Here is a 56,867-nt window from a genome sequence, read left to right as displayed (position 1 = left end):
GATCGCCGGAATATGCCCGAAGCGCTTGCTGAGGTCCGCCGCCCCGCCCATCCTGAGGCGTATTCGTGTCGCGGCCGGTGCCCGGCCGACGGGACGACGCGGACGAGTCGGGCACCGGCGGACGGACCGGGCGGACGCCCGGGCAGTACGGCCCGGGTGGCGCCGGGCGACGCGCGGGGGTCCGCCGGCCGGCCGAGCCGGCCCGATCGGGACTCAGGCCGAACTGCGAGTGCGGGTGGTGGAGCGGTGCAGGTTCTTCAGGTACAGCTGGCGGTCCAGGCTGACCCCGCCGAGGTCGGCCGGGCCCGCCGGTGGGTGCGCTCGCGGCTGCTGAACCACGGGGTGGACCCGGATGCGCCGATGGCCGAGACGGTGGTGCTGGTGGTCTCGGAGCTGGTGACCAACGCCGTGGTGCACACCGGCTGTCCGGCCGTGCTGCGGCTCTGCCTGCCGGTGGTCGACGGGCCGGGAGGAGGCGACGGACCGGCAGGGGCCGGCGGTCCGGGGGCCGGCGGCCCGCCCGCCCCGCTGCTGAGGGTCGAGGTCGCCGACGCGAGCCGGGCCGCCCCGGCCCCGCGGCGCGCGGGAGCGGACGAGGACGCGACCAACGGGCGGGGCCTGGAACTGGTCGAGCTGCTCTGCGAACGCTGGGGCTGGTACCCGGAAGGCGAGGGCAAGCGGGTCTGGTGCGAGATCGGCGGCGATGCCCACCCGGCCGATCCGCTGGCCGACGTGGACTGGGTGGCTTTGGCGCAATAGCGGCTTTCGCGGCGGCTGTCGGGCGGTGCCGATCACGGCTCTGATCACCGGCCGAAAGGTGACGCAACCATTCCGAATTTCGGACTACCCATTGACGTGACGTATCCGACTGATCACGCTTGGGTGCGGCGCTCCGTCGCGAGGGGACGCCGAGGGGACGTCCGTCCACCGCCGCGGTGTTGCTGTCCAGGGAATTCGTGCCAGCGAGGGGGACCGTCGGCGGCCGGTCGAGGCCCGCTCCTTGGCGAGTGCGGAGTGTGCGGCGCGGGTTCAGGGCTCGCGCGCCGCGGTTGGATGGCGGCTTGCCGTGGTGCGCTCGGGGTGCGCACGGCCTGCCGCCATCCAATGCGACGCCGGGGGGCGACGGGTTTCGGCCACCGGCGGGTCAGGGTTTCGCGGGTTCCGGGAGCTTCGTGGGTTCCGGGGTTCCGGGGTTCCGGGTTCTGTAGGGTTCGTGGGTTCACCGGCTCTCGGTGACGGTGCGGAAGGTTCGCCGGTAGGCGCTCGGCGCGACGTCCAGCCGGCCGCGCAGCTGCAGTCGCAGTGAGGCCGCGGTGCCGAAACCGGACTCCCGGGCGACCTGGTCGATGGTCAGATCGGTCCGCTCCAGCAACTGCCGGGCCCGCTCGGTGCGCTGGGTGGTGATCCACTGCCCGGGGCTGGCGCCGGTCTCCTCGCGGAAGCGCCGGGTGAAGGTCCGCACGCTCATCCCCGCCCGGTCGGCGAGCTGCCGCAACGCCAGCGGCCCGTCCAGGTGTTCCAGTGCCCAGGCGCGCACCGCCGCGGTGCCGCCGGCGCCGGAGTCCGCCGGGCTCGGGGCCTCCACGTACTGCTTCTGGCCGCCCTCGCGCCACGGCGGCACCAGGCAGTTGCGGGCCACCGCGTTGGCCACCGCGCTGCCGTGGTCGCGGCGCACCACGTGCAGGCACAGGTCCACCCCGGCGGCGACCCCGCCGGAGGTGAGGATGTCGCCGTCGTCGGTGTAGAGCACGTCCGGGTCCAGCCGCACCCGGGGGAACAGCCGGGCGAAGCGCTCGGTGTAGCGCCAGTGGGTGGTGGCCGGGCGGCCGTCCAGCAGGCCGGCGGCGGCCAGGATGAAGGAGCCGGTGCAGATCGACATCAGCCGGGTGCCGGGCCGGATCCGGGCCAGCGCGGCGGCCAGTGCCGGGGTGAAGCAGGCGTCGGCGACGGCCGGGCTGGAGTCGGCGGAGGCCGGGATCAGCACCGTGTCGGCCCGCTCCAGCAGTTCGGGCCCGTGGTCGACCAGCACCCGGAAGTCCGCGCTGGTGGTGACCGGACCGCCGTCCAGGGTGCAGGTGGCCACCTCGTACAGCGGCTGCCCGGCCGGGTCCCTGGCGCCGCCGAAGATGCGGGCGGGGATGCCGAGTTCGAAGGCGATCACGCCCTCCAGGGCGAGTACCGCGACCAGGTGTGCCATGCCGTCCCCCTCGGGCGCCGGTGTTCGAGAGGCCGCCCTCGTGGCGGCCGCGCTGCCCGGGCCAGGGTATCGCCGACGGTGGCCCGATTCTTGCGAAAGCTGTCATTCGGGCCACTCGTCAGCTTCCGGGCACCCCGGAACACTCGTCAGGGTGACCGAACGCAGCGCCCTCGTCCCCGTCTCCCGCTCCGAACCACCCGCCCCGGCCCGGCGCCCCCGGGTGCACTACGCCTGGGTGGTGGCCGCCGTCTCCCTGCTCGTCCTGCTCGGCTCGGCCGGCTTCCGCTCCACGCCGAGCCTGATGATGGACGCCCTCCACAACGAGTTCGGCTGGTCGCTCGGGACGATCTCCGGTGCCACCTCCGTCAACCTGACCCTCTACGGCCTCACCGCGCCTTTCGCCGCCGCCCTGATGGACCGTTTCGGGGTCCGGCTGGTGGTGGTCTGCGCACTGCTGACCATCTCGGTCGGCGCCGGGCTGACCATGCTGATGCGCGAACCCTGGCAACTGGTGCTCTGCTGGGGCGTGCTGGTCGGCCTCGGCAGCGGATCGATGGCCGGCGCCTTCGCCACCACCATCACCGGCCGCTGGTTCCAGGCCCGCCAGGGCCTGGTCACCGGGGTGCTGACCGCCGCCGGCGCGGCAGGCAACCTGGTCTTCCTGCCGGTCGGCGCCTGGCTGGTCGAGCAACACGGCTGGCGCTCGGCCGTGGTCGTGGTCTCGCTCGCCGCCAGCGCCGTCGCCGTCCCGGTCCTGCTGCTGATGCGCGAGCGGCCCGCCGACCTCGGCCTGCTCCCGTACGGCGCGACCGAGGCCCCTCCCGCGCCGGTCGCCGACGGCCGCGCCCTGACCCGCTCGCTGCGGGTGCTGCGGGACGCCGCCCGCAGCCGGGCGTTCTGGCTGCTGGCCGGCTCCTTCGCGATCTGCGGCGCCACCACGGCCGGACTGGTCGGCACCCACTTCATCCCGGCCGCGCACGACCACGGCATGCCGGTCACCACCGCCGCGAGCCTGCTCGCCCTGATCGGCGTGTTCGACGTGCTCGGCACGGTCTTCAGCGGCTGGCTCACCGACCGGGTCGACTCCCGGCTGCTGCTGACCGTCTACTACGGGCTGCGCGGACTGTCCCTGCTCCTGCTGCCGCAGCTGCTGGCCGGCTCGCTCCAGCCGCCGATCCTGGCCTTCGTGATCTTCTACGGCCTGGACTGGGTGGCCACCGTGCCGCCGACCGTCGCACTGTGCCGCCGGAACTTCGGCGAGGACGCCCCGATCGTCTTCGGCTGGGTGCTCGCCGCCCACCAGATCGGCGCGGCCGTCGTCGCCGGGCTGGCCGGACTGGCCCGTGACGCGCTCGGCAACTACGACCTCACCTGGTACGGCGCCGGGGCGCTGTGCGTGGTCGCGGTCGGGCTCTGCCTGGCGCTGCGCACCGGCCGCGACGACCGCGACGGCGAGGCGGTGCCGGCGCTTCCGTGACGGTCCGGGCGGCCGGTCAGGCGGGTGGTGCGGTCAGGGCGGGCGGTCGGGCGGGTGGTGCGAACGGGCGGGTGGTGGGACGGGTCGTGCGGGCCCGCCCGGGAGGACTGTCATACCGGAGGTCTAGGCTCCGGCCCATGGCCCTCACCTTCACCCTGGACCCGAAGCTCGACCCGGACCTGCGGGCGGACATCGTCCGGCTCTGGACCGATGTCACCAACGCCGGCGGGGCAGTCGGCTTCGTGGCTCCGGTCAGCGAGGAGGAGGTCTGGAACACCGCCGACCACCAGTTCGCCGGGGTCGAGCCGGACGGCCCGGACCGACTGCTGGCCGCACACGAGAGCGGGACCGGCCGACTGGTCGGCGTGCTGTTCTTCGAGTCGATGCGGTTCGACCTCATGGAACACTGGCGGATGCTCAAGCGGGTCATGGTGCACCCGGACTTCCAGGGCCACGGCTACGGCGCGCAGCTCCTCGCCGAGGCCGAGCGGGTGGCCCGGGAGTGGGGCCTGGAGTCGCTGCGGCTCACCGCGCGCGGCGGGCTGGGGCTGGAGCGGTTCTACGCCCGCAGCGGCTACCGCGAGGTCGGCCGGGTGCCGGCGGCGATCAGGGTCGCCCCCGGGGACGACCGCGACGACATCACCATGTGGCTCGACCTTCGCTGACTTCCGCCCCCACCCCGCGCCTTCCGGCTCCGGCCCCGCGCGTTCCGCCTCCGGGCGCGAGGTGAGGCAAGGCGAGGCAAGGCGAGGCGCGAGGCCGGACGGGGCGGCGCCGACCGGACGGGTGCCCCGTGCCCCGCGCCGCCCGTCAGGCATGCTTGACTGGAGGACCCGCCCTCGCCCGCGCCCCGAAGAAGGAAGTGTCCAGTGACCAGCAACGGCCCGGAGAAGTCGCACGCCACGCTCCGCTACACCTCCATGCGGGTCAGCATCTTCCTCGGCTGCCTGCTGGTGGCCCTGCTGCTCGGACACTTCCAGGTCATCCCGGTGAGCGGCGAAGCCGGCATGATCTTCCTGTTCCTGCTGGCCGCGATCGCCTCCGCGCCGCTCAGCTACGCGCTGCTGAGCAAGCAGCGCGACGCGATGTCCGCCCAGGTCGGCGGCAAGGTCGCCGGGCTGCGCAGCCGCACCGCCGAGCGGATCGCCGCGCAGAACGCGGAGGAGGACGCCGCCGACGACGCCGCCCGCGCGGCCACCGCCCGCCAGAGCTGACCCCCGGCCCCGCCCCGAGCACAGCCGCCGTGCCCGCCATCCGAGACTCCGCGCCGTCCGAGCCGCCTGCCGAGCCGTCGCTGGAGCTGTCGCTTGAGCCGACGTCCGAGCCGTCGCGTGAGCCGACGTCCGAACCGCCGTCCGGGTCGGCTTCGGGATCGTCGTCCGGGCCGCCGCCCGCCGAGGAGGCGCGCGGCACCTGGCCGGCCCCCGTCCGCCGGCCCACCGGGCGGGACGTGGCCCGGCTCGCCGGGGTCTCCCAGGCCACCGTCTCCCTGGTCTTCTCCGGCGGCGAGGCGGGCCGACGGGTCTCCGAGGCCACCCGGCAGCGGGTCCGGGAGGCCGCCGACAGCCTCGGCTACCGCCCGCAGGCGGCCGGTCGGCAGCTGCGGCTGGGCCGCAGCGGGATGATCCTGCTGGCCGTGCCGAACCTCCAGGGCCCGTTCTTCGGCCGGGTGCTGGAGGGCGTCCACGAAGAGGCCGGCCGCAACGGCCTTTCCGTCGTGGTCAGTTCAGGCTGGGGCCGCGACACCCTCGCCGGGGCCGCCATCGCCGGCCGCTTCGACGGCCTGCTGATCTGCTCCCCGGACGACAGTCAGCTCGGCGAGCTGCCCGCCGACACCCCCGCCGTCTTCCTGGACGCCGACCCCGGCACCGACCGGGCGCGGCCGACCGTCGAGCTCGACGTGGCCGGCGGGATGCGTGCCGCGGTCGAGCACCTGGCGGCGCTCGGCCACCGCCGGATCGGCCGGCTGCGCTCCAGCCACGCCGCGTACACCTTCCGGGTCCGGCAGGCCGCCTTCGAGCGTGCCGTCCGCGAACTCGACCTGGACGTCGTGGAGTTGGGCGTGAGTCTGAACGACGGCCACCGGGCCGCGCGGGCTGTGGCGGGCCGGCTGCTGGAGCGGCCGGACCGGCCGCGCGCGGTGATCTGCGACGACGACGTGGTCGCCTCCGGGGTCTACCAGGCCGCCGCCGAGCGGGGGTTGCGGGTGCCGGAGGACCTGTCCGTGGTCGGCATGGACAACGTCGCGGTGGCCGCGCTGCTCGCCCCGCCGCTGACCACCGTCGACCTGCCGGGCGAGGAGCTGGGCCGGGCGGGTGCGGCGGCGCTGGCGGCGCTGCTGCGCGGGGAGCGGGTGGCGCCGGTCGCGCCGCTGGCGACCTCACTGGTGCTGCGCTCCTCCACGGCCCCGGTGAGCTGATCGCCCTTCGTCACGCAGGGTGGTGCCGACTCCGACTCCGACGGGTTCTCCGACGGCTACGGCCTCGCCGGCGAACTCGGCTTCGCCGACGGGTACCCCGAGCGGTACTCCGACGGGTACGCCGTCGAACACCCCGACGGGCACCCCGAGCGACGCTCCGTCGAACGGTCCGTCGAACGGCCCGTCTTCGGTCGAGCCCCCGAGCCTGGGTGAACCCGGCGCACCCTCGCAGGACCCGCAGCGGCCCGGCCCGGCCCGGGCCAGGGCGGCAGCGAGCTGCCCCACACCGGTGGGCCCGGCCTGCTGCCGGCCGTACTCGCCGCCGTCGCCCTGGGCGTCGGCGCGCTGTTCACCGTGATCGCTCGGCGCCGTCGGGGCCGGCACAGCTGATCACCCGTAGGGAGGAAAAAAAGACCGCGCCCACCGGCCAGACCACCGGTGGGCGCGGTCGTTCGTGGGGGTGGGTCAGCCCACCGGGACGGGCCGTGCGGCCGGGGCGGCCGGGGCCGGGTGGAACCAGCGCCGGGCGCCGAACAGCAGCAGTCCGCCGAGCGCGATCCCGCCCACCGCGCAGAGCGCCACCGAGCGCAGCGAGCCCTCGGCGAGCTTGCCGGAGACGGCGTAGCCGAGCGAGTTGCCGGTGGCGAACAGGGTCACCAGCCAGGCGAAGGCCTCGGTGACGGTGCCGGTCGGCGCCAGTTCGGCGACCAGGACGAACGCCGCCGCCAGCAGCGGGGCGAGCATGATCCCGGAGAGGAAGGCCAGCGCGGCCATCGGGTACGGCCCGGGCAGGGTGACCAGCGGCAGGTAGGTGGCGGCCATCACGAGGGCCATCACCCAGGTGCGGGTGGCGGTGCTCTGTCGCCATCTGACCGCGCCGTAGGCGAGCGCGCCGATCAGGCCGCTGAGCGCCGCGAGTGCCAGCAGGGCGCCGCCGCCGCCAGGCAGCGCGCCGGGGTGCTGCTCGGCGTAGGCGATGAACAGCACGTTCTGGGCGCCGACCGCCCAGCCGGCGCCGCCCAGTCCGACGAGCAGCAGCACCAGGCCGGGGGAGCGCAGCGGTCCGAGCAGTCCGGCGGACTTCTCCCGGACCGGGGCGCGCCAGGTCCGGGCCGGGCCGGTGGTGGCCACGATCAGTGCGCCGGCCAGGCCGAGTCCGGCGGCCACCCAGAGCGCGGCGACCGGGCTGAACAGTCCGGAGATGGCGGCGACGGCCAGCGGTCCGGCGACGTAGAGGGTCTGCTGGGAGGCGGAGTCGAAGGCGTACGCGGTGTCCAGCTGCTCCTCCTCGACCACGTCCGGCCAGAGCGAGCGCAGGCAGGGTTCCAGCGGGGGCATGGCGAGCCCGGCGATCGCGGCGCCGACGGGCGCGCCGATCGCCGAGCCGGGGTCGAGGGCGAGCAGTGCGTACCCGCCGCCGGCGACCACGGCGGAGGCGAGCAGGACGCGTGGCTGTCCGGTGCGGTCCACGATCCGTCCGAGCACCGGCCCGCCGATGGCGGCGGCGATCGCGTAGGCGGAGGTGGCCAGTCCGACCCGGCCGTACGGCACTCCGGCGTCGCGCAGGGCGAGGGCGATCACCAGGGCGGTCATGCCGGCGGGCAGGCGGCCGAGCAGGGTGCCGAGCAGGAGGCGGGTGACGTGCGGGGCTCGGAGCAGGGCGAGGTAGCCCATCGGCGTCTTCTCCGGGGTGGGCAGGCGTGGGCGAGGACGCCGCCGAGGTTATACGTATAACCGTCGAGCGGTCAATCGGACCCATATGGTGATCTGATGGTGCGTCAGCTTCGTTCGTGTCCGGAGTCATGCCCCGTGATGAGTCCGGGGAGGATGGAAACTCTGCGTAACCTCAAACAAGTCCTTTGAACATCTCAAACCTTTACTGCTAACGTATCGGCCATGACAGCCTCAGACGCACTGCGGATGCACGGCCCGGGCCCGCTGCCCGGCGCCGCTCGCCCGTGTGCTCTGGCCGGTGCTGTGGACAGCCCGCGCCGTTGTCGCGCCATGAGCTGTATCGCGGCGGCACGCCCCTAGCCGGGGGCCCGACCTCTCCCGTCCGGCCCCGCGCCGTGCCGCCTCCTCCGCTCCACACCTCACCGTCAGCAACGCCCTCCCCCGGAGAAGCTCCCCCATGTCCACAGCGCCCGAGGCGACCTCGTCGCCGTCCGTGCTCACCCGCATCCGCAAGACGCCCTTCTGGGTGCAGATCGTCGCCGGCCTCGTGCTCGGCGTCGGCCTCGGCTACCTGGCCCGTGCCGCCGACATCTCCTGGCTGGCCACCACCCTGGAGACGATCGGCAAGATCTTCGTCCAGCTGCTCAAGGTCGCCGTGCCGCCGCTGGTGTTCACCGCGATCGTGGTGAGCGTCGCCAACCTGCGGAACGTGACCAACGCGGCCCGCCTGGCCACCCGCACGCTGCTCTGGTTCATGATCACCTCGCTGATCTCGGTCGGCATCGGCATCGGCCTGGGCCTGCTGACCAACCCGGGCGAGGGCACCAACCTGAAGACCGAGGGCCTCAAGGCGCTCGACTCCAAGGGCACCTGGATCGACTTCCTGACCGGGATCTTCCCGACCAACATCGTCGACTCGTTCGCCAAGGTGAACGTGCTCCAGATCGTCTTCCTGGCGGTCGTGGTCGGCGCGGCGGTCATCAAGCTCGGCGCCAAGGCCGAGCCGGTCCTCAAGCTCAGCGAGTCCGTGCTGGAGCTGACCCAGACCGCCCTGTGGTGGGTCATCCGGCTCTCCCCGCTCGGCACCCTCGGCCTGATCGGCAAGTCCGTCGCCAAGTACGGCTGGGACCTGCTCAAGCCCTTCGCCACGCTGGCCCTGGACATCTACCTCGGCTGCGCGCTGGTGCTGTTCGTCGTCTACTCGCTGGTGCTGCGCTTCGCCGCCGGGCTCAACCCGGTGCACTTCTTCAAGGGCGCCTGGCCCGCGATCCAGCTGGCCTTCGTCTCCCGCTCCTCGGTCGGCACCCTGCCGGTGACCCGCCGCGTCACCGAGCGCCTCGGCGTCCCGAGCGAGTACGCGTCCTTCTCCGTGCCGTTCGGCGCCACCACCAAGATGGACGGCTGCGCCTCGATCTACCCGGCCGTCGCCGCGATCTTCGTCGCCCAGGTCTTCAACATCGAGCTGGGCATCAAGGACTACATCCTGATCGCCTTCGTCTCGGTGGTCGGCTCGGCCGCCACCGCGGGCCTCACCGGCGCGATCATCATGCTGACGCTGACCCTGTCCACCCTGGGCCTGCCGCTGGAGGGCGTCGGCCTGCTGCTCGCCATCGACCCGATCCTGGACATGATGCGCACCGCGACCAACGTCGCCGGCCAGGTCGTCGTGCCGATCGTGGTCGCGGCCCGGGAGCGGATCCTGGACGTCGCCGCGTACAACAACCCGTCCGGGGACCTGTACGAGGAGGACGCCAAGCCGGCCGCCGCCGTCGCGGCGCAGGGCGGGGCGACTCCGGCCACGGTCTGAGCGCCGTCCGAGGCCTGAGGCCCTCCGGGGCCTGAGGCCGTTCGGATGTCCGGTCGGACGTTTGAGGGGACGTTCGACCGACAAGAGGGAAAGGGCCCTCTCCCGGTGACGGGAGAGGGCCCTTTCCGCATTCCTTCGATCCGTGTCCGAACTTCGCGTTCGAACCGCGACTCGAAAAGGCAGGGGGCCCGCCGGACGGGCGGGCCCCCTTGGGTACTGCTCTTGTGCTCACGGTGACGGCTGTCGGGAGCCGCCGACGGACCCGTGCGGGTCCCGAGCGATCAGATCATCAGAGGATGGTCAGACAGCGCTGACGTTCTCCGCCTGCGGGCCCTTGGGGCCCTGGGTGACGTCGAAGGTGACCTGCTGGTTCTCCTCCAGCGAGCGGAAGCCGTTCGCGTTGATGGCGGAGTAGTGAACGAAGACGTCGGGGCCGCCGCCCTCCTGGGCGATGAAGCCGAAGCCCTTCTCAGCGTTGAACCACTTGACGGTTCCCTGAGCCATGCCGTTCTCCTTGCGATGCGTGTCGGGGGCCACACCGTGTGACACCCGGTCCGCTGCGCTGATCGCCCTGCCTCCGGACGAGTCCGAAATTTTTCGATATTGCTGAAAAACTACAAAAAGCCTGCGGTTACATGCTCCGCAGGCTTCAAGTACTGCAAGGGGAATCAAACTGCAACTGAGGGCAACGCTAGCATGCGGCCGCTGTGACGACCAGAGGTCATTTGCGGTGTGGAAGGCGCGTGTCGTAAGGGCGGGAGCGGGCGTGGAAAGACCCGTCCGGGGCGCGTGAACGAGCGTGTCCGGACGGCCGGTGCGAGCCGCCGTGAACAGCAGGCATACGCTGCGGGGGAAGCACGAACAGCAAGGGAGCGGCGCAGTGGCAGCACCGGAAGCACCAACACCGGACGCGCGGACGCGGGAGCCCCAGGACCACGGTCCGGACAGGCCGACGGACACCCCGGTCAGGCCGCGGGTCGGCCACATCCAGTTCCTGAACTGCGTTCCCCTCTACTGGGGGCTCGCCAGGACCGGCAACCTGCTCGACCTGGACCTCACCAAGGACACCCCGGAGAAGCTGAGCGACCAGCTCGTCGACGGGGCGCTGGACATCGGTCCGATCACCTGCGTGGAGTACCTGCGCAACGCGGACGACCTGCTGGTCCTGCCGGACATCGCGGTCGGCAGCGACGGCCCGGTGATGTCCTGCCTGATCGTGAGCAAGGTGCCGCTCGCCGACCTCGACGGCCGCCGGGTCGCCCTCGGCTCCACCAGCCGCACCTCCGTCCGGCTCGCCCGGCTGCTCCTGGAGGAGCGCGAGGGCGTGCGCCCGGACTACTTCAGCTGCCCGCCGGACCTCAGCGCGATGCTCGCCGAGGCGGACGCCGCCGTCCTGATCGGCGACCCGGCGCTGCGCGCCTACCTCGGTCAGGCCGCCGACCTCGGGCTGACCGTCCACGACCTCGGCGAGATGTGGAAGGAGTGGACCGGCCTGCCGTTCGTCTTCGCGGTCTGGGCGGTGCGCCGCGAGTTCGCCGAGCGCGCCCCGGAGCTGACCGCCGCGGTGCACCGGGCCTTCCTGGAGTCCCGTGACCTGTCGCTGGTGGAGGCCGCCAAGGTCGCCGAGCAGGCCGCCCGCTGGGAGGCCTTCGGGGCGGACGTGCTGGAGCGGTACTTCAGCGAGGCACTCGACTTCTCGCTCGGCGAGCGGCAGCTGGACGGCGTCGCGGAGTTCGCCCGGCGGGTCGCGCACGACAGCGGGTTCGCTCCGGACGTGGCGGTGCGGCTGCTGGAGCCGGTGGCGCTGCCGGTGGGGCAGTAGGACCCGGGGCCCTGGCCCGGCCGGATCCACCGCTCGACGGGGTGGGCCGGCCGGGCTCGGCGCGGCAGGGCCGGCGAGGCGGGTCCGGCGCGGTGGGGGCCGGCGAGGCGGGTCCGGCGCGGTGGGGTCCAGCGCGGTCCGGCCGCAGTTCAGCGGGCTGGAGCGGGCGCCGGAATGTGCTGGCGTAGGCTGGTTCGGCCGTACCCCAGTAGCACTTGAGAGAGAGAAGGCCGCCAGGTGACCGAGCTCGCAGCGACCACCCTCGATGCGTCCAGCACCGACCTGAAGGCCGTGCTCGACCGGGCCGCCGCCGGTGGCCGGATCACCCCGGAGGAGGCGCTGGAGCTCTACCGCTCGGCGCCGCTGCACGCGCTCGGCTCCGCCGCCGACGCGGTGCGCCGCCGCCGCTACGCGGGTACCGAGCACATCGCGACGTACATCATCGAGCGCAACATCAACTACACCAACGTCTGCGTGACGGCGTGCAAGTTCTGCGCCTTCTACGTGCCGCCGAAGAGCGACAAGGGCTGGTCCCGCGAGCTCGACGAGATCCTGCGCCGCTGCGCGGAGACGGTCGAGCTGGGCGGCACCCAGATCATGTTCCAGGGCGGCCACCACCCGGACTACGGCGTGGAGTACTACGAGCGCGCGTTCTCGGCGATCAAGGCCGACTTCCCGCAGCTGGTGATCCACTCGCTGGGCGCCTCCGAGGTCGAGCACATGTCCCGGATCTCGGGCGTCTCCGTCGAGGAGGCCATCACCCGGATCCACAAGGCGGGCCTGGACTCCTTCGCGGGCGCCGGCGCCGAGCTGCTGCCGGAGCGGCCGCGCAAGGCGATCGCCCCGCTGAAGGAATCGGGCGAGCGCTGGCTGGAGATCATGGAGATCGCCCACGGCCTCGGCGTCGAGTCCACCTCCACCATGCTGATGGGCACCGGCGAGACCAACGCCGAGCGGATCGAGCACCTGCGGATGATCCGTGACGTCCAGGACCGCACCGGCGGCTTCCGGGCCTTCATCCCGTACACCTACCAGCCGCAGAACAACCACCTGAAGGGCTCGACCCAGGCCACCGTCTTCGAGTACCTGCGGATGATCGCGATCGCCCGCCTGTTCCTCGACAACGTCGCCCACATCCAGGGCTCCTGGCTCACCACCGGCAAGGAGGCGGGCCAGCTGTCGCTGCACTACGGCGCGGACGACCTCGGCTCCGTGATGCTGGAGGAGAACGTCGTCTCGGCGGCGGGCGCCAAGCACCGCTCCAACCTCACCGAGCTGATCCACCTGATCCGGGCCGCCGACCGCGTCCCGGCACAGCGCTCGACCACGTACGAGCACCTGCGGGTGCTGGACGACCCGGCCAACGACCCGGTCGACGCGCGGGTGGCCTCGCACATCTCCTCCACGGCGATCGAGGGCGGCACCGCGCACCCGGAGCTGAAGATCCTGGACAACTGAGTCCTGTGCTGACACTGCACCGGGCGGCGTTCGTGCTGCCCGACCCGGCCGGTCCCACCGCCCCGTCCATCGCGGACGGGGCGGTGCTGGTGCGCGGCGAGTCGGTCGAGGCCGTCGGGCCGTACGGGGAGCTGGCGGCCGCGCACCCGGGTGCGCGGGTGCGGGACTGGGGCGCGGCCGTGCTCGCCCCGGGACTGCGCAATCCGTACGGGCACTGGCTGCTGGAACGGGCGTACCACCCGGACCCCCGGGAGGAGGTCGGTGTCGAGCCGGTGGCGGACGGGCTGGCCGGGTCCACGGACGAGACGCGGTGCGGGGCCAGTGCGCGGCGGGGGCTGCAACGGATGCTCGGGTACGGGGTGACGGCGGTGGCCGGGCCCTTCGAGCGGGCCTCGGTGCGGACGGCGGTGGCGCGCTCGGGGGTCGTGGGGCTGCCGGGGGTCGTGGGTGCCGCAGGTGCCGCGGGTGTGTCGGGGGCTTCCGGCGAGCTCGGCTGCGCGGGCCCTGCGGGGCCCGTGGGGCCGCTGGACCCGTTGGCCGTCCTGCCGTTCAGGGAGGCCGTGTACGGGCGGGTGGCGGCCGGTGGTCGGGCGGACTTCGCGGTGTTCGCGGTGTTCGCGGTTCTCGCGACCGAGGGCGTGGGCGACGGGAGCGTCGGGGGAGGGGGCGCGGTACCGGCGCCGGGCGGGTGCCTGGCCACTGTGCTGGGTGGGCGGTTGGTGTACCGGCGGCGTTGAGACCGCTGTCACGGCGCGTGCGGCGTACTCGCCAGTAGCCGGACTCCCGTGTGGCGTACGGGACTTCCTTCGTGTGCGGTCGAACTCCTGGGCCGGTTCCGGAGGGTGATTGCGCCTTCGTCGTGACCTGAGGGCCCGCCAGCGGATACGATCCCGGACAGCTCACTCCGTACCCTCACCACACCACCGCCCGTGCCCCGCGGGCGGCGGGGCCGCGTCCCCGGCCCCGACGGCAAGCCAGGACAGGAACCATGCGAACCGCGACCGTTCCCCCGCCGCGCACCCCGCGGATGGGCCGTGGTTGGTACCTCGCCGCCGTGCTCAGCGCCGTGCTGGCCGTCGGCATGTGCCTGCTGGGTTGGCGCCAGGCCGACCAGGCCGACCGGATCGCGGCGCACCCGGTGAGAACCGAGGGCGTCGTCACCCAGCTCCCGACCGGCGGCGGCACCTACAGTGCCGTCAGCTACCGGGCCGGGGGCCAGCCGCGCACCGCGGCCGCGCTGCCGCTCTCGGACCGCGTCAAGGTCGGCGACACGGTCTGCCTGGAGCACGCCGCCGACGACCCGAGCGCGGTGCGGATCTGCGGCGACACCTACCCGCAGCCGGTCGGCGTGGGCCTGGCCAGGTTCAGCGTGCCGGTGGCCGTCGTGCTCTTCGTGATCTGCGTGCTGCGCATCCGGCGGCACCACAAGGCCCTCGCGGTCCGCGGCGGGCAGGGGAAGCTGGCCGCGAACCTCGCCCTGGCGACGGGGGCACTGGCGGACGGGATGCCCGCGATAACGCACGGCAAGCGGTCCCGCCGGAAGCGCCGGGCGGGCGGACGGCGCGCGCAGCACTGACGGGCTCGCCCGACGGCGGCCGACGGGTGCCACCGGGGCCGCGCCACGGGGGTGCGGCTGGTGGGCGTGGCCCGGGTGCGGTCAGGTCGGCGTGCCCCGTTGGCCGGGGCGTCCGGGCGAGGGTGAACAATGGGGGCGTGACCCGAGCCTCTCTGGACAAGCAGCCGCACGAAGTCGCCGCCATGTTCGACGACGTCGCGGCCAAGTACGACCGCACCAACGACGTGCTCTCCCTCGGCCAGGCCCGCGCCTGGCGCCGGGCGGTGGCCGAGGCGGTGGCCGCCGGGCCGGGGGACCTCGTGCTCGACCTCGGGGCCGGCACCGGCACCTCCTCGCTGCCCTTCGCCGAGGCCGGGGCGACGGTCGTCCCGTGCGACTTCTCCGTCGGCATGCTCACCGAGGGCAAGCGCCGGCACCCCGAGCTGGCGCTCACCGCCGGCGACGCCACCAGGCTGCCGTTCGCGGACGACTCCTTCGACTCGGTGACGATCTCCTTCGCGCTGCGCAACGTCCAGGACACCGACGCGGCGCTGAGCGAGCTGCTGCGGGTCACCAAGCCCGGCGGCAAGCTGGTGATCTGCGAGTTCTCCACCCCGACCTGGACGCCGTTCCGGACGGTCTACACCGAGTACCTGATGCGCGCGCTGCCGCCGGTGGCCACCGCCGTCAGCAGCAACCCGGAGGCGTACGTCTACCTCGCCGAGTCCATCCGGGCCTGGCCGGACCAGCCGGGGCTGGCCGCCAAGCTCCAGGAGAACGGCTGGTCGAAGGTCGCCTGGCGGAACCTGACCGGCGGGATCGTCTCGCTGCACCGGGCGTACAAGGTCGCGTAGCCGTTCTGCGCCGGCGCGGGCTCCGAGGGGCCGGCGCCGGTGCCGGTGCCGGGGGTGCGAGGTCGGGGGTCCTGGCCGGGGTGCATGGCGGGGTGCGTGGTCGGGGGCGGGTGCCCATCCGGTGAAGTGGGCGGAACTAGACTGCCGGAGACGAATCCGCCCCCCGCCGCAGTTCCAGGAGTGTGTCCAGGTGTCCGAGACCGCAGCCGATCTGACGAAGCCGGACAGCCCCGTGGAGAGCACGGCCGACGTCATCGTGGTCGGCGCGGGCCCGGCCGGCTCCACCACCGCGTACTACCTGGCCCAGGCCGGGCTGGACGTGCTGCTGCTGGAGAAGACCGCCTTCCCGCGCGAGAAGGTGTGCGGCGACGGCCTGACCCCGCGCGCCACCAAGCAGCTGGTGGACATGGGTATCGACGTCTCCACCGAGAGCGGCTGGCTGCACAACAAGGGCCTGCGCATCATCGGCGGCGGCGTCCGGCTGGAGCTGGACTGGCCGGAGCTGTCCTCCTTCCCCGACTACGGCCTGGTGCGCAAGCGCGCCGACTTCGACGAGCTGCTGGCCCGTCAGGCCGAGAAGGCGGGCGCCCGGCTCTACGAGCGCTGCAACGTCAGCGGGCCGGTCCTGGACGAGCGCACCGGCCGGATCGTCGGCGTCACCGCGAAGCTCGGCGAGGAGAAGCGGCCGGTCACCTTCCGGGCCCCGCTGGTGGTCGCCGCCGACGGCAACTCCACCCGGCTCTCGCTCGCCATGGGCCTGCACCGGCGCGAGGACCGTCCGATGGGCGTCGCCTACCGCACGTACTTCACCTCGCCGCGCCACGACGACGACTACCTGGAGTCCTGGCTGGAGCTGTGGGACACCCGCGAGGGCCAGCGCAAGCTGCTGCCCGGGTACGGCTGGGTCTTCGGCATGGGCGACGGCACCTCCAACGTCGGCCTCGGCATCCTCAACTCCTCGCCGGCGTTCGGCGAGCTGGACTGGCGCGAGGTGCTCAAGGCCTGGTGCGCCAGCATGCCGGAGGAGTGGGGCTACACCCCCGAGAACATGACCGAGCCGATCCGGGGCGCCGCGCTGCCGATGGCCTTCAACCGGCAGCCGCACTACACCCGCGGCCTGCTGCTCGTCGGCGACGCGGGTGGCATGGTCAACCCGTTCAACGGCGAGGGCATCGCCTACGCGATGGAATCCGGCCAGATCGCGGCCGGTGTCATCGTGCAGGCCCTCGCCCGGGTCACCGACGCCGGCCGTGAGCGCGCCCTCCAGGCCTACCCGCGCACCCTCAAGGACGTGTACGGCGGCTACTACACCCTGGGCCGCGCCTTCGTGAAGCTCATCGGCAACCCCAAGGTGATGCAGCTCGCCACCCAGCGCGGCCTCACCCACCCGATGCTGATGCGCTTCACCCTGAAGCTGCTCGCCAACCTCACCGACCCGCAGGGCGGCGACGCGATGGACCGCGTGATCAACGGCCTCGCGAAGGTCGCGCCGAACGCCTAGTAGTCCGACTTCGGCCCCGCTGTCTCCGGCCCCGCTGGCCCCGCCCCTGCGTTCTCCGGCCCCGCGTTCTCCGGCCCCGCCGTCTCCTGCTGCCGCCCCTCGGGGGCGTGGCGGGAGGCGGCGGAGCGCTGTTCGACGTAGGCGAGGCGCTCGGCGAAGACCCGGGCCGCGTCCGGGGTGAGGGTCCGCAAGGCGACGAGGGCGGAGAAGACGACGTCGCAGAGTTCGTGCTGGACGTCCTCCCAGGTGTGGGTGACGCCCTTGCGCGGGTTCTGGCCGGTGGCGCCGATCACCGCCGCGCCGACCTCGCCGATCTCCTCGGAGAGCTTGAGGATGCGCAGCAGACGCTCCTCCTGGGGCGATTGGGTGCCCTGCTCGTCCAGCCATGCGACCAGGTGGTCGACGCTCTCCCAGATCCGGCTGTCCATGCGGTGCTGCTCCTGCTCCCGTGTGGTGTCGTTGGTGTTGCCACCGTACGGGAGCGCTGGTGGTGGGGTCGGCGGGTGGTCGGCGGGGGTCGGCGTGGTCGGCGGGCGGTCGGTGCCGGCGGGCGGTGGCGGGCCGGGGCTGTCCGGCCCGCCGGGTCAGCGGGCGCTGATCTTCACGTTGCGGATGTTCACCGGGAGGGTGGGGAAGCCGTCACCCGGGTTGTTCTGGTCGTCCTCGCCTCCGGCGGCGATCTTCTGGAGGACGTCCAGACCGGCGGTGATCCGGCCGAACGGGGTGTAGGCGGGGGAGAGCTTGGTGTCCTTCCAGACGAAGAAGAACTGGCTGCCGTTGGTGTTCGGGCCGGCGTTGGCCATGGCCACCGTGCCGGCCGGATAGGTGGCGCCGGTCAGGTTCTCGTCCGGGAACGAGTAACCGGGCCCGCCGCTGCCGGTACCGGTCGGGTCGCCGCACTGGAGGACGTAGATCCGCTGGGTGGTGAGGCGGTGGCAGTGGCTGCGGTCGAAGTAGTCGTGCTCGGCGAGGAAGCGGAATGAGAAGGTGGTGCACGGCGCCTTGTCGGTCAGTGCCTCGAAGGTGATCTGGCCCTGGCTGGTCCGCAGGGTCGCACTGTAGGGCTTCGCCGCCTTCTTGGCGTTGAAGACCGGGATGCCCTTGAAGTTGTCCGCCGGAACGGCCGGTGTGTAGGTGCAGCCGGCGGCGGGAGCGGCGGTCGCGGGGGTGTCCGCGACGGCGGTGCCGGTGCTCGCCACGAGCGGGAGGACGGTGGCGGCAGCGACCAGCGCCCAGTGCGTGCGCTTCACGTGACGGGCCTTCCGGGGGGTGGTGGACGGCGGGGTTGTCATGGAGGAATCATCCACGGCCGGTTGGGGATGCGGTAGGGGGTGGGGCGGCCGTGGTTCCTTGGGGCGGTGGTGTCGTGATGATTTGTCAGTTCTGCTCCGGGGAGGTCGAGGTGGGTGTGAAGAGTCCGGCTCGGGCGGCCAGGGTGGCGGCGTCGGCGGCCCGTTCGGCGGTGTGGGCGTCCAGCGGCTCGCCGGAGACGAACAGTCGGTAGTAGAGGGGCGCGGTGGCGGCCCGGACCACCTCGGCACCGTCCGTCCCGGCGGGCAGCTCACCCCGGGATACGGCCCGTTCGGCCACCTGGGCGGCCTGGTGGTGGCGGGCCGCGAAGAAGGAGCGTAGGGCGGCCGCTCCGGTGTCCGAGCGCTGGGCGGCGGAGATCAGCGCGGTCGGCGTCGGGCCGAGCGCCGGGTCGGTGAAGGCGGTGAGCACCTCCCGGGTGATCCGGCGGAGGTCCTGCTGGAGGTCTCCGGTGTCGGGCACCGGCCAGGGCCGGTCGGCGGAGGCCGTCAGGGCGTCGGCGACCAGGCCGTCCACCCCGCCCCACCGTCGGTAGAGCGTCGCCTTGTGGACGCCGGAGCGGGCGGCGACCGCTTCGACGGTGAGGCCGTCGTATCCGCGCTCGGTGACCTCGGCGAGCGTGGCGGCGACCACCTCCGCCCGGACTCGGGCGCTGCGGCCTCCGGGGCGAGAGGCGGGGGTGTGAGGCTCCGGCGAGGGGCGGGGGTCTCCGGTCAAAGTCGGCTCCGGTCGCATGAAGGCTTGCTGCGGGATGGCGGTCATGCCGCGCTCATCGTAATGCGACATTAGTTGCATTATGAGGGGACTCCGTGTGACCGAGTCCGTGTGACCGCCACCGTCATCCCCGACCCCACCGCCCTCCACCCGCTCGCCGGCCACGACCGGGGCGTGACCCTGTGGCCTGCTCACCGGCGCCATCGCAGGGTGCGGCGGGCGTAGTCGAGGGTGACGGCGCCGAGCAGCGGACCCCAGGCGACCAGGGGGAGGTAGGCGAGCGTCATCACCACGGCGGCGAAGCCTCGTGGAGAATCCGGCTGGGCCAGGTTGTGGGCCCAGCGACCGAACAGCCCCTCCATGCCCAGCACCGTGAGCATCACCGAGCCCAGCAGGGCCGGGACGACCGCGGCCAGTGGCCGGACCCGACGGCCGCCTATCAGCGGGATCCACCGCGGTGCCACCAGCCCCCATGGCCGGACCAGGCCCAGGGTGAGAAAGGCCAGCAGCTCCGTCAGGACGCTCAGCACCACGCAGTAGACGGTGCCCCAGCCCGGCTGGTGAGCGCCGAACGCCGCGGCCGTCGAGCCGGTGAAGCCGACCGGGACGCCGAACCCGAAGGCGATCCGCCACAACCCGGAGGGAAGCGTCGTCCAGAGTGTGGCCTTGGCGGCGAGCCGGGCCCAGCGCGGGGCGGGCGGGACGTCCGGCACGGGGCCCCCGGCCGCATCGGACCGGTGGGCGGTGCCGTGGGCGTTGATCACGAACTCCGACATGGTGGTGGACTCCCTTCGGCTCCGGCCTCCGCGGCCGGTGCGATGACTCAAGAGTGAGCGCCCGCCACGGGGTTGCGGCAGATGCCGATCGGGCTGTTCCTCCTGCTCAACCAGCCTTTGAAATGTGCCGATCGGCACAGGTGTGCCGCCTGGGCCGCGTCGTAATGTGACGGCAGTCGGAGAGCCGAGGAGAGGTGGTGACGATGACTCAGATCCTGTCGGGGGTCGTCCTGGTCCTGGCGCTGCCGGCCTGGGCGGCGCGGGGGCGGTACGGGGCGGCGGCCGTGACGATGGCGCTCGGGGCGGCGTCGGCCGTGGTCACGATCACCGTCTGGCTCCTCGGCCGCTGGGCGGAGGGGGAGCGCTGGGCCGGGCTGCTGGGCTTCGCCGAACTGGCCGTGCTGCTGCTGTCGACGGTCCTCGGCCTGCGTGCCGAGGACGGCCCGTGGTGTGCGGCGGCCGTCTGGACGGCATCCGGAGCGGTGGCCCTCTGGCCGTCCCGGTTCGAGGTCATCGGCGGGCCCGCGGACACGCTCACGCTCTTCGGGTTCGGATCGATGCTCTCCCTGCCGGCCGTCCTGATCGGGCGCTACCTGCGGAGCCTGGACGAGGCACGGAACAAGGCGGTGGCCGAGGCCAGGCGGGCACAGCGGCTCGAACTCGCCCACGACCTGCACGACTTCGTGGCGCACGATGTCAGCGGCATGGTCGCCCAGGCCCAGGCGGGGGCCTACTTGGCGGGGATCGACCCGGCCCGGGCGGCCGAGATGTTCCAGCGAATAGAGCAGGCCGGGCAGCGGGCGCTGGCCTCGCTGGACCGGACGGTGCAGCTGCTGCGCGGCGAGGAAGGCGGTGGGCGCGCCGCGCATCCCGGACTCGCCGAACTCGCCGAGGTGGCGGAGCGGTTCACCGCGACGGGCGGTGCCGAGGTCCGGCTGGAGCTGCCGGAGGGGCCGGTGCCGCGCGAGGTGGAGGGCACCGTCCACCGGATCGTGGTCGAGTCCCTGACCAACATCCGGCGCCACGCTCCGGCCGCGCGGGTGGTCGAGGTCCGGGCCGGCAGATGCGGCGGCCGACTGGAGCTGACCGTGACCAACGACGGTCGGGCCCCCGGCCAGACAGGGCGGCCACGCCGGGGCGGCGGCAGCGGACTGCCGGGGCTGGCGGCCAGGGTGGAGGCGCTGGGCGGTTCGCTGGAAGCCGGCCCGTACGAGCGGGAGGCATGGCGGGTGGCGGCGGTGCTGCCGCTGGAGGAAGCCGGCACGGGGCCGGCGCACGCGTAGGAACCGATGCGGCCCCAGGAACCGACGCGAGTCGGGAACGGGGCACGGGGAACGGGGAGGCACGGACATGGGCAGCGGCACAGGGCCGATTCGGATCCTGATCGCGGACGACCAGGCGGACGTCCGCAGTGCGTTCCGGATGATCCTGGACGTCCAGCCGGACATGGTGGTGGTGGCGGAGGCCACGAACGGTGCCGCAGCGGTGGAGGAGGCGCGGCGGCTGCGACCGGACGTGGTGCTCGCGGACATCCGGATGCCGAAGCTCGACGGTCTGGAAGTCACCCGGCAGTTGGCCGACCAGTGCAAGGTGATCGTGGTGACCACCTTCGACCTGGACGAGTACGTCCACACGGCGCTGCGGCACGGAGCGGCCGGGTTCCTGCTGAAGCGCTCGGGGCCGGTGCTGCTGATCGAGGCGGTCCGGGCGGCCATGGCGGGGGACGCGTTGATCAGCCCGCAGATCACCGTCCGGCTCCTGCGGCACATGGCACTTCCGGGTGCGGAGCCGAGGCCCGAGCCGGAGGCCAGGGCAGCCGCGGCGGCGCCACTGATAGCCGGGGTGCCGGAGGAACTGACCGCGAGAGAAAGGGAGATCGCCGAGCTGGTCGCCGACGGCGCGACCAACGCCGAGATCGGCGCCGGGCTGTTCATCTCACCGGGGACGGTGAAGAACCACCTCGCCAACGTCCAGCGCAAGATCGGCGCCCGCAACCGGGTGGGCGTCGCGGCCTGGGTCTGGGAGCAGGCGGCCGGCCGGTAGTAACCGGCGGCGTCCGGGCGGAGGATCGGGCGGGCGGACGGGTGGAGGGAGGGCATCAGAACCCCCACCACACCCCGAGTTCGCGCGCTTGTGAACGAAGGGTCAAGCGAGCGTTCGGACTCCCACCACCCCTGCGGGTGAGCCGCTATAACACGTCAACATGACGCCCGGAAATTTGCTTAGTCCGGAGCATGGTTGATATAGAAACACGCCCCTGACCAGCTGCTTCGCAGATAAATGCGACTGCTTGTGATCATTTGACTGCTTTGTGCTGGCAAGTCTGGGCATGTTCACATTCAGCACCATTCACATGGTGTCGTAGATCACAAAGATGGCGGTGAACTGCGTGTCGCAGATCACAAGCGGACGGGCATAAGATGCGCTCGTTCCAGGCTTTGTGAACTGCCTCACATGAGGTGGATCTCGGGAACTGGAACGCGGGTTCACCTCAGGGTGACCTGCCGGTTCCGATCTGCAGTCAAGGACGACTGGACGGAGGGAGCGGGGGCTATGAATGCCTACGCGCCGATCCTCGTACTCGGTGCCATCGCGGCGGCGTTCGCGGTCGGCTCCGTCGTGATGGCCTCACTCACCGGCCCCAAGCGCTACAACCGGGCCAAGTTGGAGGCGTACGAGTGCGGCATCGAGCCGACCCCGCAGCCTGTGGGCGGCGGTCGGTTCCCGATCAAGTACTACCTGACGGCGATGCTCTTCATCGTCTTCGACATCGAGATCGTCTTCCTCTACCCCTGGGCGGTGACCTTCGACGCCCTGGGGATCTTCGGGCTGGTCGAGATGCTCCTGTTCATCGCCACCGTCTTCGTCGCGTACGCCTACGTGTGGCGCCGCGGCGGCCTGGAGTGGGACTGAGCGCGGGGTGGTCCGAGCGCGGGGTGGTTCTGCCACCCGTCCGCCGGCTGCGCGTCCGCTTGTGAACGAGCGGACAAGCCAGAACCGGCCCACGTATCAGCGGACTCGAGGGCATTGAGAGGGATCTGATGGGAATCGAGGAGAAGCTGCCGAGCGGCTTTCTGCTCACGACCGTGGAGACGGCCGCCGGCTGGGTGCGCAAGGCGTCACTCTTCCCGGCGACCTTCGGTCTGGCCTGCTGCGCGATCGAGATGATGACCACCGGCGCCGGTCGCTACGACCTGGCCCGGTTCGGGATGGAGGTCTTCCGGGGATCCCCGCGGCAGGCCGATCTGATGATCGTGGCGGGCCGGGTGAGCCAGAAGATGGCCCCGGTGCTGCGCCAGGTGTACGACCAGATGCCCAATCCCAAGTGGGTCATCTCGATGGGCGTCTGCGCCTCGTCCGGCGGGATGTTCAACAACTACGCGATCGTCCAGGGCGTCGACCACATCGTCCCGGTGGACATCTACCTGCCCGGCTGTCCGCCCCGTCCGGAGATGCTGATGGACGCCATCCTGAAGCTGCACGACAAGATCCAGCACGAGCCGCTGGGCGTGAACAAGCGCCGGGCCGAGGAGCTGGGCGAGGCGCTCGCCCTCAAGGCGACCCCGGTCAGCGAGATGCGGGGGCAGCTGCGATGAACGAGCAGGTGCCCGAGACCCGCCGCGAGCAGCCGTCCCGCGAGATCCCGGTCGAGGTGGTCGGCCGCCGGCAGGGCATGTTCGGTGCCAAGGGCAGCGGCGACACCTCCGGCTTCGGCGGTCTGGCCGTCCCGGTCGTCCTGCCCGGTCCGAGCGAACGCCCTTACGGGGGCTGGTTCGACGAGGTGGCCGACGAGCTGGAGGGCGCCCTGGAGGAACAGGGCCTGGACCCGGTCGAGGTGATCGAGAAGACCGTGGTCGACCGTGGTGAGCTCACCTTCCACATCGACCGCGCACACCTGCTGAGGACCGTCCGGGTCCTGCGCGACGACCCGGCGCTGCGCTTCGAACTCTGCCTGGGCGTGAGCGGCGTGCACTACCCCGGGGACAAGGGCCGCGAGCTGCACGCGGTCTACCACCTGCGCTCGATCACCCACGGCCGGCTGATCCGGCTGGAGGTCACCGCGCCGGACGCCGACCCGCGGATCCCCTCCGTGGTGAGCGTCTACCCGACCAACGACTGGCACGAGCGCGAGGCCTACGACTTCTTCGGCCTGGTCTTCGAGGGCCACCCGGCGCTCACCCGGATCATGATGCCGGACGACTGGCTGGGCCACCCGCAGCGCAAGGACTACCCGCTCGGCGGCATCCCCGTCGAGTACAAGGGCGCCCAGATCCCGGCTCCCGACCAGCGGAGGTCGTACAGCTGATGAACACCCAGCACTATGACGAGACCGAGGCCGCGGACGTCCGCGACACCACCGAGGGCCGGGTCTTCACCGTCACCGGCGGCGACTGGGGCGAGGTGGTCGAGGCGGTCGGCCGGGCCGACGACGAGCGCATCATCGTCAACATGGGCCCGCAGCACCCGTCCACCCACGGGGTGCTGCGGCTGATCCTGGAGATCGACGGCGAGACGGTGACGGAGGCCCGCTGCGGCATCGGCTACCTCCACACCGGCATCGAGAAGAACATGGAGTTCCGCAGCTGGGTCCAGGGCACCACCTTCGTGACCCGGATGGACTACCTGACCCCGCTGTTCAACGAGACGGCCTACTGCCTGGCGGTCGAGAAGCTGCTCGGCATCACCGGCGACGTCCCGGAGCGGGCCAGCGTCATCCGCGTGATGATGATGGAGCTCAACCGGATCGCCTCGCACCTGGTCTGCCTGGCCACCGGCGGCATGGAGATCGGCTCCACCACCCTGATGATCTACGGCTTCCGGGACCGCGAACTGATCCTGGACGTCTTCGAGCTGGTCACCGGCCTGCGCATGAACCACGCGTACGTGCGCCCCGGCGGCCTCGCCCAGGACCTGCCGCCCGGGGCCGTCGACCAGATCCGCGAGGCGGTCAAGGTCTTCCGCTCCCGGATGCACGAGTACGACAAGCTTGCCACCGGCAACCCGGTGTTCAAGGCCCGGCTGGTCGACGTCGGCTTCCTGGACCTGCCCGGCTGCCTGGCCCTCGGCGCCACCGGCCCGATCCTGCGCGCCACCGGGCTGCCGCACGACCTGCGCAAGAGCGACCCGTACTGCGGGTACGAGGACTACGACTTCGAGGTCGCGATCGCCGACAGCGCCGACTCCTACGGCCGCTTCGTGATCCGGCTGGAGGAGATGAAGCAGTCCCTGCGGATCGTCGAGCAGTGCCTGGACCGGCTGCGGCCGGGCCCGGTCATGGTGGCCGACAAGAAGATCGCCTGGCCCGCGCAACTGGCCGTCGGGCCTGACGGGTTGGGCAACTCCCTCGACCACATCCGCAAGATCATGGGCACCTCCATGGAGGCCCTGATCCACCACTTCAAGCTGGTCACCGAGGGCTTCCGGGTCCCGGTCGGCCAGGCGTACTCGGCGATCGAGTCGCCCAAGGGCGAGCTGGGCGTGCACGTGGTCAGTGACGGCGGGACGCGTCCGTACCGGGTCCACTTCAGGGACCCGTCGTTCACCAATCTGCAGACGATGGCGGCGATGTGCGAGGGCGGCCAGGTGGCCGACGTGATCGTCGCGGTGGCCGGGATCGACCCGGTGATGGGAGGCGTGGACCGGTGACCAACGTCGAACTCGGACTGCCGGCACTGCCGGCCGCACCGTACCCCGAGGAGGTGCACGCCCGGCTGGCCGCCGACGCCGCCGAGCTGATCGCCCGCTACCCCCAGCCGCGCTCCGCGCTGCTGCCGCTGCTGCACCTGGTGCAGGCCGAGGAGGGCTTCGTCAGCCCGACCGGGATCCGCTTCTGCGCCGAGCGGTTGGACCTCACCACCGCCGAGGTCACCGCGGTCGCGACCTTCTACACCATGTACCGGCGCCGCCCCGCGGGGAAGTACCACGTCGGGGTCTGCACCAACACCCTGTGCGCGGTGCTCGGCGGCGACCAGATCTTCGCCGACCTCCAGGAGCACCTGGGCATCCGCAACAACGAGACCACCGAGGACGGCGAGGTCTCGATCGAGCACATCGAGTGCAACGCGGCCTGCGACTACGCACCCGTGGTGATGGTCAACTGGGAGTTCTTCGACAACCAGACCCCGGAGAGCGCCCGGCAGCTGGTCGACGACCTGCGCGCCGGCCGCGAGGTCCGGCCCACCCGCGGCGCCCGGCTGTGCGGCTTCAAGGAGACCGCCCGGATCCTGGCCGGCTTCCCCGATGAGCGCCCCGGCGCCAACGACGAGTCCGGCGCCGGCGGCGCCCCCTCGCTGGCCGGCCTGCGGCTGGCCCGCGGCGAGGCCCTGCCGGGCACCCCCGGCGCCAAGGTGGTCTCCCCCCGCCACGAGGGCAACGGCCACGAGGGCAACGGTCAGGCCGGCAACGGCGCCACGGGCAACGGCGCCACGGGCAACGGCCAGGAAGGGAGCGAGGCGTGATGACCTCTGCCGAGCCGGCCGAGAAGCTGCTCACCCCGGTGCTGTCCGACTCCTGGGACGACACCCGCCCCTGGACGCTCGACACCTACCGGCGCCACCACGGCTACGAGGGACTCAAGGCGGCCCTCGCCATGCCACCGGACGACGTGATCGCCCTGGTCAAGGACTCGGGACTGCGCGGCCGGGGCGGCGCCGGCTTCCCGACCGGGATGAAGTGGCAGTTCATCCCGCAGAACGACGGCAAGCCGCACTACCTGGTGGTCAACGCGGACGAGTCCGAACCGGGCACCTGCAAGGACATCCCGCTGCTGTTCGCCAACCCCCACGTGCTGATCGAGGGCATGGTGATCGCCTCCTACGCGATCCGCTGCGACCACGCCTTCATCTACCTGCGCGGCGAGGTCGTCCCGGTGCTGCGCCGGCTGCACGCGGCCGTCGCCGAGGCGTACGCCGCCGGACTGCTGGGCCGGAACATCCTCGGCTCGGGCGTCGACCTCGACATCACCGTGCACGCCGGCGCCGGCGCCTACATCTGCGGCGAGGAGACGGCGCTGCTGGACTCGCTGGAGGGCCGCCGGGGCCAGCCGAGGCTGCGGCCGCCGTTCCCGGCGATCGCCGGCCTGTACGCCTGTCCGACGGTGGTCAACAACGTCGAGTCGATCGCCTCCGTGCCGCCGATCCTGGCCCGCGGCAAGGAGTGGTTCAAGGCCCTGGGCACCGAGAAGTCCCCCGGCTTCACGCTCTACTCGCTCTCCGGCCACGTCACCAACCCCGGCCAGTACGAGGCCCCGCTCGGCGTCACGCTGCGCCAGCTGCTCGACCTCAGCGGCGGCGTCCGCGCCGGGCACCGGCTGAAGTTCTGGACCCCGGGCGGCTCCTCCACCCCGATGTTCACCGACGAGCACCTCGACGTCCCGCTGGACTACGAGGGCGTCGGCGCGGCCGGCTCGATGCTCGGCACCAAGGCGCTCCAGGTCTTCGACGAGACCACCTGCGTGGTGCGCGCCGTCACCCGCTGGACGGAGTTCTACGCCCACGAGTCCTGCGGAAAGTGCACCCCCTGCCGCGAGGGCACCTACTGGCTGGTCCAGTTGCTCAAGCGGATCGAGGCGGGCGAGGGCGTCGACGGGGACCTGGAGAAGCTCCTCGACATCGCCGACAACATCAACGGCAAGTCCTTCTGCGCCCTGGGCGACGGCGCGGCCAGCCCGATCGTCTCCTCGCTCCGGCACTTCCGGGCCGAGTACGAGCAGCACCTGGCCGAGCGCCGCTGCCCGTTCGACCCGGCCGCCTCCACCGTCTGGGCCGACGGCCCCCGCCCCGGCCACCAGTCCGCCACCGAAAGGGAGGTGCACGCGTGACGATCACAGAGCCAACCGCCTCCGAGACCGCGGTCGAACTGGTCACGCTCACCATCGACGGCGTCGAAGTGCGGGTTCCCAAGGGAACGTTGGTGATCCGGGCCGCCGAGACCATCGGCACCCAGATCCCGCGCTTCTGCGACCATCCGCTGCTCGACCCGGCCGGTGCCTGTCGCCAGTGCATCGTCGAGATCGAGGGCCAGCGCAAGCCGGTGGCCTCCTGTACCATCCCGGTGGCCGAGGGCATGGTGGTGCGCACCCAGCTCAGCTCACCGGTGGCCGAGAAGGCGCAGCGCGGCGTGATGGAGCTGCTGCTGATCAACCACCCGCTGGACTGCCCGGTCTGCGACAAGGGCGGCGAGTGCCCGCTCCAGAACCAGGCGATGACCAACGGCGCCGCCGACTCCCGCTTCGAGGGCATGAAGCGCACCTACGAGAAGCCGGTGCCGATCAGCAGCCAGGTGCTGCTGGACCGCGAGCGCTGCGTGCTGTGCGCGCGCTGCACCCGCTTCTCGCAGCAGATCGCCGGGGACCCGTTCATCGACCTGGTGGAGCGCGGGGCGCTGCAGCAGGTCGGCACCGGAGAGGGGGACGACTTCGAGTCGTACTTCTCCGGGAACACCATCCAGATCTGCCCGGTGGGGGCGCTGACCTCGGCGGCGTACCGGTTCCGCTCCCGCCCGTTCGACCTGACCTCCTCGCCCAGTGTGTGCGAGCACTGCGCCTCCGGCTGCGCGCAGCGCACCGACCACCGGCGCGGCAAGGTGCTGCGGCGGCTGGCGGGTGAGGATCCGGCGGTGAACGAGGAGTGGAACTGCGACAAGGGCCGCTTCGCGTTCCGCTACGCCCAGCTCCGGGACCGGCTGACCACCCCGCTGGTGCGGGTGGACGGCGAGCTGGTGCCGGCCTCCTGGCCGGAGGCGCTGGCCCGGGCGGCCGAGGGGCTGCGCGAGGCCCGGACCGGGGTGCTGGCCGGCGGCCGGGTGACGGTCGAGGACGCCTACGCGTACGGGAAGTTCGCGCGGGTGGTGCTGGGCACCAACGACGTGGACTTCCGGGCCCGCCCGCACAGCGGTGAGGAGGCCGACTTCCTGGCCGCGGCGGTGGCCGGGCGGGGTGTCGACCTGGACGGCTCCGGGGTGGCCTACGAGGACCTCGACCGGGCGCCGACGGTGCTGCTGGCGGGCTTCGAGCCGGAGGAGGAGTCGCCGATCGTCTTCCTGCGGCTGCGCAAGGCGACTCGGGCGACGGGCCTGAAGGTGTTCTCGGTGGCCGCGTACGGCTCCCGGGGCCTGGCGAAGCTGCGCGGTGCGCTGCTGCCAGCCGCCCCCGGCACCGAGCCCGAGTGGTTCGCGGCGCTGGCGGCGGACGAGCCGCTGAACGACGACGCGGGCCGGGCGGCCGAGCTGCTGCGGACGCCGGGGGCGGTGATCCTGGCGGGCGAGCGGCTGGCCGCCGTCCCGGGCGCGCTGACGGCGGTGCTGCGGCTGGCGCACGCGACCGGCGCGAAGCTCGCCTGGGTGCCGCGCCGGGCGGGTGAGCGCGGGGCCGTGGAGGCCGGCGCGCTGCCGGGCCTGCTGCCGGGCGGCCGCCCGGTGGCCGTTGCGGTGGCCCGGGCGGAGGCGGCCGAGGTGTGGGGCGGGGCCGAGCCGCCGTCCCGGCCGGGCCGGGACACCGGCGGCATCCTGGCGGCGGCCGCGCGGGGCGAGCTGGACGCGCTGCTGGTCGGTGGTGTGGACCCGGACGACCTGCCGGATCCGGCGCTGGCCGACGAGGCGCTGGCGGCGGTGCCGTTCCTGGTGTCGCTGGAGCTGCGGCCCTCGGCGGTGACGGCGCACGCGGACGTGGTGCTGCCGGTGGCGGCGGTGGCGGAGAAGGCGGGCACCTTCCTGGACTGGGAGGGCCGGGTGCGGATGTTCGAGGCCGCGCTCAAGCCGGACCAGCAGATGGGCCGTCACCTCCAGTCGGACCTGCGGGTGCTGAGCATGCTGGCGGACGCCCTGGGCCACCGGCTGGGTCTGCCGGACGTCCGGGCGGCCCGGCTGGAGCTGGACCGGTTCGTCCCGTGGGAGGGCGACCGCACGGCCGACCCGGCCGCGCACCCGGACGTGCTGCCCCGGCCGGCCGAGGGCCAGGCGGTGCTGGCGGGCTGGCGCCTGCTGCTGGACAACGGCCTGCTGCAGCAGGGGGATCCGCACCTGGCGGGCACCCGGCACCGGGCGGTGGTCCGGATCTCGGCGGAGACGGCCAAGGAGATCGGCGCCGAGGCGGCCGCAGCGCTGCGGCTGACCGGCCCGGCGGGCTCGCTGACCCTGCCGCTGGAGGTCACCGACTCGATCCCGGACCGCACGGTCTGGGTCCCGCTCGACTCCACACCGGGCGGCGCCCACCGCGCGCTGGGCGCCACCGTCGGCCACCTGGTCTCGATCGCCGCGGCCGAGCCGGAACCCGAGCCGGAGTCCGAACCCGCGGCCGAGCCAGGGGCCGAGCCCACGCCCGAGCCAGGGGCGGTGGCCGAGGCCACCGCCGACACCGCCGACACCGCGGACGAAGCCGCGGGCGAAGGGGAGGACCGATGACGTCGCAGCCGTACGAGACGCTCCACTTCTTCGGGCAGGACCCGTGGTGGCTGGTGCTGCTGAAGGCGGTGTTCTGCTTCGCCTTCCTGGTCCTGACGGTGCTGATCGCGATCGTCTGGGAGCGCAAGGTGGTGGCCTGGATGCAGCTGCGCATCGGGCCCAACCGGCACGGCCCGTGGGGCATGCTGCAGTCGCTGGCGGACGGCGTGAAGCTGGCGCTGAAGGAAGACCTGGTGGTCAAGGGCGCGGACAAGGTGGTCTACATCCTCGCCCCGATCGTCTGCGCCATCCCCGCGTTCATGGCCTTCGCGGTGATCCCGTTCGGCCCGGCCGGCAACGAGGTGTCGGTCTTCGGCACCCGGACGCCGCTGCAGCTGACGGACTTCCCGGTGGCCCTGCTGTACATCCTGGCGACGGCCTCGATCGGGATCTACGGGATCGTGCTGGCGGGCTGGTCGTCCGGCTCGACGTACCCGCTGCTGGGCGGGCTGCGCTCGGCCGCGCAGATGGTCAGCTACGAGATCGCGATGGGCCTGGCCTTCGCGGCGGTGTTCATCTACTCCGGCTCGATGTCGACCTCGGAGATCGTGGCGCACCAGCAGCCGACCTGGTTCGCGGCACTGCTGCCGGTGTCGTTCATCGTCTACGTGATCGCGATGGTCGGCGAGACCAACCGGGCGCCGTTCGACCTGCCGGAGGCCGAGGGCGAGCTGGTCGGCGGCTTCAACACCGAGTACTCCTCGCTGAAGTTCGCGATGTTCATGCTGGCCGAGTACGTGAACATGGTGACGGTCTCGGCGGTGGCCTCGACCCTCTTCCTGGGCGGCTGGCGGGCCCCGTGGCCGGTGTCGACGTTCTGGGAGGGCGCCAACCACGGCTGGTGGCCGATGCTGTGGATCACGCTGAAGATCCAGCTGCTGCTGTTCTTCTTCATCTGGCTGCGCGGCACGCTGCCCCGGTTCCGCTACGACCAGTTCATGAAGCTGGGCTGGAAGGTGCTGATCCCGGTCTCGCTGGTGTGGCTGGTGCTGATCGCGAGCGTGCGGGCGCTGCGCAACGAGGGCTACGGCTTCGGCGAGGTGGTGCTGTACGTGGGTGCCCCGGTCGGCGTGATCCTGCTGCTGGCGCTGCTGCGGGACTTCGTGAGGAAGCAGCCGGAGCCCGAAGAGGCCCCGCCCGGGAAGGAGTTCGACCCGATGGCGGGTGGCTACCCGGTCCCGCCGATGCCCGGCCAGGTGCTCCCGCCGGTGCCGCGCCGGCCCAGCCGCGCCCCGAAGCAACTCCAGGACGCCCTCAACGGGGCCGACCATTCCGAAGGGAGCTGAACCGAGATGTCCGACCAGTCCGATCGTACGGACCGCCCCGAGCGGGGCGACCGCCCGTCGATCCTCGGCCCGGCCGCCGGCTTCGGCGTGACCTTCAAGGCCATGTTCAAGAAGCGGCTCACCGAGCAGTACCCGGAGCAGAAGAAGCCCACCGCTCCGCGCTTCCACGGCCGCCACCAGCTGAACCGGCACCCGGACGGCCTGGAGAAGTGCGTCGGCTGCGAGCTGTGCGCGTGGGCCTGCCCGGCCGACGCGATCTACGTGGAGGGCGCCGACAACCAGGACGAGGAGCGCTACTCCCCGGGTGAGCGCTACGGGGCGGTGTACCAGATCAACTACGCCCGCTGCATCCTGTGCGGGCTGTGCATCGAGGCCTGCCCGACCAGGGCGCTGACGATGACCAACGAGTACGAGCTGGCCGACTCCTCCCGCCGGGACCTGATCTTCACCAAGGAGCAACTGCTGGTGGGCCTGTCCGAGGGCATGGTCGACACCCCGCACGCGATCTTCCCGGGCACCGACGAGGGCGCGTACTACCGGGGCGAGGTCACCGCGGCGGCGCCGGGGACGGTCCAGCAGGAGCGCACCGACCGGGAGAAGGAGGTGCGGCAGTGATCGCGCGGCTGGCGGAAGCGACCGGGACGACCTCCACGGGTGAGGCCGTCCAGTTCTGGGTGCTCGCGGTGATCGCGGTCGGCGGCGCGCTCGGCATGGTGTCGATGCGCAAGGCGGTGCACAGCGCGCTCTGCCTGGCGGCCACCATGCTGGCGCTGGCGGTCTGTTACATGGCGCAGGGCGCGGTGTTCCTGGGCGTGGTGCAGATCGTGGTCTACACCGGCGCGATCATGATGCTGTTCCTGTTCGTGGTGATGCTGGTCGGTGTCACCAGCGAGGACTCCACGAAGGAGCACCTGAAGGGCCAGCGGTTCGCCGCGGTGCTGTGCGGGCTGGGCTTCGGGGTGCTGCTGATCGCCGGGATCGCCAACGCGAAGCTGAACCACTTCACCGGGCTGTCCGAGGCGAACGCCGAGGGCAACGTGCCGGGCCTGGCCCGGCTGATCTTCACCCGGTACGTGTGGGCCTTCGAGGTCACCGGCGCGCTGCTGATCACCGCGGCGATCGGCGCGATGGTGCTGACCCACCGGGAGCACGTGACGGCACCCAAGACCCAGCGCGAGCTGGCGGCGCAGCGGGTCGAGGACAACATCCAGGTGCCGCCGCTGCCGGCGCCGGGCGTGTACGCGCGGCACAACGCGGTGGACGTCCCGGCGCTGCTGCCGGACGGCACGATCGCCGAGGACTCGGTGATGGCGACGCTGCGCGAGCGCGGTCAGGTCCGGGACGTCAGCCAGGCGATGCTGCGGCGGATGGCGGAGCTGGAGAACAGCACGGCGGACTGGCTGGGCCGTCCGTCCTCGGAGCGGCCGGCGGTGGCCGCTCCGCGCAAGTCGCTGGAGCCGGTGCCGGCGAACGGCGGGCGGGCCCCGGCGAACGGCGGGCGCGGGCGCGTCCCGGTGAACGGTGAACCGGTGCCGGCGAACCACGTGAAGCACCCGGCCGACGAGGAGGGCGCGGAGTGAACCCGGTCAACTACCTCTACCTGTCGGCTCTGTTGTTCACCATCGGCGCGGCCGGGGTGCTGGTGCGACGCAACGCGATCGTGCTGTTCATGTGCGTGGAGCTGATGCTGAACGCCTCGAACCTCGCTCTGGTGACCTTCTCCCGGCTGCACGGGACCCTGGACGGCCAGATCATCGCGTTCTTCACGATGGTGGTCGCGGCGGCCGAGGTCGTGGTGGGCCTCGCCATCATCGTCTCCATCTTCCGGACCAGGCACTCCGCTTCGGTCGACGACAGCAACCTGATGAAGCTGTAGGCGGAGGCCCTCGGTGAACTCTCTCATTCCGCTGCTGGTGGCGGCTCCACTGGCCGGTGCCGCCCTGCTGCTGCTCGGCGGCCGGGCGCTGGACCGGTACGGCCACTGGCTGGCCACGGCGCTCGCGGCGCTCTCGTTCGGCTTCGGCCTGGTCCTGTTCTCGGACATGCTCGGCCGTGACGCCGAGCACCGGGCGGTCACCCGGCACCTGTTCAGCTGGATCCCGGTGAACGGCTTCCAGGCCGACATCTCCTTCCGGCTCGACCAGCTGTCGATGACCTTCGTCCTGCTGATCACCGGCGTCGGCACGCTGATCCACCTCTACTCGGTCGGCTACATGGCGCACGACGAGCGCCGGCGCCGCTTCTTCGCGTACCTGAACCTGTTCCTGGCCGCCATGCTGCTGCTGGTGGTCGCCGACAACTACCTGCTGCTGTACTTCGGCTGGGAGGGCGTGGGCCTGGCCTCGTACCTCCTGATCGGCTTCTGGCAGCACAAGCCGAGCGCGGCGACGGCGGCGAAGAAGGCCTTCATCGTCAACCGGGTCGGCGACATGGGCCTGTCCATCGCGATCATGCTGATGTTCGCGGAGTTCGGCTCCTTCGCCTTCGACCCGATCCTCGGTTCGGCGGGCACGGTCGGGGGCGCGGGCGAGGCGAGCGAGGGCAAGCTGACGGCGATCGGCCTGATGCTGCTGCTGGCGGCCTGCGGCAAGTCGGCGCAGGTGCCGCTGCAGTCCTGGCTCGGGGACGCGATGGAGGGCCCGACCCCGGTCTCGGCCCTGATCCACGCGGCCACCATGGTGACCGCCGGGGTCTACCTGATCACCCGGTCCTCGGCGATCTTCGACCTGGCGCCGGACGCCCGGACCGCCGTGGTGGTGGTCGGCGCGGTCACGCTGCTGTTCGGTGCGGTCGTCGGTTGTGCCAAGGACGACATCAAGAAGGCGCTGGCCGGCTCGACCATGTCGCAGATCGGCTACATGGTGCTGGCGGCCGGGCTGGGCCCGATCGGCTACGTCTTCGCGATCATGCACCTGGTGACCCACGGCTTCTTCAAGGCCGGGCTGTTCCTCGGCGCCGGGTCGGTCATGCACGGCATGAACGACGAGGTGAACATGCGCCACTACGGCGGCCTGCGCAAGCACATGCGGTGGACCTACGTCACCTTCCTCGTCGGTTACCTCGCCATCATCGGCTTCCCGGGCCTGTCCGGCTTCTTCTCCAAGGACCGGATCATCGAGGCGGCGTTCGCCAAGGGCGGCACCGAGGGCTGGATCCTCGGGCTGTGCGCGCTGGTCGGCGCGGCGATCACCGCGTTCTACATGACCCGGGTGGTGGTGCTGACCTTCTTCGGCGAGAAGCGCTGGCAGCCGGACGCGGAGGGCAACCTCCCGCACCCCCACGACCCGCCGAAGACCATGGTGATCCCGATGGTGCTGCTGGCCGTCGGCTCGGCCGGCGCGGGAGCGCTGTTCGACGTCAACGACAGGTTCCTGAAGTGGCTGGAGCCGGTCACCGGCCACAGCGAGGGCAACTCGCCGCTCGGCGCGTGGACCGTCACCGGGCTGACCACGGCCTGCATGGTGGCCGGCGTCGGCCTCGCGTACCTGATGTACGGGCGCTCGCCGGTCCCGGTGGTGGCGCCGGTCGGCTCCCCGCTCACCCGGGCGGCCCGCCGCGACCTGCTGCAGGACGACTTCAACCACGCCGTGCTGGTGCGGCCGGGCTCGGCGCTCACCGCGACGCTGGTGTTCTTCGACAGCCGCGGCCTGGACGGCGCGGTGAACGGCCTGGCCGCCGCCATCGGCGGACTCTCCGGCCGGCTGCGGCGGGTCCAGAACGGCTTCGTCCGCTCCTACGCGCTCTCCATGTTCGGCGGCACGCTGGTGCTGGTCGCCATGACTCTCCTGATGAGGTCCGTCTGATGACTCGTCCCGAATCGCATTGGGAGGTCAGGCCATGAGTGCGTTGCTGACCGCCACCTGTGCCGTCCCGGCGGCCGGCGCGGTGCTGACCGCCGCCCTGCCGGCCGGGTCGAACGAGACCCGGCGCCGGACCACCAAGGCCGTCGCGCTGGGCGTCTCGGCCGTCACCCTGGCGCTGGCCGCCGTGGTGGCGACGCGGTTCGACCCGCACGGCGACCGCTTCCAGCTGAACGAGTCGTACAGCTGGATCCGCTCCTTCGGCATCACCTTCTCGCTCGGGGTGGACGGCATCGGCGCCGTCCTCGCCCTGCTCACGGCGGTGCTGGTGCCGATGGTGATCCTCGCCTCCTGGCACGACGCAGACCCGGCCGCCGGGCCCGACGGCACCTTCGAGAACGTGCGCCGGACCCAGGGCTTCTTCGCCCTGATCCTGGCGGTGGAGGCGATGGTGATCGTCTCCTTCTACGCCACCGACGTCTTCGTGTTCTACGTGTTCTTCGAAGCCATGCTGATCCCGATGTACTTCCTGATCGGCGGCTTCGGCGACCGGGCCGGCGGCCCCGAGTCGGCGCGCCAGCGCTCCTACGCGGCCGTGAAGTTCCTGCTCTACAACCTGCTCGGCGGCCTGGTGATGCTGGCCGCCGTGATCGGCCTGTACGTGATCGCGCAGGACCAGGGCTTCGGCACCTTCGACCTGCCGACCCTCACCTCGGCGATCGCCGACGGCCGGCTCCAGCTGACCGGCACCGCCGAGAAGGCGCTGTTCCTGGGCTTCTTCTTCGCCTTCGCGGTGAAGGCCCCGCTGTGGCCGCTGCACACCTGGCTGCCGAACGCGATGGGCGAGTCCACCGCCGGCACCGCGGTGCTGATCACCGCGGTGGTGGACAAGGTCGGCACCTTCGCGATGCTGCGCTTCTGCCTCGGACTGTTCCCGGACGCCTCGAAGACCTTCGCCCCGGCGATCCTGGTGCTGGCCCTGATCGGGATCGTCTACGGCGCGCTGCTGGCGATCGGCCAGAAGGACATCAAGCGCCTGGTGGCGTACGCGTCGATCTCGCACTTCGGCTTCATCATCATGGGCATCTTCGCCCTGACCAGCCAGGGCCAGAGCGGCGCCACCCTCTACATGGTCAACCACGGCCTGTCCACGGCGGTCTGGATGCTGGTGGCCGGCTTCCTGATCTCGCGCCGCGGCTCGCGACTGATCGCCGACTACGGCGGCGTGCAGAAGGTCGCCCCGGTGCTCGCCGGGACGTTCCTGATCGGCAGCCTGGCCACCCTGTCGCTGCCCGGGCTCGCCCCGTTCGTCAGCGAGTTCCTGGTGCTGGTGGGCACCTTCACCCGCTACCCGGCGATCGGCGTCGTGGCCACCTTCGGCATCGTGCTGGCCGCGCTGTACGCCCTGCTGCTGTACCAGCGCACCATGACCGGCCCGGTGCGGGAAGGGGTGCGGACGATGCCCGACCTCAAGGCCCGCGAACTGGCCGTGGTCGCCCCGCTGGTGGCGCTGACCATCCTGCTCGGCGTCTACCCCAAGCCGCTCACCGACCTGGTCAACCCCTCGGTGAACGCGACGCTCTCGCAGGTCCACGAGACCGATCCGGCGCCGGCCCACCCGGTCGCCGCCACCTCAGGAGGTGAGCAGAAGTGAGCGCCACCGCAGTGCTCGCCGCCGCGGGCGGCAACACCCCCAGCATCCCGGCGCCGCACATCGAGTACGGCCAACTGTCCCCGATGATCGTGGTGTTCGCCGCCGCGGTGGTCGGCGTCCTGGTCGAGGCCTTCGTGCCCCGCCGGTACCGGCACTGGACCCAGGTGTCGCTGGCCCTGACCGGGCTGGTCGGCGCCTTCGTCGCCGTCGTGGTGCTGGCCGTGCAGAGCCACGGCTTCACCCGGATCGACCTGCTGGCGATGGAGACGGTCGCGATGGACGGCCCGGCGCTCTTCCTCCAGGGCGTGATCCTGCTGGTCTCGGTGGTCGCGGTGCTCACCTACGCCGAGCGGAAGCTGGAGCCCAAGGCGGGCGGCCTGCCCGCCGACGCCTTCGCCGCCCAGGCCGCCGCCACGCCCGGCGGCGAGCAGGAGCGGGCCGCGATCCGGGCCGGCTTCGCCACCGGCGAGGTCTTCCCGCTCACCATGTTCGCGGTCGCCGGCATGCTGCTGTTCCCCGCCGCCAACGACCTGCTGACCATGTTCGTGGCGCTGGAGGTCTTCTCGCTGCCGCTGTACCTGCTCTGCGCGCTGGCCCGGCGCCGCCGGCTGCTCTCCCAGGAGGCGGCGGTCAAGTACTTCCTGCTCGGCGCCTTCGCCTCGGCGTTCTTCCTGTTCGGCACCGCGCTGCTGTACGGCTACGCGGGCAGTGTGAAGCTCGGCGACATCGGCGACGTCATCTCCGGCAAGGCGATGACCACCCCGGCGCAGCTGAGCACCACCCAGAGCGACGCGCTGGTGCTCACCGGCCTGGCGATGCTCTCGGTCGGCCTGCTGTTCAAGGTCGCCGCGGTGCCGTTCCACTCGTGGACCCCGGACGTCTACCAGGGTGCGCCGACCCCGGTGACCGGTTTCATGGCGGCGGCCACCAAGGTCGCGGCCTTCGGCGCCTTCCTGCGGCTGTTCTACGTGGCCTTCCCGGGCCTGCGGCTGGACTGGCGGCCGGTGATGTGGGGGGTGGCGATCCTCACGATGGTGGTCGGCGCGGTCCTCGCGGTGACCCAGCAGGACGTCAAGCGCCTGCTGGCGTACTCCTCGATCGCGCACGCCGGGTTCATCCTGACCGGCGTGATCGCCGTCAACAAGCAGGGCATCTCCTCGGTGTTGTTCTACCTGCTGGCGTACTCCTTCGTGACGCTCGGCGCGTTCGCCGTGGTCACCCTGGTGCGTGACTCCAAGGGGGAGGCGACCCACCTGTCCAGCTGGGCCGGGCTCGGACGGCGCTCGCCGCTGTTGGCGGCGGTGTTCGCACTGTTCCTGCTGGCCTTCGCCGGGATTCCGTTGACCTCGGGTTTCACCGGGAAGTTCGCGGTCTTCCAGGCCGCGGCCAGCGGCGGGGCCACCCCGTTGGTGGTCGTCGGTGTGCTGAGTTCGGCGGTGGCCGCGTTCTTCTACATCCGGGTCATCGTGCTGATGTTCTTCTCGGACCCGCAGCCCGGCGGTCCCACGGTGGCGATCCCGAGCGCCTTCACGGCGACCGCGATCGGGGTGGGGGTCCTGGTCACGCTGGGTCTCGGACTGCTCCCGCAGTACTTCCTGGACCTGGCCTCCAAGGCCTCGCTGTTCGTGCGCTGACCTTTTCGCCGGTTCCGGTGCCGGCCTTCGCACCGGCCTTGATGTCCGCCGCTCCCGACCGGGGGCCCGTCCGGGCCGCGCTTCGTCCGCGCGGCCCGGACGGCTCTTTCCCGGGGGCCGCACCGGGGGGCTTCCGAGGGTTCTCCCACCTTTATTTCCAGCCGATTTCACCCCCACCGCCGTCCGACCCGTACATCCGTCCTGACCAGGGCATCAAGCCCGATCATGACAGGATCCGCACGCCCGTGCAGTGATCCACTCACGACCGGATACCCTGCCTGTATGGCCAGCGGCGGCACTCAGGGACCAGGCCGCTAGATCGACCAGGGACAGAGGAGTGGTCTTCGTGACCGTCGTGGAACCCTTCGGGCTCAGCGTGCAGGACCGCGACCTGACCCGGGACGTCCAGGCCGGACTGGACGCGGTGGAGGCGGCGCTCGGCGAGGCCGTCAAGAGCGACGTCCCGTTCATCACCGTCACCGCCAGCCACCTCCTCGAAGCGGGCGGCAAGCGCTTCCGTCCGCTGCTCCTGCTGCTGGCGGCCCAGTTCGGCGACCCGGGGGCGCCCGGCGTGGTGCCCGCCGCCGTGGTGGTCGAACTGACGCACCTGGCCACGCTGTACCACGACGACGTCATGGACGAGGCGCCGGTGCGCCGGGGTGCCCCGAGCGCCAACTCCCGCTGGGACAACTCGGTCGCCATCCTCACCGGCGACTTCCTGTTCTCCCGGGCCTCCCAGGTGCTCTCCGACCTCGGCCCGGAGGCCGTGCGGATGCAGGCCGAGGCCTTCGAGCGGCTGGTCACCGGTCAGATCCTGGAGACCCGTGGCCCCGGCCCGGAGATGGATCCGCTGCTGCACTACCTGGACGTCCTGGAGGGCAAGACCGGCTCGCTGATCGCCGTCTCCTGCCGGATAGGAGCGCTGATGGCCGGTGCCGAGCGCGACCTGGTGGACACCCTCGGCGAGTTCGGCGAGCGGATCGGCATCGCCTTCCAGCTGGCCGACGACGTGCTCGACATCGCCAGCGACGGCCACGAGTCCGGCAAGACCCCCGGCACCGACCTGCGCGAGGGCGTGCCGACCCTGCCGACCCTGCTGCTCCGCCAGATGCCCGCCGACCCGTCCGACCCGGACGACACCCGGCTGCGCGAACTGCTCGACCAGGACCTCGCCGACGACGACCTGCACGCCGAGGCGCTGCGCCTGCTGCGGGCCCACCCCGCGCTGGAGCGCGCCCGCGCCGAGACGCTGCGCCGGGCCGAGGAGGCCCGGGCGCTGCTCGCCCCGCTGCCGGACTGCGCGGCCAAGACCGCCCTGGTGGGCCTCTGTGACGCGGTGGCGATCCGCACCATGTGAGCCGGGCCGGCGCGGTCCCGCCCAGGGACGGGGCGCGGCCGGGCCCAGGCCTTCGGCACCCCCGGGATGGGGGAGACTGACTCCCGTCAGCACTCTCCTGCCGGAAGGTCGCCATGCGTCGCGTCGTCATCGCCGAGGACTCCGTACTGCTGCGGGAGGGGCTGACCCGGCTGCTCACGGACCGTGGCCTGGAGGTCGTCGCGGGGGTCGGGGACGGTGATGCCCTGGTGAGGACCATCCACGAGCTGGCCGCGGCCGACGCCCTGCCGGACGTGGTGGTCTCCGACGTGCGGATGCCCCCGAGCCACACCGACGAGGGCCTGCGCGCCTGCGTCGAGCTTCGTGGCCGCTACCCGCAACTGGGCGTGCTGGTGCTGTCGCAGTTCGTGGAGGAACGTTACGCCTCGGAGCTGCTGGCCAACTCCACCCGGGGAGTCGGCTACCTGCTCAAGGACCGGGTCGCCGAGGTGCGCGAGTTCGCCGACGCGGTGGTCCGGGTCGCCGAGGGCGGCACCGCGCTGGACCCGGAGGTGGTGCAGCAGCTCTTCAGCCGCAGCCGCAAGGGCGACGTTCTGGCCAATCTCACGCCGCGCGAGCGCGAGGTGCTCGGACTGATGGCCGAGGGTCGCACCAACGCCGCCGTCGCCAAGCAGCTGGTGGTCTCCGACGGCGCGGTGGAGAAGCACGTCAGCAACATCTTCCTCAAGCTGGGTCTGGCCCAGAGCTCGGAGGACCACCGCCGGGTGCTGGCGGTGCTCACCTACCTCAACTCCTGAGGGCGTCGGCCCACCCCCCGGGCGACGCTCCCGGGCGACGACCGGGAGCGCATCTCGGCCATGCGTCCGTCGCGCCCTCGCGCCCGCCCGCCGGAGCCGGAATGATCTCCGCCGGGCGGGCGTTGACGCTCATGTGCGGTGCAGTCGCGGGCCGGTGAAATCTGCCGTGGCTCCGGCCGTCGTCGTGTCAGCCCGCATAGGATGCGAGAGGTGCACCAAGCGGACGGGGCACGGGGCCGCGCCCGCGGTGGTGCGCCCACGAGGAGGTCCGCGGCAGTGACCAGTCAGGTCGATCAGTCAGAGGCAGTGGACGGCTCGGACGGCGACGAGGCCCGGAGCGGGAGCGGCGACGCCGGCCCCGGCTCGGCCGCGCCCGCCGGCCCATCCGCCCCGGGCGGCCCACCGGTGAAGGGGGGCAAGCCGATCCGCAGACTCGATCGGGTGATCATCCGCTTCGCCGGCGACTCCGGTGACGGCATGCAGCTCACCGGTGACCGGTTCACCTCGGAGACGGCGTCCTTCGGCAACGACCTGTCGACGCTGCCGAACTTCCCGGCCGAGATCCGGGCCCCCGCCGGGACGCTGCCGGGTGTCTCGTCCTTCCAGCTGCACTTCGCGGACCACGACATCCTGACGCCGGGCGACGCCCCGAACGTGCTGGTCGCGATGAACCCGGCGGCCCTGAAGGCGAACCTCCCGGACCTGCCGCGCGGCGCGGCGATCATCGTCAACACCGACGAGTTCACCAAGCGCGCCCTGGCCAAGGTCGGTTACCCGGCGGATCCGCTCGGCGACGGCTCGCTGGACGCCTTCCACCTGCACAAGGTGCCGCTGACCACGCTGACCCTGGAGGCCCTCAAGGACAGCGGCCTGGCCCGCAAGGACGCGGAGCGGGCGAAGAACATGTTCGCCCTGGGCCTGCTGTCCTGGATGTACCACCGGCCGACGCGCGGAACGGAGTCGTTCCTGCGCACCAAGTTCGCCAAGAAGCCGCAGATCGCCGAGGCGAACATCAGCGCCTTCCGGGCGGGTTGGAACTTCGGCGAGACCACCGAGTCCTTCGCGGTCTCCTACGAGGTGCCGCCGGCCAAGCTCCCGGCGGGGCGCTACCGCAACATCTCCGGCAACCTCGCCCTGTCCTACGGGCTGATCGCCGCCGCGCGGCGCTGCGGCCTGCCGCTGTACCTGGGCTCGTACCCGATCACCCCGGCCTCGGACATCCTGCACGAGCTGAGCCGGCACAAGAACTTCGGGGTGCGCACCTTCCAGGCGGAGGACGAGATCGCCGGGATCGGGGCCGCGCTGGGCGCCTCGTTCGGCGGGGCGCTGGGGGTGACGACCACCTCCGGGCCCGGCGTGGCGCTGAAGTCGGAGACGATCGGGCTGGCGGTGTCACTCGAACTGCCGCTGCTGGTCGTGGACATCCAGCGCGGCGGCCCGTCCACCGGCCTGCCGACCAAGACCGAGCAGGCGGACCTGCTCCAGGCGATGTTCGGGCGCAACGGCGAGGCCCCGGTGCCGATCGTCGCCCCGGCCACGCCCGCGGAGTGCTTCGACGCGGCCCTGGAGGCGGCCCGGATCGCGGTCACCTACCGCACCCCGGTCTTCCTGCTCTCCGACGGCTACCTGGCCAACGGCTCGGAGCCCTGGCGCATCCCCGCCGTCGACGAACTCCCGCAGGTCGACCCGGGGTTCGCGACCGGACCGAACCGCGAGGACGGCGCCTTCTGGCCCTACCTGCGGGACCCGCGGACGCTGGCCCGGCCCTGGGCACTGCCCGGCACACCCGGACTCGAACACCGGATCGGCGGCATCGAGAAGCAGGACGGCACCGGCAACATCTCCTACGACCCGGCCAACCACGACTTCATGGTCCGCACCCGCCAGGCCAAGATCGACGGCATCACGGTCAAACCCCTGGAGGTGGACGACCCGAGCGGTGACGCCCGGGTGCTGGTGCTCGGCTGGGGCTCGACCTACGGGCCGATCACCGCCGCGGTGCGCCGGGTGCGTGCCGACGGCGGCGAGGTCGCCCAGGCCCACCTGCGCAACCTCAACCCGTTCCCGGCCAACCTGGGGACGGTGCTGCGCAGTTACGAGAAGGTCATCGTGCCCGAGATGAACCTGGGGCAGCTGGCCCTGCTGCTGCGGGCGAAGTACCTGGTGGACGCCGAGTCCTACAACCAGGTCCGCGGACTGCCCTTCAAGGCCGCCCAGCTGGCGGACGTGCTGTCGGCCGCGATCGGCACCCTGGACGAGGAGGACCACCGATGAGCGAGCACGCCTTCCCCTCCCTGAGTCTCGTCCCCAAGGCCGAAGGGCCGCAGAGCGCGAGGGACTTCAAGACCGACCAGGAAGTGCGCTGGTGCCCCGGCTGCGGGGACTACGCGATCCTGGCCGCCGTCCAGTCCTTCATGCCCGAGCTCGGCATCAAGCGCGAGAACACCGTGTTCGTCTCGGGCATCGGCTGCTCCTCGCGGTTCCCGTACTACATGAACACCTACGGGGTGCACTCGATCCACGGCCGGGCACCGGCGATCGCGACCGGGCTGGCCTCCTCGCGCCAGGACCTGAGCGTGTGGGTGGTGACCGGGGACGGCGACGCGCTGTCGATCGGCGGCAACCACCTGATCCACGCCCTGCGGCGGAACGTCAATCTGAAGATCCTGCTGTTCAACAACCGGATCTACGGCCTCACCAAGGGCCAGTACTCGCCGACCAGCGAACTCGGCAAGATCACCAAGTCCACCCCGATGGGCTCGCTGGACGCCCCGTTCAACCCGCTGTCGCTGGCGATCGGCGCCGAGGCCACCTTCGTCGCCCGCACCATCGACTCCGACCGCCAGCACCTCCAGTCCGTGCTGCGCGCGGCCGCCCAGCACCGGGGCACGGCCCTGGTGGAGATCTACCAGAACTGCAACATCTTCAACGACGGCGCGTTCGAGGTCCTGAAGGAGCCGGGCAGCCGGGACGAGGCGCTGATCCGGCTCGAACACGGCCGGCCCATCCGCTTCGGCGCCGACCTGGCCAACGGCGTCTTCCGCGGCCGGGACGGCGAACTGACCACCGCCCCCGTCACCGCGGACAACGAGGCGGACGTCCTGGTCCACGACGCCCACACCCCCAGCCCCGCCACCGCCTTCGCCCTCTCCCGCATCGCCGACGCCGACACCCTCCACCACACCCCGATCGGCGTGCTCCGCAGCGTCGAACGCCCGGTCTACGACGAGCTGATGGCCGACCAGCTGGCCGCCGCCACCAGCCGGAGCGGGCCCGGCGACCTCGCCGCCCTGCTCGCCGGCAGCGACACCTGGACGGTGGACTGACCACCGCCGGCCACACCGAGCGGCGCCCCCTGACCCGGCCGGGACAGGGGGCGCCGCTCTGCGCGCCTACCGCTCTGGCGCCTACCGCTCTTACTGCTCTTCGCGCCTACCGCGCATACCGCTCTTCGCGCCTACTGCCCGGCCTTGACCCACTCGACCAGCTCGATCGCCACCCCGTTCGGGTCGGTGATCTGGAAGAGCCTCTCGCCCCACGGCTCCTCGCGCAGCGGCAGGGTGATCGCGACCCCCTCCCCGCGCAGCCGCCGCTCCTCGGCGGCGACGTCCTCGACGACGAACGCCAGGATCACGCCGTCCGCGAGCCGGTGGCGCTGCTCCTCGGGCAGGACGTCGAGCCCGCGCCGCAGGTAGACGACGGCCACCCCGCCGCCGGGGTGGCCGAGCGAGACGAAGCCGTCGGCCGACATGTCCTCGCTGTAGCCGAAGTGCCGCTTGAGGAAGGCGGCGGAGGCGGTGACGTCCTCGACGGTCAGGGAGACGGCGGTCTTGGTGATCTGCAAGGAAGGACCCTCTCGTCGGTACCCGCAACGGTTATCCCGTACGCAGTACACTATACATAGTACGGAGAATTGCGCCAGGGGGATCCGCGCGCGATCGCGCCCGTGTTCGAGAAAGTCCGGCGGCGAACCGGGCCGCGCCGTTAGGGTCGGATCACCGCATCGAGCACTGGGGGGCGATCCGATGCCGGGTGCCGGATTCGAGGTTTCGCAGGAGCAGTTGAGGTCCGCGGCGGCCAACGCCTCGTCCATCGCCGCCGGACTGGGCACGCCGGTGCAGACCGCCGGCACGGCCTCGGGCGCCGCCGAGGCGGCCCTCGGGGGCTGGCAGGTGGCAGGGCAACTGGCCGCCGTGGTCACCGCGTGGACGCAGGGCGTGGAGAAGATCCGCACGGCGCTCGGGGCGGACGAGGAGTCGCTCCGCACGGCGGCCGACAACTACGGCACGACCGAGCAGGGGAACGCAGGGGCGCTCCAGTAGGACGACAGGGGAGGGGGGCTTCCGTGGTGGACTTCGCGCGCCTGCGCGACGTGAAGCTGGAGCCGGTGACGGAAGCCGGCAAGGACTGGCAGGCCGTCGCCAAATCGTTCGACCAGGCGCGGCAGCACATCGAGGAGTCGGTGCTGCAACCGCTCGGGACGTGGACAGGGCCGGCCGCGACCGGCGCCCGGCACTCCTTCGGGCAGCAGGAGTTGCAGCTCCAGGTGGCCGCGCTGGAACTCCAGGCGGTCGAAAGGGTGTTGACCGGCTTCGCCCAGGCGGTCGTCACCGCCCAGCAGGAACTCCAGTACGCGCTGACCGAGGCGAGCCGACGCGGCCTCACGGTCGACGCGAACGGCACGGTCACCGCGACTCCGACACCGGTGGAGCAGCTGCCGCAGAACGCGGCGCTCCGCCAGGAGGCCGCAGACTCCTACCGGATCGAGTCCGCCTACGCCGTCACCCTCACCGCCGACATCGCCGCCGCCGTCCAGGCGGCCACCCAGGCCGACGCCAAGTGCGCGGCCGAACTCGGGAAACTGGCAGGGGAGTCCAAGCTCCTCGACGGCTGGGGGCGGACGGGCCTCGCGGGCGCGGTACAGGCCGCAGCCAAGGACCTCGGCGAGGCCACCAGGCTCGCCGGATCGGTCGAGGGGGACGCCATCCCCACCGATCCGGCCGCCCGGGCCGCCTGGTGGGGCGGGCTGACGCCGGACCAGCGCAACCAGTTCCTGGACGCCGCGCCGTGGAAGGTCCAGGGCCTGCCCGGCGTGCCGAAGCTGGAGGACTACTACAAGCAACTCGCCCTGAAACAGGCCGGGATAGACCCGTCGAAGTGGGACCCGGATAAGGGCCTGGACTTCAACGACGAGACCGTGCAGAAGGTCTATGCCTGGTACCAGAAGATGTGGGACGAGAACCCGGACTTCCAGTGGGCCGGAATGGCCAAGCTGGCCGGGGCGCCGGTGTACGGAGGGCTGCACGACCTCGACGAGATCATCAAGGGCGCGGACGTCGGCGGGCTGGCCCTTCCTCCTCCGGCGGGGCTGCTGAGCGGCCTCGGCACGGACGAGGTGCAGTGGTTCCAGAACAAGTTCCTGAACATGCAGAAGGACATCTTCGACGACGTCGGCTCGATGCACGCCGCGTACCAGCAGTACGGCGTGGAGGGCATCGAGGCGTTGCGGCAGCAGAGGCCGGACAAGTACCCGCAAGAACTGGTCGATGCCTGGAAGGACATCGACTCGGGTGACCCAAAACGGGTGGCGGCGGGCAATGCGGCCCTGCTGGAACGTGAGCAGACCAAGGTGCTGCCGACCTCGTACGGGGAAGTGGAGGGCCATCACGGCCCGGTCGGGGAGTTGTTCTCCGAGGTGCTGTCGGGCATGACCGAATCGCCGATCCCGGGCGGGAAGTCCTTCAACGACTACTACGGTGGCCAGTGGTCGACCTGGTGGGACGACCGGTACGTGACCGACACGAACGACCGGATGGACTGGATCCGCAAGGACATGCTGCCCAAGTACCAGCAGCTCCTGGCGAATCCGCTGGAGGCGAAGAAACTCATCGACACCCCTTTGCTCGACCGGGCGGACCAGTACGAGGTACTGCCGTGACATCGGAGGCGCGTCGGAGGCTCCTGGTGGCGCTGCTCGTGGTGCTGCTCGCGGCCGGGTGCTACCTGGTGAACGAGCGACCGCGTCCGGTTCATTGGGATCTGCGGAACTCGCATCGAGGCGCCGATCTCGGGGCCGAGCTGGAGCCGCACAGCGGCCACGACTTCGTGAACCTGGGCCCGGTGGACATCGATCTACCAGGTGGTCAACGCTTCCAGGCCGACAGGATGGCGCTCATGGTGGCGGCAACCCACGACGACGCCGAGAACATCGACGAGCTCATCGGCTGGTATCCAGGGATGCCGCTCGACAAGGGGTACCGGACGGCCTTGGAGCTCGCTCGGCAGTTCGGTCTGAAGTCCGACAGGATCGAGGACTTCCGCCGGAACGTGCTCGACGATCTGGCGAAGGGCGACCGGGTCCAGCTCGGTGAGGAGGACGGTGGGTCCGATGTCCGGCTGTTGACTCCGGACGGCCCGCTCGTCAGCGTCAGCCTCAGGTACGAGACCGTCAACGACGGCCAGCCGGTGAAGGTCAGGATCAGTTTCGCCTGGGGCGAGAACCTGCGAGGCGCACTCCGGGACCAGGCCACCCAGTCCCCCTCCCCGACCGCGCCCTGATTCGGAGTCTCCGTGTCCCACGATGAAGTCGTCCGGCCGGTGGCCGTCACCTGGAACCTCCGTGGCAGCCACCTGCGCGGCGATGTCGGCTGGCCCGGTAACGTCCGGCGCCGCTGGCGCATCCCGACCGTCGCCGCGACCGTCGCGCTGCCGGGCGGGCGCTGGTTCACCGGGCGGGTGGAGCTGCTGGCCACCGCCGAGGGGGAGGCGATCGACCTGGTCAGCGCGACCTTCCCGGCCGCCACGGTGGACGACGCCTACCGGCTGTCGGGTGAGCTGGCCGCGTACTGGGGGCTGCCGGCCGAGCCGCTGGAGGTCTGGTACCGCGAGGTCCGGGCGGGGCTGGTGGCGGGGCGGCGGATCAACGGGTTCGGCTTGAGCGTCCGTGGTCCTCGGCTGGAGGAGCCGTCCGGGCCGACGGTGAACCTGGTGTTCCTCTTCGCGCCCGGCAGCCCGCGGCCGGTGCGGCCCGCGCTGTACTTCGAGTGGTCCTGACCGGTGCCCCGCGGGGTTCGGCGGGGCACCGGGCGGTCGGCGGAGAAGCGGATCGGCAGCGGCTCAGAAGACGCAGGGAATGCCGCCGTCGGACTCCGCGTCGACCATGGGGCCCTGCTGGGCCACGTTGGTGTCCGGGGCGGGCGGGGCGCTGGCGGCGGGCTTGTCGCCCGCGACGCCGGTGAAGGTGCTGCCGAGGGTGACGACGACGTGCTCGGCGGCCGTCGAGGCGGACTCGGTGGCGGTCACGCCGTAGCGGGCGGCGATCTGGTCGGCGGCCTCCTTGGCACCCTTGCCGTAGACGACGGTGGTGGCCTTCTGCTTGCTGCCGGCCGGGCCGGTCTTCCCCTCCTTGAACCCCATCGCGACCAGTGCCTTGGCCTCCGAGGCGGAGGTGACGCCGGCGGCCGAGGAGGCGTTGAAGACGTCGACGGTGACGGGTTTGGCGGCGGCCGGGGGCGGGGTGGTGGCCGGCTGGGCAGGGGCTGCGGGGGCCGCGGGGGCGGCGCTCTCGTCGGTCGGGGCCGGGACGGGACTGGTGTCCGCGTAGCCGAAGAGCTGCTTGACGATCTTCTGGACCTGCGGCGGGCTGACGATGTTGACGTCCTGGCCGTTGACCCTCTTGAGCTCGGCGACCGGGAGGGTGCGGAACTCCGCGTTGCCGCCGGTGAGGTTGGGGGCCTGCTGGGCGAAGTCCAGGATGTTCCACTCGTTGTCGATGACGAGGTCCTTCTGCACCACGCCCATCAGCTCCTGCATCTTGCCGAGGTCGCCGACGACGCCCTTCTGCTTCAGGTTGTGCACGACGGAGGAGATGAAGGCCTGCTGGCGGTGGGTGCGGGCGAAGTCGCTGTCGTTGCCGTCGCCGCCGTCGAGGTTGTGGCGCTGGCGGACGAAGGAGAGCGCCTGCGAGGCGTTGAGCTTGTTGATGCCCTTGTGGAAGTCGGCCCCGGAGCCCTGCCCTTCCATGGCCGGGTCCTTGGTGTCGTGGGTGAGGCAGACCTCGATCGGCTGGAGGGCCTTGGCGATGTCGTAGAAGCCCATCAGGTTGACCTCGGCGATGTGGTCGACGGGCTGGTCGAGGAACTTCTGGACGGTCTGGATGGTCGCCGCGCGTCCGGCGTCGCGGCCTGCCTTCTCCAGGTCGGCGCCCTTGAGCCCCTTGGCCTGGAGGGCCGGCGTGGCCTTGTCCTTGGCCTCGCCGTACGCCTCCTTGATCTTGCGCATGCCTGCCTGCTTGCCGTCGGCGCCGTAGGTCATGACGTAGTCGTCGCGGGGGATCGAGACGGCCTGCACCTTGCCGCCGTTCGCCGGTATGTGCAGCAGGATCAGGGAGTTGGTGTTGTAGCCGCCGATGTCGGAGCTGTGGCCGGCGTGCAGCTCGTCCTGGACGAACTCGGGCGGGAGGTCCGTGCCGTCCATGTTCTTGCGGCTGTCCAGGCCGATCAGCAGCAGGTTGACCGAGTTGTCCAGGTGCTTGGGCGCGTTCTTCTTGGTCTCGGCGATGACGTTGGAGGTGGTCATCCCGTCGGTGAGCTGCTTGTACTCGTACCAGACGACCCCGCTGGCGGCGAACACCGCCAGTCCGACGGTGCAGGCCACCACCCGGCCCGCGACCAGCAGGGGGGAGGGGCGGTGGGTCTTGGTGCGGCGGCCGTCCCCGGCGTTGTCAGCCATGCTGCCTCCTCGCCCGGACCAGCCGGACCGCGATCACGATGACGGCCGCGGCGGCGGCCTCGGCCATCACGGGAAAGCCGTGCACCACCCACTTTGCGGCGCCGGTGGCCAGGCCCTTGCCCAGGTACCGGTCGCGGTGGGCGGCCAGCTCGACGGCGGCCGTCACGCCGAGGACGACCAGTGGCGAGGCGGCGAGCACCCACCACCAGCCGTTGCGGCCGCTCAGCGCCGCTGCCAGGCCGGTGCCGAGCACCGCGCTCACGGCGAAGACCAACCCCATGCCGGGGCCGGACAGTTCGTCGACGACGGCGCCCACGACCGGCAGCCCGACGGCGACGACCGCGGGCAGTGCGGGGCCGGCGCGCAGGGGGCGCGGGCGACCGGCGGATCCGCCGCCCGCCGTCCGCCGCCGTGCTCCTTGGTCGGCCGACCGTCCTCGCTGCCCTGCCACGCCCTCACCCCCGGTGTTCCCGCGTCCCGTGCGTGCGCCACGGTGGCGCCCACGCCGCTCGCCGTCCGTTCATCCCGAAGTCCGAACGAACGTGTCCTGACGTACTTAAGTCGGATCGTCCGGATGTCCGGAAGTCCACTCATGGTGCTGCCACTTCTGGACGCCGGTTCGGGTCGGCCGGTTCCGGTGCGGGGTTCGACTGCCCGCGGCCGGGGAGGGGCGCTTCCGCTTTGCCTCTACACAGGTGTAGAAGTCGTACGCAGCATAGAGCACGGCTGTTCGGTGGCAATCCCGGGTCCGCTGCGCCCGACTTAACCACACCGGGCGGTTTCTTTGAGGGTCGGCCGACGGCCGACGGAGGAGGAGAGGGCCGTGGCGGCGACGGGCGGAGCGGGTCGGCCGGAGAAGCGCGGGGCGATCATGCGGGCCGCGGCGGTGGTGTTCGGGCGCGAGGGGTACGTCCGGGCCGGTATGGACGCGATCGCGGCCGAGGCGGGGGTGTCCAAGCGCACGGTCTACAACCACTTCCCCGACAAGGAGACCCTCTTCCTGTCGGTGGCCCTGCGGAACTCGGCCGAACTGGCGCAGCTGATCGGCGAGCTGATGGCGAGGCACCTCGGCCGGGTGGTGGACCTGCGGCAGAGCCTGATCGACTTCGCCGTCGAGCGGGCCCGCGCCGTGCTGTCCGCCGGCGAGCGCGGCGAGCACGGCGCGCTCGGCCGGGCGATCCGGGCCGAGGTGGCCAACATCCCGGCGGACGTCCTGGAGGCCTGGCTGGACGCCGGACCGGCGGCCTCCCAGCGTGAGCTCGCCGCGCACTTCGAGGCGCTCGGCGAACGCGGGCTGCTCGCGGCCGAGGACGCCGGACTGGCCGCCGAGCAGTTCACGCTGCTGACCTTCCACGGCATCGCCGAGCGCTCCTTCTGGGGCGCGCTCCCGGTGGCGGGCGAGGAGGCCGCGCGGATCGCGGCGGCCGGTGTGGACGCCTTCCTGCGGATCCACGGCGCTCCGCGGCGCTGAGGCGCGACGGGCCGGAAGGGCCGGGCGGGGGCGGCCGTAGCGCCACCCCCGCCCGGATCACCAGTCGAGGCCCTTGCCGAGGGTGTACGGCTCGCCTCCGGCCGGGACGAGCTGCCAGCGCTGCGCCGGGTTGCGGTCGTCCTGCCGGGCCAGGGCGAGCGGGGAGCCGGGGGCGGCCGCGGTGAGGAAGAGCGCGCCCTCGTCGGTGCGGGTGGTGCGGATCCGGACCCAGTCGTCGTCGATGGGCTCGAAGGTCCAGTGCTGGTTGGGCCGGTTGTGCTCGTTGTACAGCCAGGTCTGGCCGATGGAGTAGTTGTAGTCCATGACCATGACCGTGGCCGTGGCCGTGGCCTGGCCGCCCGGGTGCCTGCCGGTGGTCAGCAGGGTCTCCAGGAGGAAGCCGCCGTTCTCCTTGGCCCAGAAGGTCCAGCCCTGGGCGGTGGTGCCGTTGGGGCCCCAGGACTGGATGGCGGTGCCGGCCGAGGCGAGGCCGGAGCGGACGTCGGCGACGGTTCCGTCGGCGGACTTCAGGGCCCAGGTCTGGCCGTGCTGCGGGAGCGTGGGCATGGTCGCGCCTCTCGTCTGTGCTGCTGCCCCGGGCTGCTGCTGCGGCGGCTCGGGGCCTGACGAGGGACACGTTCCCGCGCTGCGGTAGACGACGGGTCAACACGCTTGGGGCAAAGTGTCGTTGATGCCGTGTCTACCGCGTCAGCAGTCCCCTGACCTGTGCGGCGTCCTCGGCGAGCCCCAGCCGCTCGTACACCTCCAGGGAGTCGACCAGGCAGGCCCGGGCCTGGCGCGGACGGCCGAGGCCGGTGAGCGCGGTGCCGAGGGTGCGCAACAGGGCGGCTTCCAGGGCGGCGCTGGTGCGTCGGGCGAGCGGGAGGACGGCTTCGGCGGCGTCGACGGCGAGCAGCCAGCGGCCGGCCTCGGCGTGGATGCGGGCGGCGAGGTCGCCGGCCGCGGCGGCGAAGACGGTGACCTGGAGCGCCGCGAACTCCTCGCGGGCGCCGACGGCGTGGGCGAGCGCCTCCTCCGGGTCGCCGCACAGCCGCAGCACCCGGGCGAGGTAGTAGCGGCCGGTCGCGGCGGAGACCGGGCCGGAGCGGCTCATCAGGCGGGCGCTGCGTTCGGCGGCGTCGCGGGCCTCGTCGAGGCGTCCGGTCTGGGCGGCGCTGAAGGCGAACTCGCCGAGCGCGCTGCCCTCGGCGCGCTGGGCGCCGAGGCGGTGGAACAGGTCGGCGGCGCGGCCGGCGTGCTCGGCTGCCTCGGCGTAGCGGCCGTGCATCCGGGCGTTGCTGCCGAGGGTGATCAGGGCCTTGGCGAGGACGCGTTCGGTGCGCTCGTCCTGTTCGGCGAGGGCGACGGCCCGGCGGATCTCCTCCTCGGACTCGGCGTAGCGGTTGATGTGCCAGAGCATGCTGCCGCGCAGGTAGCGGGCGAGGGCGAGCGGCCCGGGTTCGCCGCGGGAGGCGGCCTGTCGGGCGAGGTGTCCGGCGAGCTCGACGATGACGCCGGTCCGGGTGCGTTCGGGGAGGATGGCGCCCATCCGGTCGGCGAGTTCGGCGGCGCGGTCGAGCGGCAGGGCCGGGTCGGCGCAGGCGAGGGCGATGACGGCGGCGTGGACGTCGGACTGGTCGCGCATCCAGCGGACGGCTCCGGGGCCGTCGGAGATGGTCCGGCCCGGGGCCGTGACGGGGGCGCCGAGCAGGCTGAGTTCGGCCTGGTCGGCCTTGCGGGCGGCGCGGTCGGCGTTGCGGGCGGTGGCGAGGCAGAAGTCGAGCAGCCGGTCGAGGGCGGCGGTGCGTTCGGTGGGGCCGTCCTCGTCGGCGAGCCGGGCGCGGGCGTAGGCGCGGACGAGGTCGTGGTAGCCGTAGCGGCCGAAGCGGGGGGAGTGCAGCAGGTTGAGGTCGACGAGGGTTTCGAGCAGGTCGTCGGTCTCGGCCTCGGTGCGGTCGAGCAGCGCGGCGGCGCAGGACAGCGGGATGTCGGGGGCGTCGGGCATCGCCAACAGGCGGAAGGCGCGGGCGAGTTCGGGGTCCAGTCGGTGGTAGGAGAGCGCGAAGGTGGCTTCGACGGTGCGTTCGCCGTCGCTGAGTTCGGCCAGCCGGTGCTCGTGGCGCAGTCCTTCGGCGAGGGCGGCGAGGGTGAGTGCCGGGTCGGCGGCGAGCCGGGAGGCGACGATGCGGACGGCGAGCGGCAGCAGTCCGCAGGCCTGGACGACCTCCTCGGCGGCGTCGGGTTCGGCGGCGACGCGTTCGGCGCCGACGACGCGGGTGAGCAGTTCCAGGGCCTGTCCGGCGGGCAGGGTGTCCAGGCGCAGCTGGTGGGCGCCGGAGAGGCGGGCCAGCCGGTGGCGGCTGGTGATGAGGACGGCGCAGCCGGCCGAGCCGGGCAGCAGCGGTTCGACGTGGCCGGGGGTGGCGGCGTTGTCGAGGACGACCAGGACGCGCCGCCCGGCGAGGGCGGAGCGGTAGAGGGCGCTGCGTTCGCCGGTGTCCGGCGGGACGTCGGCGGGGTCGACGCCGAGGGCGCGCAGGAATCCGGCGAGGACGGTGCCCGGGTCGGGCGGGGTGCGGTCGGCGCCGCGCAGGTCGGCGAAGAGCTGCCCGTCGGGGAAGCGCGCGCGGACCAGCCGGGCGGCGTGCACGGCGAGGGTGGTCTTGCCGACGCCGCCCATGCCGTCCAGGGCGGAGACGACGACGGCGCGCCCGCCGGCCGCGGAGAGCTGGTCGGTGAGGGTGTCGACCTCCTCGGCACGTCCGGTGAAGTCGGGTAGGCCGGAGGGGAGTTGGTCGGGGGCCTGCCAGTCGGCGGCGGTGGCGTCGGGTTCGGCCGGGCCGGTGGCGGCGTGCGCGGGCAGCAGGGAGGCGTCCTCGCGCAGGATGCGCAGCTGGAGGTCGGCGGGGGCGCTCCGGCCGGGCGGGAGCCAGGCGCGGGCGTCCTCGTACACGGCGAGCGCCTCGGCCTTGCGGCCCGCCTGGTGGAGGGCGCGCATCAGGACGGCGGTGAGCCGGGGGCGGCCGGGGTGCTCCAGGGCGAAGGCGGTGACCGCCGCGGTGAGGTCGGTGCGGTCGCCGAGGTCGGCGTCCAGCTCCAGCTCCGTCTCGCCGGCCGAGATCCGCTGCTCGGTGAGACGGGCCCGGACGGCTTCGGCGTGCGGCCCGGGCAGTCCGGCCAGCGGTTCGCCGACCCACAGCCGGTGGGCGCGTCGCAGCACCTCCCGTACCTCCTGAGGCGGCGCGTCCGCCTCGCGCAGTCGTCCGGCTTCGGCCAGCAGGGCGTCCCACGCGGCCGTGTCCGACCGGGCCCCGGCCGCCTTGAACGCGTAGCCGTCGCCGATCCGGACCAGCGGCATCCGGTCCGGATCGTCCCCGGCGTACGGCCGGAACGCGCTGCGCAGCCGGGAGACGGCGAGTTGGACGGCCTTGCGCGGATCGGCCGGCGCGGCCCCGCCCCACACCCCCTCGACCAGCACCGGGACGGCCACCGTCCGCCCGGCGGCGTCCAGCAGGACGGCGAGCACGGCCCGCTGCTGCGGCCTGCCCAGCTCCAGTTCCCGCTCCCCGTACCAGGCCCGCAGCGGCCCCAGCAGTCCGAACCGCAGTCCGGTGCCCCCCATGTCACCCATGCCAGTCCCCGAAAGTCGTTCTGTGCCGGGATCCCGCCACTTCCGTCCGGACGGCGAGGCCCCCGTACCCCGGCGGCCTATTCTCTGTCACAGGTTGTGTACCCGATCGTGGGCTTCGAGGAGTGGGTGGGCCGTGGGCCTGGCGTTCAGCCTGCTGGGGCCGCTGCGGGCGCGGTGCGACGGCCAGGAGCTCGACCTCGGCCGACCGCAGCAGCGGGCCGTGCTCGCGGCGCTGCTGATACCGCCGGGGCAGCTGGTTTCCACGGATCGGCTGGTCGAGGACCTGTGGGGGGCGGACGACACCTGCTGGCCGAAGGACCCGGTGGGGCAGATCGGCACCCACGTCCACCGGCTGCGACGTGCGCTGGGCGCGCCCGGGCTGCTGGTCGGGGCGTCCGGCGGCTACCGGCTGGAGGTGCCGCGCACGGCGGTGGACCTCTTCCGTCACGAGGCCGAGGTGACGGAGGCCGTCGCGCTGCGTCACCAGGATCCGCAGCGGGCGCGCGAGCTGCTGGCACGGGCGCTGGGGGCCTGGGACGGGCCCCGTGCGCTGGACGGCGTGCCCGGGGCGTTCGCCGCGCGGGTCCGGGAGCGGCTGGCGGCCGGGCGGCTCGCGACGGTGAAGGTGCTGCTCGACCTGGACCTGGCGCTCGGCCGGCACACCGAGGCGCTGGAGCCGCTGGCCGGGCTGGCGGCCTCGCACCCGCAGGACGAGGAGGTGCACCGGCTGCACCTGCTGGCGCTGCACCGCTGCGGGCGGACGGCGGAGGCGCTGGCGGGGTACGAGGCGCTGCGGGAGCGGCTGGACGGGGAACTGGGGCTGGAACCCGCCCCGGCGCTGGCCGAGCTGGCCGAGCAGATCAGGCGGGGCGAGGCACCGGTGCTGCTGCGGCGGCTGCCGAGGCCGCAGCAGCTGCCGCCGGACATCCCGGACCTGGTCGGTCGGGCGGTGCGGGTGCGGGAGGCGGAGCGGGTGTTGCGGGCGGGCGGTGCGCCGGTGCTGGGGCTGTCGGGGCCGGCGGGCAGCGGCGTCTCGGCTCTGGCGGTGCACGTCGCGCACAGCGTCCAGGACGCCTTCCCGGACGGGCAGCTGTACGCGGGCGGGCAGTTGTACGAGGGCGGCGGAGAGACGGGGGCCTTGCTCGCCGGATTCCTGCGCGCGCTGGGGGAACGGCCGGCGGCGGGGGCGGCCGTCGAGGAGCTGGGCGCGCGCTACCGCGGGCTGCTCGCCGGGCGGCGGGTGCTGGTGCTGCTCGACGGCGTGGCCGACCCCGGGCCGCTGCTGCCCGGGACGACGGGCTGCGCGGTGGTGGCCGCGGGCGCGGAGCCGGGTGCGCTGCCCGAGGACGCCGTGCGGCTGGCGGTGGGACCGCTGGAGCCGCACGACGCCTACGAGCTGCTGGCCCGGATCGTCGGCGCGGACCGCGTCCGGCAGGAGCCGGACGCGGTGGCGGAGGTGGCCGCGCTCTGCGGCCACCTCCCGGTGCTGCTGCGGGCGGCGGCGACGCGGCTCGCGGCCCGGCCGCGCTGGTCGGTGGCCGACCTGGTCAGGTGGCTCGCCGAGCGGGGCTGAGGGCTCCTTCTCTCTTCGGGCTTCTCTTTAGTAGGGGTCCGAGGAGCCCAGCCGGAGGGTGAGCTGGTGCATGAAGAAGTTCGTGCTGCCCTGGCCCAGCTCGATGTGGAGACCACCGCCGCTGTGTACGCGGAGGGAGGCCACGCCGGGCCCGGTCTTGAAGACGTTGTTGGTCCAGCAGACCTTGTTGCCGGCACCGTAGACGACGAAGTTCCCGTCGCCCTGCATGATCGCCCGGTCGCCGCAGCCGATCGTGCGGGTGGCCCACGGGGCCGTGGTGACGCCGTTCGAGCCGGTGACGTACAGGACCAGGTTCCCGTCGCCCTGCATGACCAGCTGGGTGTCGCCGGCGGTGAGCCACTGGTTCTTGTAGAGGATCCCGGGTTCGTTCATCCACGCCTCCTGGTAGCCCTCGGCCGCAGTCGCGCTCCCCGCGCCGACCAAGGTCGCGGTCAGCGCCAGCGCGGCGGTCGCCGTCCCGACGGCCAGCCGCCGGACCTTCTTCATCGTCTTCTTCATGCCCCGTGAACCCTCTCTCGTGCTGCTCGTGCTGCTCGTGCTGTCGGCGGCCACGAGGTCCCCGTGGCGTGGCGTCCGATGGGAGTGATGGTGGGAGACAGCGGTAGACAAACGATGAACGCGGCGTCGGGCACGGTCGGCCGTCCCGGGCCGTTTGGCTTGGGCCCGGGGGAGGAGTACTGTTCTCTAGTCGCTCGACAGGGAGCACCGGACACGCATCTGCGCGGACGGTCCCGGGGCGGCCAATCCTCTGAAACACCACTTCCCGGTTCGGTCCGGGTCGCTTCGTCGTTTTCGCGTCGCGGCCTGGTGCGTATTCGGTGTGCTCGTTTTATTGGGTTGCGGCCGGATTCGCTTTTCGGAGCGGGGATCGGCTAGAGTTTGAAACGTCGGACAGGGCGTCAAGCCCCGGAAGACACCGGCGAGTTGGATGA

General features: G+C 72.2%; 50 protein-coding genes and 1 pseudogene. 38 read left to right on the top strand and 13 right to left on the bottom strand.

What is annotated here, in order from left to right:
• Positions 1 to 246: 246 nt before the first annotated feature.
• Positions 247 to 759, top strand: coding sequence for an ATP-binding protein (locus ACFRAR_RS15095; protein ID WP_380698487.1), 513 nt, complete (start codon positions 247 to 249; stop codon positions 757 to 759).
• A 460-nt stretch (positions 760 to 1,219) separates the two neighbouring features.
• On the opposite strand, the gene ACFRAR_RS15090 is transcribed toward ACFRAR_RS15095, so the two are convergent.
• Entirely contained in the window at positions 1,220 to 2,197 is a 978-nt protein-coding gene (locus ACFRAR_RS15090; protein ID WP_380698486.1) for a GlxA family transcriptional regulator, read from the bottom strand.
• Between the two features lie 151 nt (positions 2,198 to 2,348).
• On the opposite strand from ACFRAR_RS15090, the gene ACFRAR_RS15085 reads away from it, so the two are divergent.
• The 4 genes from ACFRAR_RS15085 to ACFRAR_RS15070 all read left to right on the top strand — a co-directional run bounded on the left by ACFRAR_RS15085 (position 2,349) and on the right by ACFRAR_RS15070 (position 6,093).
• A complete protein-coding gene (locus ACFRAR_RS15085) occupies positions 2,349 to 3,674 on the top strand; it encodes an MFS transporter (protein WP_380698485.1) in 1,326 nt (441 codons plus the stop codon).
• Positions 3,675 to 3,811: 137 nt separating this feature from the next.
• Entirely contained in the window at positions 3,812 to 4,339 is a 528-nt protein-coding gene (locus ACFRAR_RS15080; RefSeq protein ID WP_380698484.1) for a GNAT family N-acetyltransferase, read from the top strand.
• Positions 4,340 to 4,543: 204 nt separating this feature from the next.
• Positions 4,544 to 4,888 carry a DUF4229 domain-containing protein gene (locus ACFRAR_RS15075; RefSeq protein WP_380698483.1) on the top strand — a complete coding sequence of 115 codons (345 nt, stop codon included), beginning with the start codon at positions 4,544 to 4,546 and terminating at the stop codon, positions 4,886 to 4,888.
• Positions 4,889 to 4,917: 29 nt separating this feature from the next.
• A complete protein-coding gene (locus tag ACFRAR_RS15070; RefSeq protein ID WP_380698482.1) occupies positions 4,918 to 6,093 on the top strand; it encodes a LacI family DNA-binding transcriptional regulator in 1,176 nt (391 codons plus the stop codon).
• A 465-nt stretch (positions 6,094 to 6,558) separates the two neighbouring features.
• Here the strand turns inward: ACFRAR_RS15070 and ACFRAR_RS15065 are convergent, their stop codons facing one another.
• Complete coding sequence (locus ACFRAR_RS15065; protein ID WP_380698481.1) at positions 6,559 to 7,767, bottom strand: MFS transporter; 1,209 nt, start codon at positions 7,765 to 7,767, stop codon at positions 6,559 to 6,561.
• 457 nt (positions 7,768 to 8,224) lie between these two features.
• Between ACFRAR_RS15065 and ACFRAR_RS15060 the strand changes: the two genes are divergently transcribed.
• Positions 8,225 to 9,574, top strand: a complete 1,350-nt coding sequence (locus tag ACFRAR_RS15060; RefSeq protein ID WP_380698480.1) for a dicarboxylate/amino acid:cation symporter — start codon at positions 8,225 to 8,227, stop codon at positions 9,572 to 9,574.
• 300 nt (positions 9,575 to 9,874) lie between these two features.
• Here ACFRAR_RS15060 and ACFRAR_RS15055 read toward each other — a convergent pair whose 3' ends face one another.
• A complete protein-coding gene (locus ACFRAR_RS15055; RefSeq protein ID WP_316526772.1) occupies positions 9,875 to 10,078 on the bottom strand; it encodes a cold-shock protein in 204 nt (67 codons plus the stop codon).
• Between the two features lie 481 nt (positions 10,079 to 10,559).
• Between ACFRAR_RS15055 and ACFRAR_RS15050 the strand changes: the two genes are divergently transcribed.
• The 6 genes from ACFRAR_RS15050 (at position 10,560) to ACFRAR_RS15025 (ending at position 16,764) form a co-directional block, all read left to right on the top strand.
• Complete coding sequence (locus ACFRAR_RS15050; protein ID WP_380698504.1) at positions 10,560 to 11,396, top strand: menaquinone biosynthetic enzyme MqnA/MqnD family protein; 837 nt, start codon at positions 10,560 to 10,562, stop codon at positions 11,394 to 11,396.
• Between the two features lie 237 nt (positions 11,397 to 11,633).
• On the top strand, positions 11,634 to 12,854 hold the full coding sequence (mqnC, locus tag ACFRAR_RS15045; RefSeq protein WP_380698479.1) for a cyclic dehypoxanthinyl futalosine synthase: 1,221 nt from the start codon (positions 11,634 to 11,636) through the stop codon (positions 12,852 to 12,854).
• Positions 12,855 to 12,859: 5 nt separating this feature from the next.
• Positions 12,860 to 13,591 (top strand): hypothetical protein, encoded by a 732-nt coding sequence (locus ACFRAR_RS15040; RefSeq protein WP_380698478.1) that lies wholly within the window; start codon positions 12,860 to 12,862, stop codon positions 13,589 to 13,591.
• Between the two features lie 251 nt (positions 13,592 to 13,842).
• Positions 13,843 to 14,430 carry a hypothetical protein gene (locus ACFRAR_RS15035; protein ID WP_380698477.1) on the top strand — a complete coding sequence of 196 codons (588 nt, stop codon included), beginning with the start codon at positions 13,843 to 13,845 and terminating at the stop codon, positions 14,428 to 14,430.
• Positions 14,431 to 14,567: 137 nt separating this feature from the next.
• On the top strand, positions 14,568 to 15,263 hold the full coding sequence (locus tag ACFRAR_RS15030; protein ID WP_380698476.1) for a demethylmenaquinone methyltransferase: 696 nt from the start codon (positions 14,568 to 14,570) through the stop codon (positions 15,261 to 15,263).
• A 190-nt stretch (positions 15,264 to 15,453) separates the two neighbouring features.
• On the top strand, positions 15,454 to 16,764 hold the full coding sequence (locus ACFRAR_RS15025; protein ID WP_380698475.1) for a geranylgeranyl reductase family protein: 1,311 nt from the start codon (positions 15,454 to 15,456) through the stop codon (positions 16,762 to 16,764).
• Here ACFRAR_RS15025 and ACFRAR_RS15020 read toward each other — a convergent pair.
• The 4 genes from ACFRAR_RS15020 to ACFRAR_RS15005 all read right to left on the bottom strand — a co-directional run bounded on the left by ACFRAR_RS15020 (position 16,761) and on the right by ACFRAR_RS15005 (position 19,565).
• Positions 16,761 to 17,192 carry a MazG-like family protein gene (locus ACFRAR_RS15020; protein ID WP_380698474.1) on the bottom strand — a complete coding sequence of 144 codons (432 nt, stop codon included), beginning with the start codon at positions 17,190 to 17,192 and terminating at the stop codon, positions 16,761 to 16,763. The two genes, ACFRAR_RS15025 and ACFRAR_RS15020, sit on opposite strands and share 4 nt — an antisense overlap.
• A gap of 156 nt (positions 17,193 to 17,348) precedes the next feature.
• Positions 17,349 to 18,056: a peptidylprolyl isomerase gene (locus ACFRAR_RS15015; RefSeq protein WP_380698473.1), complete on the bottom strand. Its 708-nt coding sequence runs from the start codon at positions 18,054 to 18,056 to the stop codon at positions 17,349 to 17,351.
• Between the two features lie 85 nt (positions 18,057 to 18,141).
• On the bottom strand, positions 18,142 to 18,861 hold the full coding sequence (locus ACFRAR_RS15010) for a TetR/AcrR family transcriptional regulator (RefSeq protein WP_380698472.1): 720 nt from the start codon (positions 18,859 to 18,861) through the stop codon (positions 18,142 to 18,144).
• Positions 18,862 to 18,980: 119 nt separating this feature from the next.
• Complete coding sequence (locus tag ACFRAR_RS15005) at positions 18,981 to 19,565, bottom strand: hypothetical protein (RefSeq protein ID WP_380698471.1); 585 nt, start codon at positions 19,563 to 19,565, stop codon at positions 18,981 to 18,983.
• A gap of 203 nt (positions 19,566 to 19,768) precedes the next feature.
• Here ACFRAR_RS15005 and ACFRAR_RS15000 point away from each other — a divergent pair, with 203 nt between their 5' ends.
• The 20 genes and pseudogenes from ACFRAR_RS15000 (at position 19,769) to ACFRAR_RS14905 (ending at position 43,835) form a co-directional block, all read left to right on the top strand.
• Positions 19,769 to 20,848: a sensor histidine kinase gene (locus ACFRAR_RS15000; protein ID WP_380698470.1), complete on the top strand. Its 1,080-nt coding sequence runs from the start codon at positions 19,769 to 19,771 to the stop codon at positions 20,846 to 20,848.
• A 67-nt stretch (positions 20,849 to 20,915) separates the two neighbouring features.
• The gene (locus ACFRAR_RS14995) at positions 20,916 to 21,608 is read left to right on the top strand and encodes a response regulator (protein WP_380698469.1); all 693 of its coding nucleotides are present in this window, start codon (positions 20,916 to 20,918) and stop codon (positions 21,606 to 21,608) included.
• Positions 21,609 to 22,118: 510 nt separating this feature from the next.
• A complete protein-coding gene (locus ACFRAR_RS14990; protein ID WP_030060100.1) occupies positions 22,119 to 22,478 on the top strand; it encodes an NADH-quinone oxidoreductase subunit A in 360 nt (119 codons plus the stop codon).
• A gap of 128 nt (positions 22,479 to 22,606) precedes the next feature.
• Entirely contained in the window at positions 22,607 to 23,161 is a 555-nt protein-coding gene (locus ACFRAR_RS14985) for an NADH-quinone oxidoreductase subunit B family protein (protein WP_316526761.1), read from the top strand.
• Positions 23,158 to 23,856 (top strand): annotated as a pseudogene (locus ACFRAR_RS14980) (NADH-quinone oxidoreductase subunit C); the annotation flags it as partial. The gene ACFRAR_RS14985 and the pseudogene ACFRAR_RS14980, both read left to right, overlap by 4 nt.
• A gap of 14 nt (positions 23,857 to 23,870) precedes the next feature.
• On the top strand, positions 23,871 to 25,211 hold the full coding sequence (locus ACFRAR_RS14975) for an NADH-quinone oxidoreductase subunit D (RefSeq protein ID WP_380698468.1): 1,341 nt from the start codon (positions 23,871 to 23,873) through the stop codon (positions 25,209 to 25,211).
• Positions 25,208 to 26,023, top strand: coding sequence for an NADH-quinone oxidoreductase subunit NuoE (gene nuoE, locus ACFRAR_RS14970; RefSeq protein WP_380698467.1), 816 nt, complete (start codon positions 25,208 to 25,210; stop codon positions 26,021 to 26,023). The genes ACFRAR_RS14975 and nuoE overlap by 4 nt, the downstream gene beginning before the upstream one ends.
• Positions 26,023 to 27,384 carry an NADH-quinone oxidoreductase subunit NuoF gene (nuoF, locus tag ACFRAR_RS14965; protein ID WP_380698466.1) on the top strand — a complete coding sequence of 454 codons (1,362 nt, stop codon included), beginning with the start codon at positions 26,023 to 26,025 and terminating at the stop codon, positions 27,382 to 27,384. Before nuoE ends, nuoF begins: the two co-directional genes overlap by 1 nt.
• On the top strand, positions 27,381 to 29,963 hold the full coding sequence (locus ACFRAR_RS14960; RefSeq protein ID WP_380698465.1) for an NADH-quinone oxidoreductase subunit G: 2,583 nt from the start codon (positions 27,381 to 27,383) through the stop codon (positions 29,961 to 29,963). The genes nuoF and ACFRAR_RS14960 overlap by 4 nt, the downstream gene beginning before the upstream one ends.
• On the top strand, positions 29,960 to 31,288 hold the full coding sequence (nuoH, locus tag ACFRAR_RS14955; RefSeq protein ID WP_380698464.1) for an NADH-quinone oxidoreductase subunit NuoH: 1,329 nt from the start codon (positions 29,960 to 29,962) through the stop codon (positions 31,286 to 31,288). Before ACFRAR_RS14960 ends, nuoH begins: the two co-directional genes overlap by 4 nt.
• Before the next feature lie 6 nt (positions 31,289 to 31,294).
• Positions 31,295 to 31,903: an NADH-quinone oxidoreductase subunit NuoI gene (gene nuoI / locus ACFRAR_RS14950; RefSeq protein WP_380698463.1), complete on the top strand. Its 609-nt coding sequence runs from the start codon at positions 31,295 to 31,297 to the stop codon at positions 31,901 to 31,903.
• Positions 31,903 to 32,868 carry an NADH-quinone oxidoreductase subunit J gene (locus ACFRAR_RS14945; RefSeq protein ID WP_380698503.1) on the top strand — a complete coding sequence of 322 codons (966 nt, stop codon included), beginning with the start codon at positions 31,903 to 31,905 and terminating at the stop codon, positions 32,866 to 32,868. Before nuoI ends, ACFRAR_RS14945 begins: the two co-directional genes overlap by 1 nt.
• Entirely contained in the window at positions 32,865 to 33,164 is a 300-nt protein-coding gene (gene nuoK, locus ACFRAR_RS14940; RefSeq protein WP_049652557.1) for an NADH-quinone oxidoreductase subunit NuoK, read from the top strand. Before ACFRAR_RS14945 ends, nuoK begins: the two co-directional genes overlap by 4 nt.
• Positions 33,165 to 33,177: 13 nt before the next feature.
• Positions 33,178 to 35,091, top strand: a complete 1,914-nt coding sequence (gene nuoL / locus ACFRAR_RS14935; RefSeq protein ID WP_380698462.1) for an NADH-quinone oxidoreductase subunit L — start codon at positions 33,178 to 33,180, stop codon at positions 35,089 to 35,091.
• 34 nt (positions 35,092 to 35,125) lie between these two features.
• The gene (locus ACFRAR_RS14930; protein WP_380698461.1) at positions 35,126 to 36,742 is read left to right on the top strand and encodes an NADH-quinone oxidoreductase subunit M; all 1,617 of its coding nucleotides are present in this window, start codon (positions 35,126 to 35,128) and stop codon (positions 36,740 to 36,742) included.
• Positions 36,739 to 38,376, top strand: coding sequence for an NADH-quinone oxidoreductase subunit NuoN (nuoN, locus tag ACFRAR_RS14925; RefSeq protein WP_380698460.1), 1,638 nt, complete (start codon positions 36,739 to 36,741; stop codon positions 38,374 to 38,376). The genes ACFRAR_RS14930 and nuoN overlap by 4 nt, the downstream gene beginning before the upstream one ends.
• 346 nt (positions 38,377 to 38,722) lie before the next feature.
• Positions 38,723 to 39,733 (top strand): polyprenyl synthetase family protein, encoded by a 1,011-nt coding sequence (locus ACFRAR_RS14920; protein ID WP_380698459.1) that lies wholly within the window; start codon positions 38,723 to 38,725, stop codon positions 39,731 to 39,733.
• 113 nt (positions 39,734 to 39,846) lie between these two features.
• Positions 39,847 to 40,509, top strand: a complete 663-nt coding sequence (locus ACFRAR_RS14915; RefSeq protein WP_380698458.1) for a response regulator — start codon at positions 39,847 to 39,849, stop codon at positions 40,507 to 40,509.
• A 276-nt stretch (positions 40,510 to 40,785) separates the two neighbouring features.
• Positions 40,786 to 42,783: a 2-oxoacid:acceptor oxidoreductase subunit alpha gene (locus ACFRAR_RS14910; protein WP_380698457.1), complete on the top strand. Its 1,998-nt coding sequence runs from the start codon at positions 40,786 to 40,788 to the stop codon at positions 42,781 to 42,783.
• Positions 42,780 to 43,835 carry a 2-oxoacid:ferredoxin oxidoreductase subunit beta gene (locus tag ACFRAR_RS14905; protein WP_380698456.1) on the top strand — a complete coding sequence of 352 codons (1,056 nt, stop codon included), beginning with the start codon at positions 42,780 to 42,782 and terminating at the stop codon, positions 43,833 to 43,835. The genes ACFRAR_RS14910 and ACFRAR_RS14905 overlap by 4 nt, the downstream gene beginning before the upstream one ends.
• 131 nt (positions 43,836 to 43,966) lie before the next feature.
• On the opposite strand, the gene ACFRAR_RS14900 is transcribed toward ACFRAR_RS14905, so the two are convergent.
• Positions 43,967 to 44,353, bottom strand: coding sequence for a VOC family protein (locus tag ACFRAR_RS14900; protein ID WP_380698455.1), 387 nt, complete (start codon positions 44,351 to 44,353; stop codon positions 43,967 to 43,969).
• A 181-nt stretch (positions 44,354 to 44,534) separates the two neighbouring features.
• On the opposite strand from ACFRAR_RS14900, the gene ACFRAR_RS14895 reads away from it, so the two are divergent.
• The 4 genes from ACFRAR_RS14895 to ACFRAR_RS14880 are packed head-to-tail and all read left to right on the top strand — an operon-like array spanning position 44,535 to position 47,562.
• A complete protein-coding gene (locus tag ACFRAR_RS14895) occupies positions 44,535 to 44,831 on the top strand; it encodes a type VII secretion target (protein WP_380698454.1) in 297 nt (98 codons plus the stop codon).
• Between the two features lie 23 nt (positions 44,832 to 44,854).
• Complete coding sequence (locus tag ACFRAR_RS14890; protein ID WP_380698453.1) at positions 44,855 to 46,447, top strand: WXG100 family type VII secretion target; 1,593 nt, start codon at positions 44,855 to 44,857, stop codon at positions 46,445 to 46,447.
• Positions 46,448 to 46,473: 26 nt separating this feature from the next.
• Positions 46,474 to 47,067 carry a hypothetical protein gene (locus ACFRAR_RS14885; protein WP_380698452.1) on the top strand — a complete coding sequence of 198 codons (594 nt, stop codon included), beginning with the start codon at positions 46,474 to 46,476 and terminating at the stop codon, positions 47,065 to 47,067.
• A gap of 12 nt (positions 47,068 to 47,079) precedes the next feature.
• Positions 47,080 to 47,562 (top strand): hypothetical protein, encoded by a 483-nt coding sequence (locus ACFRAR_RS14880; RefSeq protein ID WP_380698451.1) that lies wholly within the window; start codon positions 47,080 to 47,082, stop codon positions 47,560 to 47,562.
• Between the two features lie 63 nt (positions 47,563 to 47,625).
• On the opposite strand, the gene ACFRAR_RS14875 is transcribed toward ACFRAR_RS14880, so the two are convergent.
• Entirely contained in the window at positions 47,626 to 49,239 is a 1,614-nt protein-coding gene (locus tag ACFRAR_RS14875; RefSeq protein ID WP_380698450.1) for an LCP family protein, read from the bottom strand.
• The gene (locus tag ACFRAR_RS14870; protein WP_380698449.1) at positions 49,232 to 49,690 is read right to left on the bottom strand and encodes a DUF6542 domain-containing protein; all 459 of its coding nucleotides are present in this window, start codon (positions 49,688 to 49,690) and stop codon (positions 49,232 to 49,234) included. Before ACFRAR_RS14870 ends, ACFRAR_RS14875 begins: the two co-directional genes overlap by 8 nt.
• Before the next feature lie 372 nt (positions 49,691 to 50,062).
• Between ACFRAR_RS14870 and ACFRAR_RS14865 the strand changes: the two genes are divergently transcribed.
• The gene (locus tag ACFRAR_RS14865; RefSeq protein WP_380698448.1) at positions 50,063 to 50,710 is read left to right on the top strand and encodes a TetR/AcrR family transcriptional regulator; all 648 of its coding nucleotides are present in this window, start codon (positions 50,063 to 50,065) and stop codon (positions 50,708 to 50,710) included.
• A gap of 57 nt (positions 50,711 to 50,767) precedes the next feature.
• Here the strand turns inward: ACFRAR_RS14865 and ACFRAR_RS14860 are convergent, their stop codons facing one another.
• On the bottom strand, positions 50,768 to 51,277 hold the full coding sequence (locus tag ACFRAR_RS14860; RefSeq protein ID WP_380698447.1) for an RICIN domain-containing protein: 510 nt from the start codon (positions 51,275 to 51,277) through the stop codon (positions 50,768 to 50,770).
• Positions 51,278 to 51,410: 133 nt separating this feature from the next.
• The gene (locus ACFRAR_RS14855) at positions 51,411 to 54,341 is read right to left on the bottom strand and encodes a BTAD domain-containing putative transcriptional regulator (RefSeq protein WP_380698446.1); all 2,931 of its coding nucleotides are present in this window, start codon (positions 54,339 to 54,341) and stop codon (positions 51,411 to 51,413) included.
• 133 nt (positions 54,342 to 54,474) lie between these two features.
• Here ACFRAR_RS14855 and ACFRAR_RS14850 point away from each other — a divergent pair, with 133 nt between their 5' ends.
• Complete coding sequence (locus ACFRAR_RS14850) at positions 54,475 to 55,914, top strand: BTAD domain-containing putative transcriptional regulator (protein ID WP_380698445.1); 1,440 nt, start codon at positions 54,475 to 54,477, stop codon at positions 55,912 to 55,914.
• 27 nt (positions 55,915 to 55,941) lie between these two features.
• Here the strand turns inward: ACFRAR_RS14850 and ACFRAR_RS14845 are convergent, their stop codons facing one another.
• Complete coding sequence (locus ACFRAR_RS14845) at positions 55,942 to 56,433, bottom strand: hypothetical protein (protein ID WP_380698444.1); 492 nt, start codon at positions 56,431 to 56,433, stop codon at positions 55,942 to 55,944.
• Positions 56,434 to 56,867: the final 434 nt, after the last annotated feature.

It is taken from the genome of Kitasatospora sp. NPDC056651, assembly GCF_042792155.1.
Taxonomy (GTDB): domain Bacteria; phylum Actinomycetota; class Actinomycetes; order Streptomycetales; family Streptomycetaceae; genus Kitasatospora.
Note: the sequence above shows the minus strand (reverse complement) of the source record. Positions and strands in the feature narration are given on the sequence as shown.

Excerpts from the sequence above, each read along its gene's own strand:
- ACFRAR_RS15060 (WP_380698480.1), top strand. The coding sequence starts at position 8,225 with ATGTCCACAGCGCCCGAGGCGACCTCGTCGCCGTCCGTGCTCACCCGC.
- ACFRAR_RS15080 (WP_380698484.1), top strand. The coding sequence starts at position 3,812 with ATGGCCCTCACCTTCACCCTGGACCCGAAGCTCGACCCGGACCTGCGG.
- ACFRAR_RS15090 (WP_380698486.1), bottom strand. The coding sequence starts at position 2,197 with ATGGCACACCTGGTCGCGGTACTCGCCCTGGAGGGCGTGATCGCCTTC.
- ACFRAR_RS14930 (WP_380698461.1), top strand. The coding sequence starts at position 35,126 with ATGAGTGCGTTGCTGACCGCCACCTGTGCCGTCCCGGCGGCCGGCGCG.
- ACFRAR_RS15000 (WP_380698470.1), top strand. The coding sequence starts at position 19,769 with ATGACTCAGATCCTGTCGGGGGTCGTCCTGGTCCTGGCGCTGCCGGCC.
- ACFRAR_RS14985 (WP_316526761.1), top strand. The coding sequence starts at position 22,607 with ATGGGAATCGAGGAGAAGCTGCCGAGCGGCTTTCTGCTCACGACCGTG.
- ACFRAR_RS14905 (WP_380698456.1), top strand. The coding sequence starts at position 42,780 with ATGAGCGAGCACGCCTTCCCCTCCCTGAGTCTCGTCCCCAAGGCCGAA.
- ACFRAR_RS14915 (WP_380698458.1), top strand. The coding sequence starts at position 39,847 with ATGCGTCGCGTCGTCATCGCCGAGGACTCCGTACTGCTGCGGGAGGGG.
- ACFRAR_RS14855 (WP_380698446.1), bottom strand. The coding sequence starts at position 54,341 with ATGGGTGACATGGGGGGCACCGGACTGCGGTTCGGACTGCTGGGGCCG.
- ACFRAR_RS14875 (WP_380698450.1), bottom strand. The coding sequence starts at position 49,239 with ATGGCTGACAACGCCGGGGACGGCCGCCGCACCAAGACCCACCGCCCC.
- ACFRAR_RS15035 (WP_380698477.1), top strand. The coding sequence starts at position 13,843 with ATGCGAACCGCGACCGTTCCCCCGCCGCGCACCCCGCGGATGGGCCGT.
- ACFRAR_RS14975 (WP_380698468.1), top strand. The coding sequence starts at position 23,871 with ATGAACACCCAGCACTATGACGAGACCGAGGCCGCGGACGTCCGCGAC.
- ACFRAR_RS14995 (WP_380698469.1), top strand. The coding sequence starts at position 20,916 with ATGGGCAGCGGCACAGGGCCGATTCGGATCCTGATCGCGGACGACCAG.
- ACFRAR_RS15065 (WP_380698481.1), bottom strand. The coding sequence starts at position 7,767 with ATGGGCTACCTCGCCCTGCTCCGAGCCCCGCACGTCACCCGCCTCCTG.
- nuoI (WP_380698463.1), top strand. The coding sequence starts at position 31,295 with ATGTCCGACCAGTCCGATCGTACGGACCGCCCCGAGCGGGGCGACCGC.
- nuoH (WP_380698464.1), top strand. The coding sequence starts at position 29,960 with ATGACGTCGCAGCCGTACGAGACGCTCCACTTCTTCGGGCAGGACCCG.
- ACFRAR_RS15010 (WP_380698472.1), bottom strand. The coding sequence starts at position 18,861 with ATGTCGCATTACGATGAGCGCGGCATGACCGCCATCCCGCAGCAAGCC.
- ACFRAR_RS14860 (WP_380698447.1), bottom strand. The coding sequence starts at position 51,277 with ATGCCCACGCTCCCGCAGCACGGCCAGACCTGGGCCCTGAAGTCCGCC.
- ACFRAR_RS14845 (WP_380698444.1), bottom strand. The coding sequence starts at position 56,433 with ATGAAGAAGACGATGAAGAAGGTCCGGCGGCTGGCCGTCGGGACGGCG.
- ACFRAR_RS14990 (WP_030060100.1), top strand. The coding sequence starts at position 22,119 with ATGAATGCCTACGCGCCGATCCTCGTACTCGGTGCCATCGCGGCGGCG.
- nuoF (WP_380698466.1), top strand. The coding sequence starts at position 26,023 with ATGACCTCTGCCGAGCCGGCCGAGAAGCTGCTCACCCCGGTGCTGTCC.
- ACFRAR_RS15015 (WP_380698473.1), bottom strand. The coding sequence starts at position 18,056 with ATGACAACCCCGCCGTCCACCACCCCCCGGAAGGCCCGTCACGTGAAG.
- ACFRAR_RS14895 (WP_380698454.1), top strand. The coding sequence starts at position 44,535 with ATGCCGGGTGCCGGATTCGAGGTTTCGCAGGAGCAGTTGAGGTCCGCG.
- ACFRAR_RS15055 (WP_316526772.1), bottom strand. The coding sequence starts at position 10,078 with ATGGCTCAGGGAACCGTCAAGTGGTTCAACGCTGAGAAGGGCTTCGGC.
- ACFRAR_RS15020 (WP_380698474.1), bottom strand. The coding sequence starts at position 17,192 with ATGGACAGCCGGATCTGGGAGAGCGTCGACCACCTGGTCGCATGGCTG.
- ACFRAR_RS15005 (WP_380698471.1), bottom strand. The coding sequence starts at position 19,565 with ATGTCGGAGTTCGTGATCAACGCCCACGGCACCGCCCACCGGTCCGAT.